Origin of the sequence: Rhodoblastus acidophilus (assembly GCF_025961575.1) — a bacterium.
GTDB lineage: Bacteria > Pseudomonadota > Alphaproteobacteria > Rhizobiales > Beijerinckiaceae > Rhodoblastus > Rhodoblastus acidophilus_C.
The window spans coordinates 111,957-166,017 of the sequence record NZ_JAOQNX010000007.1 but is presented as its reverse complement, the minus strand read 5'-3'; the positions used below and the strand labels follow the sequence as shown (position 1 = coordinate 166,017).

Genomic DNA, 54,061 nt, shown 5'->3' with positions numbered 1-54,061 from the left:
CCTCTTCAAGCGTGGGGAGATCGTGAAGCTCTGCCGCGCTGCACTGGCTGAGGAAGGTCCGCTGGATAACCGAGAGCTTGCCTTGCGCGTTGTCCGCGCCAAAGGGCTGGACGAAGGCGACAAGGTTCTGAGGAAGTCGGTTTCGTTCAGGATCGTGCAGGCGCTTTCCATGGCGGCGCGGCGGGGTACGGTCGGCGATGGCGGAAAGCGCAAAGGTGTCAGGCTATGGACAACTGAAACGTAACAGCGCACCTTCCCAAACGTTGATTTTGGGGATTGCGCATGAAGGGCTTAGCTTTGGCGCTCGCCGCCATCTTTTTTGTCTCGCTTGCCTCAAATGCGGAGGCATATCGCTGCAATCGGCGCCACTACCGCAATTATTACGGGGTCATTGTCCACTCGCCCTCATGCGGGCGCCACGGCGGCCACAAAATGGCGATCTGCCGAGACGGGAGCCGCAGCTATTCGCATCACCGGCGCGGGACCTGCTCGCGGCACCATGGCGTCAAGCGCTGGCTATAAGACACCTGTGGTTGCGCAGGACGCCATTCGCGCAAAACAAAACCCGCCCCAGTGGTGTAGCGACACTGGGGCGGGCCAACGCTGGCTGAGTCGCCGCGTCTGCGGTCGAGGAGAACCGCGCCTCAAAGTTAATGGTGCGAAGGCAGGCTGCAACCAACTTAGCGGTTGAGCGTTCCCAGTGATTCCCCCTCCTGTTTAGGAAATCATAGACCGGCGGCGCTGATTGCCTCTCGGGCCGGATGCTTGCGGGATTATGTCCTCAAGCTCATCCCCGTCATAAGCCGGGGACAGCCCGATAAGCTCTTGGATCGCTAGCGCGACATATTTGCTGCCTTCGGCCATAGCGGCCTCGGGGTCGCCGGCCTGGTCAAATTCAGCAAGGACGTAATAGAGGTTGACCAGCGCGCGGGCTATCGCGGCGTTTCTTGCGTCTGTCATGTGGCCCTCTCGGATAATGGGCCGATCCGCTCTGGGGCGTCGAATGAAGCAGTCCGGCCAGGCTGCGACCGCTATGACCAAACTCTGATCGCGATGAAATTGGTAGGCCAGTGATTCCGCCGCATCAACCAACCATGCGGTTGCAAGTCGTTGATTCTTGGCTTGGTGAGCTTGCTACCTAATGCCGAAAAAGCCTGCTCAATCGGAGCTTGGAGCGGGCAAGTCGGCGATAGTCGTATCGCAATGTTTATGAGGAGCAACGTGTGGCGCGTTGCCGGGGCAAGACTGGACTGGAGTCCGTTTCGTGGCGTTGCCCGCGCCAAAAAGGCCCACAGCAGCCCACAAAGCGGCGGCACCTGTGGATTCCCCGGATGTGCGAGGCGTGAGGCTTGGCGTATAACGCTGACGACGCTTGGCAACTTCGCGCTACACCGCGATAAAGCGTTGTCCTAGCCCGGCCAATGCGCGCCGGGCTTTTTTTGGCTTCTGTCAGTTTGATATCTGGCGCGCCCTTTTTCGGGTCGGTTCCTTCCCAAGCGCGCTCACGATCTGCCCGACGTCGTCGTCGTGGCAATAGATTACTTCGAAGCGAGGCATATCGGCGGCAGCCAGCTTTGCTAATGGTCCGCGCCAGACGATGGCGCCTGCGGCAACGCAGGTCACAAAGCCGCGCTCATCGTGTGCGCTGGCTTCTATCGTCCAGCCGTCCGACTGATGAGGTTCCATCGCTCGCTCCTCTTCGTCGGCGTAGAGGGTAGGTTCTGGTTCTTATTGTGCAATGCGATATGTCATTGCGCGCACCGATGGAAGTGAAGTGGCCCACAGAGCCACGCACGGTGAACACCGGTCGCGGGGTTTTTTCGGGTGAGCGTCGATTTCCGGAAATCGCTTACCGAATGCTTACCGCAACGCAAAAACCCGGCACAACGGCCGGGCTTTTTTGCATCTAAGTGTTTGAATTTTAATGGCGCGCCCGAAAGGATTCGAACCTCTGACCCCCAGATTCGTAGTCTGGTGCTCTATCCAGCTGAGCTACGGGCGCCTTTCGCAGCAGCGCTTGGCCGCCGCGACTGAGGGGGTGTCTAACGGCTCCGAGCCGGCTTGGCAAGTCTGATTTCACGATTTTTTCGTAGCCGCGTTTCCCACAGCCGACGCGTTGACTTTTCGCGAACCTTGCCTCTATAAGGCCGCTCGCGATTTCGGCTTCGCGCCGACGTCGATGGGCGTTTGCGTCCTGATCAAGTCAATCCGATCCAGGACCAGACGGGAACCGGCGAAAGCGCGAAATTTTTGGACACATGGCGCGGGCTTAAATCCCGGCGCTCAAGAGAAACCGGAGCAGACCCGTGAAGCGGACTTATCAACCCTCCAAAATCGTGCGCAAGCGCCGTCATGGTTTTCGCGCCCGCATGGCCACCGTCGGCGGCCGCAAGGTGCTGAATGCCCGTCGCGCCCGCGGCCGCAAGCGTCTCTCCGCCTGATCGCGCGGCGCCGTTGCGCGCCATGCCCCGTCCCGGTGACGGCGATTCTTGCTCTCGCCGCCCTTCGGCGCCCGCCGAAGGCGCGGCGTCGGCATGTCCGGAGCGCTTGAAAAAGCGCGCGGATTTTCTCGCCGCCGCCAAGGGACGACGCCAGCATCAGCGCTGTTTCGTGATGCAGGCGCGCAAGCGGCGCGAAGCGCAAGGTTCGGCGCCGCGCTTCGGATTCACTGTCACGAAAAAGACAGGCAATTCCGTCATACGCAATCGCATTCGTCGTCGCTTGCGCGAGATCGTGCGTCTCCATGCCGCTGGGGACGCGAGGCCGGGCATGGACTATGTTCTGGTCGGCCGCATCGAGGCGCTGACCGCCGGCTTTGACGACCTGCGCCGCGAATTCCTGGGCGCCCTGCACAAACTCCATTCCGCCGAACGCAAGCCAGACCGCTGAACATGCAGAACGATCAAAAAAATCTCATCCTCGCCATGGCGCTGTCGCTGATGGTGATCGTCGGCTGGAACTATTTCTTCGCCAAGCCGAAGGTCGACCAGGCGCGACAGACCACCAGCCAGCTCCAGCAATTGGGCGGCAAGCCGGCCGATCCCAACGCGCCCCAGCCCGAAACAGCGGCGGTCGCGCCGGTCGTCCCGACCGTGAGCCGCGCCGACGCGCTCGCGGCGAGCCCGCGCATCGTCATCGACACCAAGAATCTGTCGGGCTCGTTGGCTTTGAAGGGCTCGCGGCTCGACGACCTGTCGCTGAAGGCCTATCGCGAGACCATCGATCCGAATAGCCCCAACATTGTGCTGTTGTCGCCCTCCGGCGCGCAGGACGGCTATTTCGTCGACCTCAATTACGTCGCGCCGCAAGGCGTCGCGCTCGACCTGCCCAAGGCGGACACCGTCTGGAAGGCCGACGGCCAGCGTCTGACCGAAACCACGCCCGTGACCCTGACCTACGACAATGGCAAGGGTCTTGTGATCAAGCGCAAGATTTCGGTCGACGAGTTCTACATGTTCACCGTCGCCGACACGGTCGAGAACAAGGGCAAGGACGCCGTCAACTTCTTCTCCAACGCCACCATCACCCGGCAGGGCGAGCCCGCGACATCGGGCTACGCGGTGCTGCATGAAGGCTTTATCGGCGTGATCGGCGCCGACCAGGCCTCGACCGAAGTGACCTATGCGCAGATCGCCAAGGAGACCAACAAGGCCAAGGTTTTGCCGGTCGACTCCTATGCTGTGGGCGGATGGCTCGGCTTCACCGACAAATATTGGGCGACGGCGATCGTTCCCGACCCGGCGCGCGGCTACAAGGGCTGGTTCCGGATGTTCCCGGGCTTCAAGCCGCAGTACCAGACCGACGCGTTCGGCGAGCAGCGCACCCTTGCGCCCGGCGAGAGCGCCACGCTGTCGACCCGCGTCTTCGCCGGCGCCAAGGAGAGCCGGGTCCTCTCCTATTACCAGAACGAGCAGGGCGTCAGTAAATTCGACATGCTGATCGACTGGGGCTGGTTCCATTTCATCACCCGCCCGATGTTCTGGCTGCTCGAAACCCTGTTCGCGCTGGTTGGCAATTTCGGCGTCGCCATTCTGCTGATCACGCTGATCGTCAAGATCCTGTTCTTCCCGCTGGCGAACAAGTCCTACGCCTCCATGGCCAAGATGAAGATCATCCAGCCGAAGATGAAGGAGATTCAGGAGAAATACGCCGACGACAAGCAGCGGCAGCAGCAGGAGATGATGAATCTCTACCGGACCGAAAAGGTCAATCCGGTCGCGGGCTGCCTGCCGGTGCTGTTGCAGATTCCGGTGTTCTTCTCGCTGTACAAGGTGCTGTTCGTCGCCATCGAAATGCGGCACGCGCCGTTCTTCGGCTGGATCCATGACCTTTCGGCCCCCGATCCGACCAATGTGTTCAACCTGTTCGGGCTGATCAACTACGATCCCACCACGCTCCCGGTGTTTGGCCACCTGCTGCATCTCGGCATCTGGCCGCTGATCATGGGCGTGTCCATGTGGGTGCAGATGAAGATGAACCCGGAGCCCACCGACCCCGTGCAAAAGACGATGTTCGCGTGGATGCCGGTGATCTTCACCTTCATGCTCGGCTCGTTCCCGGCGGGTCTGGTGATCTACTGGACGTGGAACAACCTCTTGTCCGTGGCGCAGCAGGGACTGATCATGAAGCGCTCCGGCGCCAAGATCGAGCTGTTCGACAATATTGTGGGCAAGAAGAAGTAAGGCTTTCCTCTCTCCCCGCTATGGCGGGGAGGGCGTCCACATGGGAGCGACGCGCTGAGCGTCGCGCTGTCCTGACGACGTCGAGGCCAACGCCCCAGCCCCTCACCCCTTCCCTCTCCCCGCACGCGGGGAGAGGGGGCGCCAGCAATGGGCGCCTTGCAACGGCGATCCATGACCGAAACCGATTCCCCTGATTTCGCCGACATCGGCCGCTGGCTGTTCGCTCAAAACTGCGAATTCGTCTGGGCCGCCGACAAGATCGACGGGCTGCCGCCGATGGGGCCGCTCGAGATCGCTTTCGCCGGCCGCTCCAATGTCGGCAAATCCTCGCTGCTTAACGCGCTGACGACGCGCAAAACCCTGGCCCGCACCTCGCACACGCCGGGGCGCACCCAGCAGCTCAATTTCTTCGATCTTGGCCCTGACGCCGGCGCGCCCTTGCTGCGGCTGGTGGACATGCCGGGCTATGGCTATGCGGCGGTCTCAAAAGAAAAGATCGCCAACTGGACCCGTCTGATGAAAGAGTTTTTGCGCGGGCGCGCCACGCTGTCGCGCGTGTTCGTGCTGATCGACGGGCGCCACGGCATCAAGGACGTGGATCGCGAGATGCTGACCTCGCTCGACCAGGCGGCTTTGTCCTATCAGGTCGTGCTCACCAAGCGCGATGAAGTGAAAAAATCCCTCGTGGAAAAGACGCTCGAAGACGCCCGCGCCGCGCTGCGCAAACATCCCGCCGCGCATCCCGACGTGCTGTTCCTGTCCTCGCATTCGGGCGAGGGGGTGAGCGATTTGCGGGCCGCCATCGTGGAGCTGGTTTCGCAGCGCGACAGCGCGACTTTTGCCCGCCTGCGCGCTTGAGAGCGGCGGCGGACTCACGCTAAAAGAGCGCGCAACCAACAAAGGCGGCGTCATGACCGATCTCCCGACCTCGCAGCCCCTCGACACCGCCGAAGCGGTGAATCAGGCCAAAATCCTGATGCAGGCCCTGCCGCACATGCTGCGCTACGACGAAGCGGTGGTGGTGGTGAAATATGGCGGCCACGCCATGGGCGACGAAGAGACCGCCCGCAATTTCGCCCGCGACATGGTTTTGCTCGAGCAGTCCGGCGTCAATCCGGTGGTCGTCCATGGCGGCGGGCCGCAGATCGGCGCCATGCTGAAAAAACTTGGCATCAAGTCGGAATTCGCCGACGGTTTGCGCATCACCGACAAGGCGACGGTGGAGGTCGTCGAAATGGTGCTGGCCGGCGCCATCAACAAGCAGATCGTCGGCTACATCAACAATGAGGGCGGCCACGCCATCGGCCTGTGCGGCAAGGACGGCAAACTGGTCACTGCGAAAAAGGTCGAGCGGCCGGCGCAGGACGGCAAGCCGGCCGTGGATTACGGCTTTGTCGGCGAGCCCGAAAAAGTCGATTCGACCGTGCTCGAGCAGGTTTTGGGCCGCGAACTCATCCCCGTGCTGGCGCCGATCGCGCTGGGGAACGAGGGCGAAACCTATAATGTCAACGCCGACACGTTTGCCGGCGCCATCGCCGGCGCCATCGAGGCCAAGCGTCTGCTGCTGCTGACCGACGTGCCCGGCGTGCTCGACAAGGACAAGAATCTGATCAAGCGGCTGAAGATCGGTGAAATCCCGGCGCTGATCGCCGACGGCACCATTACCGGCGGCATGATCCCCAAGGTCGAGACCTGCATTTACGCGATCGAACAGGGTGTTGAGGGCGTGGTGATTCTCGACGGCAAGATTCCGCACGCCGTCCTGATCGAGCTTTTCACCGATCACGGCGCCGGCACGCTGATCACCCGGTGAGGCGAACGCTCGCACAATCGTCATGCGGCGCCCATATGGGACTCGCATGACTCTTTCTGTTCCGATCAAGCGCGCGTTAAGCCATTTCGCCCAGGTCGATACCTGGGTTTTTGATCTGGACAACACGCTCTATCCGCCGCACAGCGACCTCTGGCCGAAAATCGACGCGCGCATCACCGCCTATATGGCGGCCATGCTCGGTCTCGACGGCATTTCGGCCCGGGCTTTGCAAAAACACTATTATCGGGTGTTTGGCACCACGCTTGCCGGGCTGATCCACGAATATCAGGTCGACCCCACCGAGTTCCTGCATTTCGTCCATGACATCGACCGGACGTCGCTCGATCCCAATCCGGCGCTGGCGGCGGCCATTGAGGCGCTGCCGGGGCGCAAACTGATTCTCACCAACGGGTCGCACGCTCATGCTTTGGCGACGGCGAAGCAGTTGGGGATTGCCGAGCTGTTCGAGGATTGTTTTGCGATCGAGCACGGCGACTTTTTGCCCAAGCCGCATTTGCAGACCTATCAGAAATTTTTCGAGCGGCACGCGGTCAATCCGGCGCGCGCCGCCATGTTCGAGGACATTGTCCACAATCTCGAGGCGCCGCACGCCAGCGGTATGCTCACCGTGCTGGTCAAGCCGAAGGACGGGGCAGGGGATTTTCGCGAGGCCTGGGAGAAGCACGACGTCGTGCCGCCCCATGTGGATTTTGTGACCGACGACCTCACGGGTTTTTTGGCGGGCCTGCCGCTCTGAGTTTTACGGCTCGTAGTGGGTGTATTTGAAGTCGATCCACCTGTCGCGATCGGGCGTGGTCCAGCCGGATGTGCCGTCATAGAATGGGAAGCGCATCAAAAAGTTGCGGCCGCGGTCGAAGATCAGCAAAAAATCGCGCGAGCGCGACAGTTCGATGAAACGGTTGTGGTCGCCGTTGCGGTTTTCCGGCATTTCGATCCACTGGTCGCCGCGGCGTTCGATCCAGCCGTCTTCCCACGAAAAACGTTCGGCGAAACAGGGGCTCGAAAGCAGCGCGGTCGCGAGGGCGGCGAGAGCGATTTTCTTCATAAAAACCTCGGGTTGGGTGGAGGCATGAGAAGAGGGCGCGGTCTTGGGCTTGTCAATAGGCGGCGAAAAGGGCTTCAACCTTGACATCCCCGCCCCAAACCCCGAAACCAAAGCCATAAACCTGACGGGGAACCCCATGCCGCACGCGCTCGAGACCATTATCGAAGCCGCTTTCGAAGATCGCCTCAAAATCAATGCCGAAACCGGCGGCGACATTCGCCATGCCGTGGAATCGGCGCTGCATCTGCTCGACGCCGGCAAGCTGCGCGTGGCCGAAAAAATCCCCGGCGCTGTAGGCAAGGACAGCTGGAAGGTCAACCAATGGCTGAAAAAGGCGGTGCTGCTGTCCTTCCGCCTGCACGACATGAAGGTGATCCCCGGCGGTCCCGAAGGCGCCACCTGGTATGACAAGGTTCCGTCGAAATTCGAGGGCTGGGGCGCCAAGGACCACCAGCAGGCCGGCTTCCGCTCGGTGCCCGGCGCCATCGTGCGTCGCTCCGCCTATATCGCCCCCGGCGTCGTGTTGATGCCGTCCTTCGTCAATCTCGGCGCCTTTGTCGACACCGGGACCATGGTGGACACCTGGGCGACCGTCGGCTCCTGCGCGCAGATCGGCAAGAATGTGCATTTGTCCGGCGGCGTCGGCATTGGCGGCGTGCTGGAGCCGCTGCAGGCGGGTCCGACCATTATCGAAGACAATTGCTTCATTGGCGCGCGTTCCGAAGTTGTCGAGGGCGTTATCGTCGGCGAGGGTTCGGTGCTGGCCATGGGCGTCTATATCGGCGCCTCGACCAAAATCGTGAACCGGACCACCGGCGAGGTTCATGTCGGCTATGTGCCGCCTTATTCCGTGGTCGTCTCCGGCAACCTGCCCGGAAAAATCATGCCTTATGGCGAGCCCGGCCCCTCCACCTATTGCGCCGTGATCGTGAAGACGGTGGATGCGCAGACGCGCTCCAAAACCGCCATCAACGAGCTTTTGCGCGACTGAGGCCCCTCATCCGTCTCGCGCCCTGGCGGGCGCGAGCCACCTTCTCCCGCAAGGGGAGAAGGAGGGCCGTCACTGGAACGACGAGATGACGACTTTGAGCCCCGGCGTCGCGCTGGCGCGCGATCTGATCACCAAAGCCTCGGTGACCCCCGCCGACGCCGGCGCGCTCGACGTGTTGCAGCGCCGGCTTGAAGCGGCGGGTTTTGTCTGTCGCCGCCTGCCGTTCTCGGAACCCGGCACGCCGGATATCGACAATCTTTACGCGCGCATCGGGACCGGGGCGCCATATCTGCTGTTCGCCGGCCATACCGATGTCGTGCCGCCGGGCGATCTCCAAAAATGGCGGGCCGATCCGTTTGCCGGCGAGATTTTGGACGGCGAGCTTTTTGGCCGTGGCGCCGCCGATATGAAGGGCGGCATCGCCGCTTTCGCCGCCGCTGCTCTGGCCTATGTCGCTGAGACCCCTTTGCGCGGCTCCATCGGCTTTCTGATCACCGGCGACGAGGAAGGGCCGGCGATCAACGGCACCGTCAAAATGCTGGGCTGGATGGCGGAGCAGGGGGAAAAATTTGATCACTGCATCGTCGGCGAACCCACCAATCCCAATGAACTCGGCGATATGATCAAGGTGGGCCGACGCGGCTCGCTCAACGGTCGCCTGCGGGTGATCGGCAAGCAGGGCCATGTCGCCTATCCCTTGCGTGCGGACAATCCTGTCGGCCATGTGCTGGCGCTGTGCGCGGCGCTGAAGGAGACGCCGCTCGACGCGGGTACGGCTTGGTTCGATGCTTCGAACCTTGAGGTCACCTCCATCGACATTGGCAATGCGGCGACCAACGTCATTCCCGGCGAGGCGCTGGTGCGCTTCAACGTGCGGTTTAATGACGCATGGTCGCCCGAGACGCTGAAGTCCGAGATTGTGCGGCGGCTGGAAAGCGCGCGGCCGGCGGAAAAATTTTCACTGGAGTTCGACCCCTGTAATGCGGTGTCGTTCATCACCGAGCCGGACGCGTTTACCGAGTTGGTCGCCTCGGCCATCGAGGCGGAGACGGGGCGGCGTCCCGAATATTCGACCTCCGGCGGCACGTCGGATGCGCGCTTTATCGCGCAGCATGGAAAAGTGCTGGAGTTCGGGCTGGTCGGCAAAACCATGCACCAGATCGACGAGCGCGTTCCCGTCGCCGATATCGACGCGCTCACCCGGATTTATGGGCGGATTTTGCGGGATTATTTCGGCTGACGCCTCGCCCAAGTGGTGAGGAGGCCACCAAAGGCGGCCGTCTCGAACCATGCTTCAGCTGTTGAGGCGCCCGGTGCAGCGGCGCCCTCGCCCTTCGAGACGGCGCTGCGCACCTCCTCAGGGGAGTGAAGCGGCCGCTCTTAATGCGCGCGGCTGATGCAGAAATCGACCACGTCGATCAGCGCGCGCTTCCACGGCGAATCCGGGAAAATGCCCATGGCGTCGCGCGCCATCGCGCCATAGTGGCGGGCGCGTTCGATCGTGTCTTCCAGGGCGCGGTGCTTGGTCATCAGCCCCTGCGCCTTTTCCAGGTCGCCTTCGCCGATTTCGCCGTTTTCAAGGGTTCTCTGCCAGAAGGCGCGCTCGGCCTCGTTGCCGCGGCGGAAGGTCAGGACGACCGGCAGGGTGATCTTTCCCTCGCGGAAATCGTCGCCGACGTTCTTGCCGAGTTTGGCGGCGGTGCCGCCGTAATCCAGCGCGTCGTCGATCAGCTGGAAAGCGATGCCGAGATTCATGCCATAGGCGCGGCAGGCCGCGATTTCCGCCTTGGGGCGCAGCGCGACGGTCGGGCCGACTTCCGCGGCCGCCGCGAACAATTCCGCCGTCTTGCCGCGGATGACCGCGAGATAGGCGTCCTCGGTGGTCGCCGTGTCCTTGGCGGCGGCGAGCTGCATCACCTCGCCTTCGGCGATCACGGTGGCGGCGACCGAGAGAACGTCGAGACAGGGCAGCGAGCCGACTTCCACCATCATGCGGAAGGCCTGGCCCAGCAAAAAGTCGCCGACGAGCACGCTGGCCTCGTTGCCCCACAATTTGCGGGCGGCGGCCTTGCCGCGGCGCAGGTCGCTTTCGTCCACGACATCGTCATGGAGCAGGGTGGCCGTGTGCATGAATTCGACGGCGGCGGCGAGCTTGATATGGCCTTCGCCCTGGTAGCCGCACATGCCGGCGGTCGCCAGGGTCAGCATCGGGCGCAGGCGCTTGCCGCCGGAGGAAATCAGGTGAGTGGCGACCTCGGGAATCATCGTCACGTCGGAGCCTGTCCGGGCCAGGATGGTCTGATTGACCCGGTTCATGTCGGCGGCGACAAGGCCGACGAGAGCTTCCATGCCAGGATCGGCGGACTTTTCATCGAAGGAAACGACAACACCCAAGACTTAAACCCCCAGCGGCCAAAAGCTTTACGCTTCGCCGTCAAGCTTTCTTCGCCGCCGACCATAGGTCGTTAATGGGGCGGGAGCAAGCAGGGAGGGGATTCGACTTACCTACGTCCGTCCCGCTAGGATCGCCGCCCATGCCGGAAAATTCTTCTCCAGACCTGCTGCTTGGCGGGCGCATAAAACTGTTTCAGCGGACGGGGCACCGCGTCGGGACCGATGCGGTCCTGCTTGCGGCCGCTGCGCCGGCGCTGCCGTCCGGGCTGATCGTGGATGTGGGCGCGGGGGCGGGCTTTGTCGGTTTGGCGCTGGCGCTGGCCAATCCGGAGGCGCGCGTCGTGCTGTTGGAGAAGAATTCCGTCGCCGCCGAGGACGCCCGCCGCAATATTGAAGCGAATTTTTTTGCCGAGCGGGCGGAGGTGCTGCAAGCTGATCTGTTTGACGCGTCGGCGCGCAAAGCGGCGGGGCTGGTCGAGGCCGCCGACCTCGTCGTCACCAATCCGCCTTTTCTGGAGGCGCGCGCGTCGCGCGCGTCGCCGGACGCCGACCGGGCGATGGCGCATGTGTTGGGCGAGGGGGGGCTCGCCCTGTGGCTAAAAGCCGCGCTCGCCCTGTTGCGCCCCGGCGGCGTTTTTGTGCTCATCCATCGCGCCGATGCTTTGGGCGAGATTTTAGCCGGGCTTGGCGGGCGACTCGGCGGTCTTGAAATCGTTCCGATTTTTCCGCGCGCCGGAAGCGCCGCCATTCGGGTCGTGGTGCGCGGGCGAAAAGGGTCGAAGGCGCCGCTGGCTTTGCTGCCGGGGCTCGTCCTGCATGGCGAGGACGGCGCGTTCACGCCCGTAGCGGAGGCGATCCACCGCCACGGGCGAAAATTGTTCGATCAATAGCAGTAGCGCACCGTGCGCCAGCGCAGGCCGTAAGCGGTCTGCACCTGGACGCGGCGCAGCGCGCAGCCGCCGTAATCATCGTCGTAATAGGCGCCGCCGTACCAGGGGCCGCCGATACCGACGCCGACGAAGGGGACGCCCCAGCCCCAGCCGCCGCCGCCCCAGCCGGCGTGGCCGCCATGCCAGCCGCCTCCGTGGAAACCGCCGCCGCCAAAGCCGCCCCCGTGGAACCCGCCGCCGCCGTGCATGCCGCCTCCGTGTCCGCCAAAGGCGAGCGCGGGGTGCGCCGCCAGCGCCAGCGCGCCCGCAAGCGTCGCAGTCCTGAGAACGCCGCTCACTGTGGTCATGTCTGACCTCCTGTTTTGATTGACAAATTCTTAACAGGTCGGCCGTGAATGCCGCCTGAACGGCGCCGGCCAAAAAACGGCTTTCCCTTTGCAAGCCGGGCCTCTAGTTTGCGCCCGCCGCCGCACAAATAGGGAAACGATGACTCAAAACCCGTCCGCCCTCGACCCGAAGAAGAGTTTTCAGGGCCTCATCCTCACGCTGCAAACTTTTTGGGCGCGGCAGGGCGCCGTTGTGCTCCAGCCCTATGACATGGAGGTCGGCGCCGGCACGTTTCATCCCGCGACCACGTTGCGGTCCCTCGGCAAAAAGCCGTGGAAAGCGGCTTACGTGCAGCCCTCGCGCCGCCCCAAGGACGGGCGCTATGGCGAAAACCCCAACCGGCTGCAGCACTATTATCAATTCCAGGTGATCCTGAAGCCGAGCCCGGACAATTTGCAGGACCTCTACCTGCAATCGCTGGCGGCGATTGGCGTCGATTCCGTGCTGCACGACATCCGCTTCGTCGAGGACGATTGGGAGAGCCCGACGCTCGGCGCCTGGGGCCTGGGCTGGGAATGCTGGTGCGACGGCATGGAAGTCTCGCAATTCACCTACTTCCAGCAGGTCGCGGGCGTGGAATGCTCTCCCGTGTCGGGCGAACTCACCTATGGCTTGGAGCGCCTCGCCATGTACGTGCAGGGCGTCGAGAACGTTTATGACCTGAATTTCAACGGCTTGGACGGCGACGCGCGCATCTCCTATGGCGACGTCTTCTTGCAGGCCGAGCAGGAATATTCGCGGCACAATTTCGAGGCCGCCGACGTGAAAAAACTGTTCGGCGACTTCGAGCGCGCCGAGGCCGAGTGCAAGGCTCTGCTGGCGTTTGGCGAGCGTGACGACAAACATCTGATGGTGCTGCCGGCCTATGACCAGTGCGTCAAGGCGAGCCACGCCTTCAACCTGCTTGATGCGCGCGGCGTGATCTCCGTGACCGAGCGTCAAAGCTATATTCTGCGCGTGCGCGAACTGGCCAAGGCGTGCGGCGCCGCCTGGCTGAAGACGGACGGCGCGGGTTTGGTCGGTTAAGGAAAAACGATGTCCGATCTTCTGTTTGAGCTCTTTTCCGAGGAAATCCCCGCGCGCATGCAGGCGCAGGCGGCGGCGGATTTGAAAAAACTCGTCACCGACGCTTTGGTCGAGCGCGGGCTGCTGTACGAAGCCGCCACCAGTTTCGCGACGCCGCGTCGTCTCACCCTGCATATTGTCGGCCTGCCGCCGAGCCAGCCCGACCAGCGCGAGGAGAAGAAGGGGCCGCGCGTCGGCGCGCCCGAGGCGGCGGTCGCTGGCTTTTTGAAGAGCGCGGGGCTGGCGTCGCTGGACGAGGCCCGCATCGACACCGATAAAAAAGGCGGCCAGTTCTATGTCGCCGTGATCGAGAAGAAGGGCGCGCCGACGCTTGACGTGTTGGCCGAGATTTTGCCCGCGACGATCAAGAATTTCCCCTGGCCGAAGAGCATGCGCTGGGGCGCGGCCTCGGCGGAGGCCAATCCGCTGCGCTGGGTGCGTCCGCTGCACGCCATCGTCGCCACCTTTGGGCCGGAGACCGAAGAGCCAGAAATCGTTCCGTTCGAGGTCGGCGGCATCAAGGCCGGCAATGTCACTTTTGGTCACCGTTTTTTGGCGCCGGGGGCGCTAAAGGTGCGGCGGTTCGACGATTACGTGTCGAAACTGTACGACGCCAAGGTGGTCCTCGATCCGGCGCGGCGGCGCGACGTCATCTTGCACGACTGCAAGGACCTGGCTTTTGCCCAGGGGCTGGAGCTGGTCGAGGACGAGGGTTTGTTGCACGAAGTCGCCGGGCTCGTGGAATGGCCCGTCGTGCTGATGGGCGAGTTCGACGCCGGGTTTTTGGACATTCCCGGCGAGGTGATCCGCGCCACCATCCGCGCCAACCAGAAATGTTTTGTGCTGCGCGATCCAGCGACCGGCGGCTTGGCGAACAAGTTTTTGTTGGTGTCGAACGTTTTGGCAAGCGACGGCGGCAAGGCGATCGCGGCGGGCAATGGCCGCGTGGTGCGGGCGCGTCTGTCGGATGCTTTGTATTTCTGGCAGACCGACCAGGGTCCGCTGCCGGACTTTTCCGCGTCGGGCAAGCCGCCGTTGGATCAGCGCTTGGAAAAGCTGCGGGCGCTGAACATCGTGTTCCACGCCAAGCTGGGCACGCAGGGCCAGCGCGTCGACCGCATCATCGCGCTGGCGCGGGAGCTGGCGCCCAAGGTGGGGGCTGATCCGGAAAAGGCGGCGCGCGCGTCGGAACTGGCCAAGGCCGATCTGGTCACCGAGGTTGTCGGCGAGTTCCCGGAGACGCAGGGGCTGATGGGCCGGCGCTATGCCGAATTGCAGGGCGAGGATGCCGAGGTCGCGGCGGCGATCGAGGAACATTACAAGCCGCAGGGGCCGACCGATCGCATCCCCAATGCGCCGGTGAGCGTGGCCGTGGCGCTGGCGGATAAGCTGGACACGCTGGTTGGATTTTGGGCGATCGATGAGAAGCCGACCGGGAGCAAGGACCCGTTTGCGCTGCGTCGCGCGGCTTTGGGGGTGATCCGGATCATCTTGGAGAACGGGCTGCGTCTGCGGCTTGCTGACCTAATCGATGGTGCCCTTGCTTGGCATTTAACGGAACCCGACCCAGAAATTGATGCTCTATCCGCCCGTGAATATCTGATGACGGTTAAGCACCTTGATATCGCAGTCGGCCTCGCGAAGCGGAGGAGGACGGAACGCGGAGAGATTGTTGCTCCTACTGGTGAGGGATATCTTCGAGCAGCTGGTGTTGAAGGGGAGTTGAAAGCGTTCTTCGCGGATCGTCTGAAGATCGACCTTCGAGATCGCGGCGCCCGCCACGACCTGCTGGATGCCGTGTTCGCGCTCGGCGGGGATGATCTCGTGCTGATCGTGCGGCGGATCGAGGCGCTCGACGCCTTTTTGAAGACCGAGGATGGGGCGAGCCTGCTCGCCGGTTACAAGCGCGCCGCCAATATTTTGAAAGCCGAGGAGAAGAAGGACGGGGGTGGCGCCTTCGAGGCCGCGCCCTCCGGCGATCTGCTCGTCGAGGCGGAAGAAAGGGCTTTGTTCGCGGCGATGGAAACCGCCACGGCGGAGGCCGATGCGGCGCTCAAGGCGGAAAATTTTGAGGCCGCCATGCAGGCCCTGTCAACGCTGCGCGCGCCAACTGACGCGTTCTTCGACAAGGTGACGGTCAACGCCGACAAGCCGGAGCTGCGCAAGAACCGACTGAGCTTGCTGTCGAAACTGCGCCGCGCGATTCATCTGGTGGCGGATTTTTCAAGGATCGGCGGGTAACCCCGCCGCTCACGCGCGTTCAAGCATCGGTTCGATTTTCGCCAGTTCGCTTGCGATGGCGTCTTCGGCGGATTCGAGGGCGTAGCGGCTCTGGATTTCCATCCAGAACGCCGGCGTTGTTCTGAAAAACCGGGCGAGGCGCAACGCCGTGTCGGGCGAAAGGTCGACTTGCTCCTTCGCCAGGCGCTCGATGCGGGTGCGGGGAACGCCGATCGCCAGCGCCACCTTGCCGGCCGACAGGCCCAAGGGCGTCAAAAATTCCTCCCGCAAGATTTCGCCGGGGTGGATGGGCGGCAGTTTCGACATGGCGTCCTCCTCAGTGGTAATCGACAAATTCGACATCCTCCGCTCCGGAGTCTGTCCAGCGGAAGCACAGTCGGAACTGGTCGTTCACGCGAATGGAGTGCTGTCCGGCCCTGTCGCCTTTTAACGCCTCAAGGCGGTTGGCGGGCGGCGCCCGCAAGTCCTGGAGCTGGGACGCCGCGGCGAGCATGACGAGCTTGCGCCGCGTGATGTTCACGAGGTCCGACGGAAAACTCCGGGGGCGCTTGCGATCAAGGATGTGCTGCAACTCCGGGGACTTGAAGCTCTTGATCCCCATCGTCCCGCCTTCCGCATTATGGAGCGGAATGTATCATGGTGTGATACGCCAAGCAAGGGCCTGTATCACGCCAAGATACATTAGTGTTTGGTCAGCCCCAGCGAAAATTCCGGCGCGGGGTCGTGGAAATTGCGGCCCTTGTAGACTTTTAGCTCGAAGGCCGTTTTTCCGTTCGCTGTGATCGCGATCGGCGGCAGCGGCTCGATCGAGTCAAAATGTTTGCCGTAGAGTTCGCGCGCCTTCTCCGGGGTGAGCGCGCGGCCGACGAGGATGGCGTCGCGGCCGACAAATTTTTGCGGGTCGCGGGTCGCGCCGAAGCCGCGCGGGTCCTCGGACAGGCACAGAACCGGAAAGCCGCCCCCCAGCGTCGCGTCGATCTTGCCGGCCTCGAACCAGCGCTGCGCGCCGATGAATGCCCCCTCCCGGTCCAAGCCGCGGGCGAAAAAGGCGTTGGAAAAATCGGTCCAGTCGAGCGCTTCCTGAAACGGATATTTCGGGCCCGCCAGCAGTGGCGGTCGCGCGAGGTTCAGCAGCGCGAGCGTCAGGATCAGGACCGCGATCAGGCCGCCCGTTCCCAATGCGAGCCTTTTGATCCAGGGGGCGCCCTTTGCGAAAAGATCGGCGATTTCGCGGCCGAGCATCGGCAGAATGAGAAGATAGCCCGGCGCGGCCCAGTGCGGCAGCAGGCGGTTCGACGACCACAGCGCCGGCAGGGTGAACAGCAGGATCGGTCCCGCCGCGAGGCAGGCGAGCAGAAAATCCCGCTCCCGCTTCGGGCCACGCGCCAGCGCGCGGACAAACATCCAGGCGCAGGGCAGGAAAATCCAGGGCAGCAGGAACAGGGCTTGCGCGCCCAGCAGGATGAAGGGCGCGCCGAAATTGAGATGCGGCGCGCCGGTGCGGCCGCCCTGGAACAGGAACGACACCCAATTGTGTTGCGCGTTCCAGATCAGGACCGGGGAGAACAGGGCGAGCGCCAAAAAACCGGCGAGCCAGGGCCATGGGGTTTTGAGCCAGAACCGATGGCGCGGGCTGACAAGCAGGAACAGGAAGGCGCCGGCGGGCAGAAATACGCCGTGATATTTCGACAGCATGGCGAGGCCGGAGCAGACGCCCGCCATGATCCACCACCGCGGCGCCTTGCGGTCCTCGTCGAAAAAGGCGTGGGAGAGGGCGAGCGCGCCGCCGAGCAGGGCAGGCAGCAGGGGCGCGTCGGGGACGATCCAGCTCGCGTCGGTCACGCCGAGCACCGGGGAGCAGCAGAGGGCGAAACTCGCCCAGAATCCGGCTTCCGCGCCATACAGCCGGCGCGTCAGCAAAAACATCAGCGCTGTGGTGAGGGCGGAGAGCAGGATGAAGGGCAGGCGCAGCGCCAGATCGCTCTGGCCGAGAAATTTTTGCGCCAGGGTCGACAGCCACCAGGCGAGCGGCGGATGGTCGAAGCCGCTGAGCGCGAAATCACGGGCGGTGGCGACCGTATAGGCCTCGTCCATGCCGAGGCCGAGCGAACCGGCGAAGACGAGACGCAGCATGGTGGCGCACAGGATCAGTGCGACGACGCGCCGCTCCGGCGTGCCCAACAGCGCCGCATGGCCCGCAGGCGGCAGAGCGGCGGCGGCGGAAGGCGGGTGATCCATGTGTTCGAAAACTCCGGCTGGCTGGACTGTCCAGCGCAATGCAGCTAGCAGAGTTCGAACCTGAAAAGATAGCCCACAGGAAGCTTTGAGCCGTGGCCGCCGAACTCTCCCTCGTCATTCCCACCTTCAACGAAAGCGCCAACCTGCGCGAGCTCTTGCGCCGCGTCGATGCGGCGCTCGCCGGCGTCGCCTGGGAAATGATCGTGGTCGACGACAATTCGCCCGATGGCACCTGGCGGCTCGCCAAGGACGTTGCGCTGGAGGATGCGCGCGTGCGCTGCCTGCGCCGCGTCAATCGGCGCGGCCTCGCCGGCGCCTGTATCGAGGGCATGCTCGCCTCCTCGGCGCCGGTCGTGGCGGTGATGGACGCCGATTTGCAGCACGACGAGCGCATTCTGCCGCAAATGCTGGAAAAAATCCGCGGCGGCGCCGATCTCGTGGTGGGCAGCCGCCATGTGGAGGGCGGGTCCGCCGACGAAGGATTTTCGGCCCGGCGCGCCTTCATCAGCCGATTCGCGACCAGCATGGCGAAAAAGGCGCTCAAGGCCGAGTTCAACGACCTGATGAGCGGGTTTTTCATGATTCGCCGCGACATCGTCGACGCCTGCGCGCCCGCCCTGACCCCGGCGGGCTTTAAAATTCTGGCCGATCTCGTCGCCTCCGCGCCCAAACCGCTTGTGGTTGCGGAGGTCGGCTACACGTTTCGCGAGCGCCATGCCGGCGAGTCCAAGCTCGACGCCAAGGTGGCCCTGGATTTCGTCGGACTGCTTCTGAACAAGGCCTCGGGCGGGCGCATTCCCGTGCGCTTCATCTTCTTCGCCCTGGTCGGCGCCAGCGGCGTCGGCGTGCATATGGCGACGCTTTACGCCGCCCTGGCGCTTGGCGTGAGTTTTGAGATGGCCCAGAGCCTGGCGGTGCTGGTCGCCATGACCACCAATTTCTTCATCAACAACGCGATCACCTATCGCGACGCCAAGATCAAGGGATTGGGGCCGCTGGCTTTGGGATTGCTGTATTTCTACGCGGTCTGCGCCATCGGCGCGGTGGCCAATGTCGGCATCGCTGAATTTTTGTTTCACCGCTACGGTCTGGTCACCTTTGCGGCTCTGGCCGGCGTGGTCATGGGCTCGGTGTGGAATTTCGCGCTGAGTTCACTGTTCGTCTGGCGCAAGGATTGAGTTTTGCGCGTCGGGCGATCGGACCGCCCGACGCGATGGGCCTCACTCGGCTTCGTGGCGCTTGCGGATGCGGCGCACCGTCCACCAGACGAAGGCGGCGATGAAGGGGATCGCCGCGCCCGTCCAGATGGTCGGGTCGACATGCGCGCCGGCTTCGTGCGCGCCTTCCAGCATCTTCATGATGACGCTGGCGATGTAATAGGTGATCGCCGCGACGGACAAACCTTCGACCGTCTGCTGCAGGCGCAGTTGCAATTGCACGCGCTCTCCCATCTTGCGCAGCAAGTCGCCGTTCTGCTGCTCGACTTCGGTGTCGACCCGGGTGCGAAGCAGGTCGGCGGCGCGCGACAGTTTGCGCGACAGTTCGGCCTGGCGGCTTTCCATGTTGAAGCAGGTGCGGATCGCCGGTTGCAGGCGCCGGGTGAGAAAACCGTTGAAGCTCGGATAGTCGGGCAGGGCGGTTTCGTCGATGGCTTCGAGGCGCTCCAGCACCAGATCGTTATAGGCGTGGGTGGCGCCGAACCGGAATTGGCTGATTGCGGCTTCGGCTTCGAGCTGGGTGGCGAGGCCGGTGAGATCGTCGAGCAATTGCGAGTTCTGCTGAACCCCCTGAGCGTGGTTCATCGCCGCGAGCAGGCGCGGCAGTTCGCGCTCGATTTCGCGGGTCGGCGGACCCAGGCGTTGGGCTTCCGGCAGGCCGAGCAGGGCCAGCGTCCGGTAGGTTTCGATTTCCAGCAGGCGCTGCGCCAGCCGGCCCGCCGCCATGGGCGGCATCGAGCGGTTGACGAGCGCGATGCGGACGAAGCCAAACGTATCCGGAGCGAAATCGGAGGCGATCAGGGCGCGGCCGTGATTGGCCTCGCTCACCGCGGGTTGCAGCGGGTCGAAGATCTCGGTGATTTTCGAAGGGTCGCCCTCGCCGGCGATCAGGTGCAGGTCAGCGGCGACCAGCAGCGGGCCGGGCTGCGGCAGCAGTTTCACCTTCTGCATCAGCGCGGCGGGCGTGGGGTTGAACAGCGTCTGCGCTTCGGCGTTGGAAAATTCCCAGGTGTGGGTGACGAATTCGCCGTGACGCTCCCAGGTCAGGCTGACGCCGGCCATTTCGACGCGATATTGGCGCGCCTGCGCATCGGGGCCCGGCTGTCCGCGCGACAGGGCGGCCTCGACCACGGCCTGGCGGTCGGCCTCGGCCTGCGCGGAATCCAGCAGGAAACCGAAATGCAGAACGCGCGCAGGCGTTTCGAGCGGTCGTGTCGGCCTTGCGTGCAGTTCGCCTAAAATCTGGGCGCGCAGCGCATGTTGTTCGAAAGCTGATGCGCCCAGGTTTGCTTCCAACATGTTGTCCTCGATGCTATAAATCTTTTACATATTTTGTCGCCGCGCCAAAAGCCGCAGCGATTCCTTATGCCACGAATAAGCCGAAAGGATAAGTCAGCCATGTGTCACAGGCGGTTCTTCAATCAGATTTCGGCGGGTGGCGTCTTTCTCGCCTTTTCTCTCGCGGCTTTGCCGGCTCTGGCGCTCGACCCCGCCCCCGCTGCGGCGCCCGCGCACACCTCCACCGTCACCGTTTTCGCCGCGGCCAGCTTGAAGAACGCGTTGGGCGAAGCCGCCGCCGCCTGGAAGGCCAAGACCGGCGAAGAGATCTCCGTCTCCTACGCCGCCTCCTTCCCGTTGGCGCGCCAGATTGAGGCCGGCGCCCCCGCCGATATTTTCATCGGCGCGGACGAAGAGAGCATGGATTATCTCGCCGGCAAGTCTCTGGTGAAGCCTGAGTCGCGGAAGGATTTTCTGTCTAATGATCTGGTTCTGGTGGCTCCGACCGGCGGCCCCGACAAGGTGGAGCTGACGGTCGCAGGCGTGACCGGCGCGCTGAAAGACGGCCGCATGGCCGTGGGCGATCCCGCCAGCGTCCCCGCCGGCAAATATGCGAAGGCGGCTCTGACCAAGCTCAACATCTGGGACGCCGTGCAAAACCGTCTGGCGCTCGCCGACAGCGTCCGTTCGGCGCTGCTCTATGTGTCGCGCGGAGAGACCCCGCTGGGGATCGTCTATCTCACCGACGCCAAGGCGGCGGCCAAGGAGACGAAAATCGTCGCCACTTTCCCCGAAAACACCCATGCGCCGATCCGCTATCCCATCGCGCTGACAGCGACCGCCAAGGAGCCCGCCGGCAAGTTTCTGGCTTGGCTGAGCGGCCCCGAGGGCGCGCCCTTCTTCACCAAGCAGGGCTTTGGGGTGCTCCCCGCCAAATGATCCGTCAAACGCGCCCGGCCCGTACGGCCGGGCGCGTCTTGCTACGCTGGAGTTTTTGGGCATAGGATCGCGATAGGGGTCGGTTCACCGGGAATCAGGTTCCGTGCGGGACGAGAGCGAACAAGGGCGCGCCGCCAACGAGCAGCCTGGCGAGGCTCCGCCGCCATCCCCGGAAAAGCGGGGGCGCTTCAGGCTGGGCCTGCAAGACGCGGAAGTCCATACGGCCAACAAGACGGCGATTGCGGCGGTGGTGGTCGCCGCGGTGTCCTGCATCGTCGGCATCGCCCAATGGATTGAGATCAAGGAACAGGCGATGTCGGCGCGCCTCCAGGCGACCGCGGACCGCGCCTATCTCTTCATCGACGTCAAGGAGGGGTGGCCGCATACCACGCCGCCGATCGACTGGGGGGAGGGGGCGGAGAAAGCCAATTTCGAGATTGAGTTCTCGATCACCAATTTCGGCAAAAGTCCCTCGGTCATCAAAGGCATATCCGGACATTTGTTTTTTTGCGATTCCGAGCCGGACCCTGGGGCGAAAAAGGACAGGTCGGCCCATGAAACCGGCGTTCGCCCCGCGGCTCTGTTGAAGACAGTCGACGGAAATCTGGTTCCGGTCGGTCAGATCAACGACCGCGAGTCCGACCAGGCCGGCAATATGACCGCCGTCATTCGCGCTGGAGAAACGCTGCACTTCAGCAAGGAATTTCTGTTCGCGCCGTTCTCAGGGAACGTCAAGGCGGAGTTTCTGGGGCGGAAATTCTGGCTCTACACCACCGTGCGCTACGAAAATATTTACGGCGAACATATGGAGACCTCGCGGTTCACCGAATATCCCGGCGGCGCGCGCGGCCCGGAAAAATACAATTATTGGGACAGGCCTTATAAGGGCGGAGATTAGGTTTTCCGGCCGCGGCTTCGGCGGGAGGATCATTCTGCGTGATTCTCTGTATCTCTTGTGGGCGCGCTGCTTTACGCTGCAGCGCAACCAGGAGAAGACGACATGCCGGAATTGACCACGCAGGCGCGGCAATTCGTCGACTCGCTCGCCAACGCCCATGGCTTGAGCGCCGGCGCGGTGGAAACCCTCTTGCTCGCGGTGGCCGCGGGCAATGGTTTTCAGGCGCAATTCAATCATCCCGAACTCGGCGGCATGGGGCAATGGTCCCAAGGCGGCATGCTGATGATCGGCGACATGTTCAATCAGGGCCTGAAATACAAGGTGGGCGCCCTGTGCGATGAACTCTCGACCCTGGTGCGCAATCAGACCGTTTTCGCGCCGGCGCAGGCGCAAATGCAGCAGCAGGGCTTCGGGCAGAGCCAGCAGCAGGGCATGGGCGCCAGTCTGTTCGTGCAGCGGTCGGGCTTGTGGCCCCCGGAGCTGGGGTCGCCCGCGTCGTCCGGCGCGCAAAACGACATGAGCTATGCCTACTTCCCGGCGACCCGCCGCCTGGCGATACGCGTCGGCGGCGACCTCCGCATTTACGACACCGGCGACCACCAGATTGGCGGCGTGTCGCAGCAGCAGAGCGGCGACCAGTCGCTGACCTTCACCAGTCAATACGGTCTGGTGCGCGTGGCCGACTTGCCGCTGGTTGGTCCGGTCGCGCAAAAACCCGTCGAGCCTGCGCCCCAGCCGGACCCGGCGGCCTTCGCGCCTGCGCCTGCGCCTCCGACCGCGCCGCCTCATGCTGTTTCGTCGCCTGCCGCGCATCTTGCCGCTGACGATATTTTTGCCCTGATCGAAAAACTCGCCGCGCTCAAGGAGAAGAATATTCTCACCGACGAGGAGTTCACGGCCAAGAAGACGGAATTGCTCAGCAGGCTTTGACGCGCGCCGCTACCGGCGCGACCTGAAAAAATCCCGCAAAATCGTGGCGGCTTCGCTGGCGCGAATGCCGCCATAAACCTCCGGTCTGTGATGGCAGGTTTTTTGGCTGAAAAAACGCGGGCCGTTCTCCACCGCGCCGCCCTTCTCGTCCTCGGCGGCGTAATAGAGCCGCCGCAGTCGCGCGTGGGAAATGGCGCCGGCGCACATGGCGCAGGGCTCCAGCGTCACATAGAGATCGCAGCCGGTCAGGCGCTCGTCCGACAATTTTTTTGCGGCTTCGCGGATGACCAGCAGTTCCGCATGGGCGGTGGGATCGCGATCCTCCAGCGTGCGGTTGCCGTTCGCGGCGATGATCTCGCCGTTCCGGACCAGGCACGCGCCGATCGGCGCCTCGCCGCGCATGGCGGCGGCGCGCGCCTCGAAAAAGGCGCGATCCCAGGCGGCGTTCAATCGGACGAGCGACACGGCGAGACCATTGCAAGAGTTGGGCGCGCGTGATTTTTGGGGCAAAAAGCGCGGCGCGCAAGAGCCTTAGCCGAGAGGACGCCCATGCCCATGCCGATGGACTATCAGCACGCCTCGGAGGATTTCGAGCGTTTTTTGGGCGAGGTGATCGCGCGCAGCGGTCTGACCACGCGAAATCAGGCCTTCACCACCGTCGAGGGCGTGCTGATGACATTTCGCCGCAGGTTGGCGCCGCGCGAGGCGCTGCGTTTCGCCGATGCGCTGCCGCCCGTTTTGCGCGCGCTCTTCCTCGCGAACTGGGATATTGACGCGCCGCCCGCGCCCTTTGGCGACCGCGAAACCTGGACGCGCGAGGCGCGATCCCTGCTCGAACATCACAATTTTACGCCGGAGACCGCCGTCTCCGATATCGCGGCGGCGCTGCGCGCGATCATCGGCGACCGGCGGCTCGACGCGGCCCTGGCGGACTTGCCCGGCGCGGCCCAGGATTTTTGGTCGGCTGCGCCGTGAACCAAGGCTGAAAAAACTTCGAAAATTTTTTGCGCCTCTGCTATCAGAGCGGAATGACACGCGACAAAGACCAGAAGTTCGGCAAGAAACCGCCCAAAAGCCGCCCCTCCCGCGGAAAAGTGCTGGAGGCGGTCGAGAAGGACGGCGAGCGCATCGCCAAGGTGATGGCGCGCGCCGGCCTGTGCTCGCGCCGCGACGCCGAAGACTGGATCGCCGCCGGCCGCGTCTCGGTCAATGGCAAGGTTTTGGAATCCGCCGCGCTCAACGTCACGGAAGAGGACAAGGTTTTGGTGGACGGCAAGCCGCTCGCCACCCGCGAGCGCACGCGGCTGTTCCTGTTCCATAAGCCGCGCGGCCTCGTCACCACCGACCGCGACCCCGAGGGGCGCGCGACCGTGTTCGACTATATCGCCGAAAACAATCCGGACCTGCCGCGCCTGATGTCGGTGGGGCGGCTGGACATCAACACCGAAGGGCTGTTGCTGCTCACCAATGACGGCGGGCTCGCCCGCGTGCTTGAGCTGCCCTCCACCGGCTGGCTGCGCCGCTATCGCGCCCGCGCCAATGGCGCGACCGATCAGGCCCGGCTGGACACGCTGAAGAATGGCGTCACCATAGACGGGATCGATTATGCCGGGGTTGAGGCGCGCCTCGATCGCGTGCAAGGGGCGAATGTCTGGATCACGCTGGGCTTGCGCGAGGGCAAGAACCGCGAGGTCAAGCGCCTGCTCGAATATCTGGGGCTGGCGGTCAACCGGCTGATCCGCATCTCCTATGGCCCGTTCCAGCTCGGCGAATTGCCGGAGGGGACGGTGGAAGAGGTCAAGACGCGCGTGCTCGCCGACCAGTTGGGCGAAAAGCTGGCGCAGGAGGCCGGCGTCGATTTCGACGGGCCGGTGATCGACCGCACGGTCGAGCCGGAGCCGGACGTCGCCCCCAAGGCGCGTCCGCCGCGGGCGCCTGAAAAAGTGCGGCCGCATCGGGCGGCGCCGGAGGAGCGGCGTCCCGGGACGGAAAAACCGGGCCCGCGCAAGCACGTTTCGGCTTTGCGCGACGATCGGGTGAAGGCGGCCAAGGGGCCGCGTCGCCGCATCGAGACTGGCGCCACCGCCGACCGCAATGGCCGCACCGTCGCCGTGGAGCGCGTGAGCGTGGCGCGCCGGGTCGAGGAGGCGCCGGTGGACACGCGCAATGCGCGGCGGTTCAAGGCGGAGCGGGAGGCGGCGGAGGCGCCGCGCGGAGAGACTTCGCGCAAAGGTTTCGATCGGCCGCGCAGCGAAGGCGGCGACCGGCCACGCCGGGACGGTGGCGGCAAGGTTTTTGGCGGCGCCCGTGGCGAGTCCGGCGGCGACAAGCCGTTCCGGCGGCCCCGCGCCGAAGCAGACGAGCAAAAATTCGACCGGCCGCGCCGCGAGGGGGCCGTGAATTGGGAAGCTCGGGAGGGACGAACCCCTCATCCGTCGCGCTCGCGCGCGACACCTTCTCCCGCAAGGGGAGAAGGAGGCGCCCGCGACAGGTTTGGGGGCGAGGGCGCCGAGCGCAAGTCTTTTGGCAAGCCGAGGGGCGAGACGGGCGGCGACAAGCCGTTCCGCAGGCCGCGAGCTGAGGCCGGAGGAGAAGGAAGTTTCGAACGGCCACGCCGCGAGGGCGGCGACAAGAGATTTGGCGGGCCCCGCGGCGAAACCGGAGCGGCCAAAACGTTTCGGCGCGGGCCGAAGCCGGTCGGCGGCAAGCCCGGCGGTGGTCCTAAAAAGCCGCCTCGCAAAAGCTGATGCGAATCGTTGGCGGCCGCTTCAAAGGCCGCGCGATAAATGGTCCGCGCGGCGAGGGCATTCGTCCGACCTCGGACCGGCTGCGCGAAAGCCTTTTTAACGTGCTCGCCCATTCCTATGGCGATCCCGTTCCGGGCGCGCGGGTCATCGACCTGTTCGCCGGGACCGGCGCGCTTGGGCTGGAGGCGGTGTCGCGCGGCGCCGCCTTCGCGCTGCTGGTCGACGATGGCGCCCAGGCGCGGGCGCTGATCCGCGAAAATGTGGAAAGCCTCGGGCTTGGCGGCGTCACCCGCATTTTTCGCCGCGACGCCCGCCGACTCGGCGACGCCCCGCCCGGTCCCGTCTATGATCTGGCTTTTCTCGATCCCCCCTATGACCGCGGCCTCGCCGAGCCGGCGCTGATTTCGCTGGCGCGGGGCGGCTGGCTCAAGCCCGACGCGCTGGTGGTGGTGGAGGAGGCGGCCGCCGCCATGTTCGAGCCCGCGTCCGGTTACGAGGTGCTGGAGCGCCGCGATTACGGCGAGACCGAGCTGATCCTGTTGCGCTTCGGTGACTCCGGCCTTTCCCGCGACTGAGCGCGGTGAGACTCGTCTGGACAGCCCGAAAACTTTCTGTTATCGCAGCCTCAACGGTCCGGCGCTCCGCAAGCGCTAAATCTTGTCAATGCGGCTCGACAGCCGAATGCGCGAAAAGCGCTTCGGCGACTGGCTCTTTTAAATGGGATGACGGCGTGCAGGTTCTGGTTCGCGACAACAATGTCGATCAGGCGCTCAAGGCGCTGAAGAAAAAGATGCAGCGCGAAGGTATCTTTCGCGAGATGAAGCTGCGCGGCCACTACGAAAAGCCGTCCGAGAAGCGCGCCCGCGAGCAGGCTGAGGCCGTTCGCCGCGCCCGCAAGCTGGCCCGCAAGAAGCTCCAGCGCGAGGGTCTGCTGCCGGTCAAGGCCAAGCCGGCCGCCCGCTGATCACGTTTTTCTTGCCCCGCGTTCGCGCCCCCGCTCAACCCGCGGCGGGCGCTTTCGCATTTTTGCCGCCTTTCCGCCTTAATCTGCGCCTATGCGGGGCGGCTTCCCCAACTGTGCGGAATTTCAAAATGGTCCGATTTCGTTCTCCCCTGGTCGCGCTGGCGGCCTTGGCTGCTCCGCTGGCCGGATGCGATTCGATGAGCGGAATTTCGACCCGGGGCCCCGGCTATGCGGAAGTCTCCGCCGCCGATCCCAAGGCGGTCGCGGCCAATATCGATTCGCTCGACGCGGTCGTCATCGCGCATCCCAGCGATCCCGAAGCCTACAACACCCGCGGCGTCGCCCTGGCGAAGATCGGCAAATACGACCGCGCCATCGGCGATTTCAGCCAGGCGATCAAGCTCGATCCGCGCAACGCCTCCGCCTACACCAATCGCGCCCTGGCCGAGCGGCAGATCGGCGCGAATGACGCCGCGCTCACCGATTTCACCCACGCCATCGAGGCCAATCCGAACCACGGTCCGGCCTATCTCGGCCGCGCCAACCTGCTGCGCGCCCAGAACCGGCTGCCCGAGGCGATGAGCGATCTCGACCAGGCCATCCGGCTCAATCCGGAAAACGCCCAGTCGTTTCATGCGCGCGGCCTGATCCACCAGAAGAACGGCGACAACGACCGCGCCGTCAAGGATTTCGACAACGCCATCGACCGCGATCCCTTTGCGGCGGCGCCCTACCAGGCGCGCGGGCAAAGCTGGCTGTCCCTGGGCAAGCCGGACAAGGCCATCGAGGACTTCAACGCCGCGCTCAATGTCGACAACAAAAATGCCGAGGCTTGGGCGCTGCTCGGCTATGCCTATGAGAAGAAGGGCGACCGCAAGCTGGCGGCGGACAATTACCGCCGCGCCTTGTCGCTCAACCCCGACCAGCCCATCGCCAAGCAGGGGGCAGGCCGCGTCGGGGCGTGACCCCGAGCGGCTCTACTTGATCTCGCCGAGCTGCTTCAGGCGCAGCATTTTCGCTTCCGGATTGGCGTAGGCTTCCTGCCGGTCGACATTCCAATAGGTGAGCCGGTCCAGCGGAATCTGCGCGCCGGTCGCGGCGCAGATGACATAGGCGCCGGGCTTCTTCACGCGGAATTCGCCGTCGAGATAGTCCACTTGAGCGGCGCCGGGCGGCGGCGGGCGGCGATCGAGCCAGTTCATCGAAAAACTCCTTTGAGCGTGCACCCGATGTAATGCCGCGGCGGCCGCGCTTCAATCAAATTCCGGTTAGAGTCCGAGCCCCTCGCGCGGCTCGGTCGTCTCGGCCTCCGCGCCCCGCCGCGGCCGGCGCAGCAAGGTGACGGCGCAGGTCGCCTGCGTCGCCACGCGATGGGCGACCGGCCCGAGCGCGGACTCGTCGAAGGCGGGCGCGCTGGCGAACAGCAGAATGTGGTCGACATGGGTTTCGCGGGCGAAGTCGAGCAGGCTTTTCGCGGGATCGTCGGCTTCCAGCACATGCGCAGTAGTTTGCGCCTCCGGCAGGTTCAGGCTCTCGGCCCAGCGGCGCAGCTCGATCAGGCGGCGCACATGCCCGCCCGTTTCGCCCATCCTTTGCCTCGGGATCACCGTGACGCAGGCGAGCCGCGCGTCCGGCGTCGCCGTCATCACTTTCCGCGCATGGGCGCGCAAAACATCGGTCGCCGCGACGCCGCCGGAGAAATCCACCGCCGCCATCACAATGGGGGTGTTCGCCCGGCGCGCCGCGAGGTCTTGCGGATAGCGCGTCGGCGCCAGTTTCAGCGCCCACCAGCGCCGCCGCGCCGTCAGCCACGAATCGGCGTTCAGCTTCTCGGCGCGCGCGGTGAGGGCGATCTGCTCGGGCGCGGCGAGGTCGAGCAGCAATTGCGCCGCCGAGGCGTAGCGATTTTCGGCCTCGGGCTCCAGGCAATGCAGGATCGCCTCCTGCAGCCAGGGCGGGCAGTCCGGCCGCAGCGCGCGCGGCGGTTCGGGATCGCGCCACAGCCGGCGCGCCAGTTGCGCGTGACTATGCGGATAGCCGAACGGGCGCTCGCCGGTCAGCAGGTAATAGAGCGTGACGCCCAGGGCGAAAATGTCGCTGCGGGGATCGCTGCGGTCGCGCAACACCTGCTCCGGCGCCAGATAGGGCGCGGTGCCGAACGGCACGCAAAACTCCTCCGCCAGCAGGTCCGGCAGATGCGCGTGCCGCGACAGGCCGAAATCGATCAGGGCGTAGACGCCGTCGGCGCGGCGGATGATGTTCGACGGCTTGACGTCGAGATGCAGCACGTTTTGCCCATGCAGGCTGGCGAGCGCCTGGGCGACGCCGCGCCCGATGGCCGCGACCTCGTCGACCGGCAGCGGCAGCGCGTCGACCTTGCGCAGCAGGCTCTCGCCGGCGATCAGCTCCATGGCGATATAGGGTTTGCGCGCAAAATCGCCGGAGGCGATGAATCGTGGCGCATGCGGCCCGTGGAGCAGCGGCAGGATCATCTGCTCCATTTCGAGGCTGACCACGGCGCTGGCCTCGTCGCCGCGGATTTTGGGGGCTTTCAGCGCCGCCGGCGGCGACATGTCCTCGCGCGTCACCTTCCAGATTTCCGACATGCCGCCATCGTGCAGGCGCTCGACGAAATGAAAGCCGTCGAGAACGTCGCCGGGCTGGAACAGGGGCGCGTCGGTCATGGTCCAGCTTAACCCGGCGCTTGCGACAACTTAAATGCGCAATTGCCGTCGGGCCGCTGTTTTATGGAAAATCTTTGTCCCGCGCCGGCGTCGCGCAGGGGAATGCCGGTTTTGCCAAAAGGATATGCGCAAAAAAGCAGGTTTTGGCGGTTCTCCGCTTCAAACAAGGCGGCGAACGCTCTAGAACGGCTCATCCCATTTGCGCGGAGAATATTCATGACGACGCCGACAAAAATTTTGGTCGCCCAGGGCGGCGGCCCCACCGCGGTCATCAACCAATCGCTGGCCGGCGTGGTGCTCGAAGCCCGCAAGTTCCCGCAGGTGGCGCGGGTCTATGGCGCCCATCACGGCGTGCGCGGCATCGTCAACGAGGATCTCCTCGACCTCACCCAGGAGACCAGCCACAATCTCGAAATGGTCGCGCGCACGCCGTCCTCCGCGCTCGGCTCGACCCGCGACAAGCCCGACGCCAAATATTGCCACGAGATTTTCGAAGTTCTGCGCGCCCATGAGATCGGCGCCTTCTTCTACATCGGCGGCAACGATTCATCCGATACGGTGCGCATTGTCGCGGAAGAGGCGGAGAAGGCGAACTATCCGCTGCGCTGCATGCACATCCCCAAGACGATCGACAACGACCTCGTCATCAACGACCACACGCCGGGCTTCCCCTCCGCCGCGCGTTTCGTCGCCCAGGCTTTCGCCGGCGCGAACTTGGACAATGCCGCGCTGCCCGGCGTCTATATCGCCGTGGTGATGGGCCGCCACGCCGGTTTTTTGACCGCCGCTTCCGCGCTCGGCAAAAAATTCCCCGACGACGGGCCGCACCTGATCTATGTGCCGGAGCGCACGTTTGACGTCGACCAGTTCCTCAAGGATGTGAAGGCCACCTACGACCGGCTCGGCCGCTGCGTGGTCGCCGTGTCCGAAGGCATTCACGACGCGTCCGGCGCGCCGATCATCACCAAACTGGCCTCCCAGGTCGAGCATGACGCTCACGGCAATGTCCAGCTCTCCGGCACCGGCGCCCTCGCCGACCTGTTGTGCGAGGAGGTGAAGAACAAGCTCGGCATCAAGCGCGTGCGCGGCGACACTTTTGGCTATCTGCAACGCTCGTTCATCGGCTGCGTCTCCGACGTCGACCAGCGCGAGGCGCGCGAAGTCGGCGAGAAGGCGGTGCAATATGCGTTCTGGGGCGAGAGCAACGGCTCCGTCACCATCAAGCGCACCGGTTTTTACTCGGTGGACTACGAACTGGCGCCGCTGCAGGCGGTCGCCGGCAAAACCCGCGTGATGGAAGACGAGTTTTTGAACGCCGCCGGCAATGACGTGACCGACGCGTTCAGGCTCTACCTGCGCCCGCTGCTCGGCTCGGGCATGCCCGACGCTTTTAGGCTGCGGCCCAACGCCGTGCCGAAGGTGTTGAAGGTTTAACAAAAAAGGCCCCGGAAGCGACGAGCTTCCGGGGTTTTCTTTTATGCGACGCGGCGCGCGAAACCGGTTTTTTTATGAAAGTGAAAATCGCAAAACCCGTCGCATCCGCCAATGTGGCGAAACGATGTTCTTGTTATGTTCCACGTGAAACGTGGGGTGGCCTCTCACAAGTTGTTGTTAATATTAAACAAATATGGCCGCGCACGAACCCTGGGACCAGCGTTCACGCTCAGTGTCGCCGATACAACTCGGAGGATGCAGGCGCGATTTCAGCGTGTTTTTGATCAAAAATCGCGTGTTTTTTGCACAAACGCGTCCGTTTTGCGCGATTTTGAGCGGACCTGTTTCAACCTAAGGTAGAAATTTCCGAAAAAAGCGCTCCCAGGAGCCATCGAGACGGCGCCAAAACAAGACCATCGCAACGCTTCAAGGGGCTTCGTCGGGAAGCGGAAACTCACGGAAGTCGCCGGCAAAGGAAAGTCAGGCTGGAGGCCAAACATATCCAAAAGTGACTTCTGCACAGGGCGGGCGGCCGGCAAAACTGAGATACAATCTGAAGGAGGTTATTGAGTGCGCGCCGCCAATGGCGCGCTCTCAGCGTCAACGGATCGTCCGAACGTCCGTCTTTCAATGTGATGGTCAACGCTATGGGTCCAATCGCTTAGCCGGCAAGCCCCACGGCCCGGGCCGGCTATCACTGCATTTTTTCTCTGTAAGGATTATAGTAAATGTCATACCTGCCACAATACGTACTGACCTCCAGTTGGCGTTTCATCCAATCTAAGACTTCGTTTAACATAATATAACCCCTAGCAAACAAATATCCTGCGTGCTGCTCTGCATTTATTATCTTTTGATAATCCCTCAGCACGTCTAAACAAAATACTTTTGGATTTTCTTTTACAGCTTTGTCTTCGGATTCAATGTAGTCATCAATTTTTGTTTTATAAAACATGTACTGATCGTTCCAGTATTCTATTTCCGAAGGTTGCCAAGCCATGCTATATCTTTTTTTGGCGTGTTCATAAGATGACAGTAGGGAATCTAAATCATTTATTGATTCTGCTATGCATAAATTGCCCCAAACGAGCGAGATGACTATAAAAGAGAGTCGCGTTGCAGTGTTTTTGCGCTTACGCTTCATATCGCTCTCCCATAAAAATAGCTTTTATTTGCAAGTAACGCCAACCCCTTGCCCGCTGCAATAGCACTCAGCTCCTAACGAACGAGCATCTGGACTGGGACACCTTCTCACGCCATGGCTGTCACAACAAAAGGGAACGCTTATAAATCCCATTGACACATCATTCAGTCGCGTCATGGCTTGCAGAACTTTCCTGCCTGGCGTCGTAAGAGCGACTGAGGGCAAGTTAAATGTTTCGGTCGCGCCGGGAGCAACCGTGGCTCTGAGATCCCTAGTTATTTCTGGTTGCGTTGGGTTAAGAACATTATAAATATATATCCGCGTATTTCCGTTTTGTTCTTCATCAGTGTTATTTTTGAGCTTTATTGTGCCGAGGATTTTCGCACCTAAATCAAAGGTGCTGTTGGCTAGCTGTACTCCGGCAAGCAAGGCATTAATCAACTCAAGAACTGGCGCTAATGCAATCGCAAAGGAGATGCTGCTGGGTGTTGAAGCAAAAACGGTAGTTGCGGCTACGCCATTGATTATAAAACTTCTTCTATTCATTTAACGCTGCTCCTTTTTGCCGCAGGCCTTCAAGAGCTAAAAAACAGTATGCTGTCTTTATAAGATATTAGACATTTTACATTAGGGTATTGATTCGGATCAAATTTGCCTGCCGGCAAGCTACTGCTGACAATCAGCCTGCATCCCGAGCGTGAGAAGTTGTGATCGTCAGAACAACAGCAACGTCTGTTCAGGGCTGACACGAGGCATCCAACGGCAACGACGCCAGGACATCAATTCAAGCTTTCCACGGCAGCAGCTTTTTCGACAGCTTCGGCCACACCGGCGGCTTGTCGTGCAGCGTCTGTCCCGACAGAATTTTTTCGTACAGCCCCAGATACCCCTGCGCCATTTTCGCCGAGCTGTAGGTCTCGCGCGCGTAATCGTGAAGTTTTGCGCGGTCGAAGCGCAAGTCCCGCACGGCGCGGGCGAGTTCCCCACAAGACTCGCTCAAAAACCCGAACTCGCTCCCCACCAACTCCGGCAGCGCCCCATAGGGGGTGGAGAACACCGGGCAGCCGAAATACAGGCTCTCGATCACGGCGAGGCCGAACGGCTCGTGCCAGCGCATCGGAAAAATCAGCCCGCGCGAGGCGTTCAGCGCCGCGAATTTTTGCGCGCCCCCGACCATGCCGTGAAAATGCGCGCGTCGGGTAAAGGTGAGGCGAAAACCGCGGCGAAAATTAAAACGGTCGCCCCCCAAAATGTCGATATCGACGCCGGCCTTTTTCGCCACCGCAATGGCGCCCTTGACGTTCTTGGCGCGCCATTCCGCTTTGCCCAAAAAATGAAAATTTTCGCGGGGTTTCAAAAGATCGACGGGGCCGTAGGCGTCCCAGTTCAGTCCGTTGAGGACATAGACGTCGGACTGGTGGCGCCGCGCATGGTCGGCGGAAATGAAATTGCAGTTGAGCGGCCGGGTCGGGTTCTTGTTGTAATTGCCGTGCTCGGTCATCAGATAGGGGCGGCCGAAATCGCGGTCCAGGTCGAATTTCGGCTGGAACTGGAAGTGATAAAGATCGTAGCCGGCGGGGATTTGCGGCAACAAATCCTGTTCCGTGTCAAACGTCAAAACCTCGCCGAAATCGCAGGTCGAGCCGGGCGGCGTCAAAAAGGCGATCTCATGCCCGAGTTTCTTCAACTCCAGCGCGAGGTCCCAGATGACGCGTTCGGTGCCGCCATAGGCGAACACCGGAACCGTCGCCCAATTGACGAAAAGAATGCGCATGCGCCCGGGCCTTGTTGTTGAGCTATCGCGCATTCGGTGAACTCCCGTTCACCGAATGCGCTCTAGTTCTTATTTTGACGCATTTTCTTCACGCGAACCGGCATCCACTTCGCTCGAAAATGCTCTAAGCGCTTCGCTTAGAGCAGTTCGCCGCTCGGCGCCAGCGCGGCGGCGCCGGCGACGCTCGACCCCTTGTCTCCCGGCGCCCAAGCGGTCTGCGCCCGCCAGCGCCAATAGAGCGGGGTCAGCGGATGGCGACATCCGGGATGCCAGGGCTTGGACATATCCGTGTAATGGATCAGCCCGGGATTTTCCGCGGCCGCTCTGGCGTCTTCGGCCGAATAAAGCCGCTCGAGTTCGTTGAAGCGATAGAGCCGCGCATTGGCGTTCCAGCGCAGCGGCAAAGCCAGCGTCTTGTCGCAAAAGGCGATATTGAGAATGTCCTGGTCCTGCAGCGCGATCCGCTCTCGGTACGACAGGAAGGCGTCGCGATAAAGCTGATCGGCGTTGCAGCTCCGCAGCTTCGCGATGTTGAACACGCAAACGCCGGCGTTGAAATAAATATGGGACGCCGGCAGGCCCAGGCGCTTCGACTGCTCGACGCCGCCTTCGTCGACGCAGGCCCCACACAAATGATCGCCCAGATCGACCCAGATCTGACCAATGTTGTCGGCCAGGATCACGTCGGCGTCGATATAGATTGTCTTGGCGACCTCGTTGGGCAGCAGTCGGTGCAGCGCCAGACGATAATAGGTCGCGCGCGAAATATGCGGGCGATTGTCCGGAAAGATTTCGAACTCTTCCGCGCGCACCTGGATGAAGTCGATCCGGGCCTCCGGGGTTCGGAACAGCGCGGACAGCCGCGCGCGGCTGGAGTCGGAAAAATTCTGATCATGCAGAATATGCACGGTCAGCTCCTGCCGGGGATGGATGTTGCCGAGCAGGGAGGCGATCGCCGCGCCGCAATGCGGCGCGTAAGCGTCGTCGATGGCGAAGGTGACGTGCACGCGTTCCGGAACGAGCCGCGAAACGGCCTCGGCGTTCCGGGCGTCGATCCCGGCGATGATTTTGGCGGCATCGCGCGCGGGGACTTCGAAGTCGCGGCCGAACACCTGTTCCCAATAGGTTCGGCCGGTCATCGAAGGCAAGGAGTCCCGATAGGCCTCGCGCAACTGCGCAAAGGCTTGGCTCAGCTGCCGCATGGCGCGCTGAAACGCTTTTCGCTCGCGCAGGAAACGCTTGCGGTTCATGCGCAACACGAAGCCGGCGCCCTCGTGTTCGTAATGCACGCCGGCGAATTTGTAGATTTCCACGAGGTCGGCGCCATCGCCCAGGGGCTGGAACATGAGTTTCTTGCGGACGAACGCCTTCGGCATCAGATGCCCGTTAAAGGTCGCCCTGCGGATCAGATCCTTCAAACCCCCGATCTTCTTGTTGCGGGGATAGGACAGGTTCGCCGGCCTGACGAGGGGCGCCAGCTTTTCAACTTGGGAGAAGGCGCGGATCTCGCCGTTCACCGCCTCGATCGACGCGGCGGCCTGAAAGAATTGCGGTCCCGCCATCACGTGCTCGAGCGCCAGCGTGATCAGATGCGCGGAATCATACTGGAAAGACTGCAGCACAGTGTCGAACCAGCGGCGCAACGCCTCGAGGCGCGGCTGATAGGGCTTTTCCTGCGTCGCCAGCAGAAGCGCCAGCGTGGTCAGCGTTTGATGGTACCGCGACGCCGGCGGCTCCTTGACCCTCGGGGTTTCAATCCAGCACGCGACGCCATTCATGGTGACGATATGGAATGCGTTCTGAAGGCCGAACAGAATGTCGCCGCCCGCGATCAGCGGATAGGGATAATGCCTGACGGCGCCCAGCGGGAAGGCGAGGAAACGCCAGCCGGAATAATTCACTTCGGGCGCCGGAGCCTCCAAAGTGACAAGGGCGCCGGATTCGCGCGCATCCAGCCCCGCTTTGACGGCGCGCCTTTCGCCATCGAAACAGGCGCCGACCTCGCGCGTCACCCAGGGCTGGTCTTCATGAAAGACGGCGCCGGAGAGGGCGATGTTCGGATGGGTCGCATAGCTCAGCAGCGCATAGGTGCGCCAGAGCGATTCCATTTCACAGGCCGCATCGTCGCTGAGGAACAGACAATGGCTGAAACGCCAGCGATCCTCCAGATGGATCAGCCCGCGCGCAAAGGCGGCGGAAGGGCCGAGATCGCCGGCGCGCAACAGGGTCGCGCCCGCCGCTTCCTCGGCGGTGAGCGCGTTGGACCCGTCGACGACGATCAATTCGATGCAGTGTCGACACGACCGGTCGGACAACAGCACGTCCTCCCGCAGGCGGCGCAGCGTCTCGAGCAAGCGCGCCTTGTGCTCGAAATGGGTGAGGACCACGCCGAGCTTCACCTGATGGAGCGGCGGCGTTTCCGTCGCGAAATAGCCGCCGTCCCAAAACGAATCCGCCTCAGCCTCGATCTCGAAGTAGAGCAGGCCGCTCTCCAGTTCCGGCCAAGCTGTAACCGGGATTTTGACTTCCGCGCCGGAGTGGAAATCGACAGGAATTTCCGCGAGCCAGCGATGCCCGCCGGAACTCTGATGCAGGCCAAAACGCACCGTGAAGGCGCCGCATCCCCGAAGCACGAGGGCAAGTTTGTCGATTTTCGTTTCCCGACGCCAACGGTCTACGCTCAAGCCATTGAAGAATGTATCAAAACTGATCCGGTCGCCCCAGTGGAAACGCAAGGAGCCACCATGACGGCGTTCATGGCCGGGGAAGTTGATGTTGCGTGCGTAAAGTCCAAAGTCTTTTGCTGGACCGGAGCCCGGCCAAATGATCGTTTGCAGGCGGAACAGAGTCATCATCAAGACCTCGACACTGCGTCGCTTATACACGAGTCCCAGCTGAGTCTCCCGAAAGATTGCGCCGCCGTCTTGCGCCTCGGCCACATGTCCTCCGGGCTGCGATCGCCGCGCTTGGAATGACAATGGTTTGCCGCTCTGGAAACCTCTGCGCGCGTGGTATAGGCAACGAGGTCGGCGACGCCACTTGTGTCGCCAGGATAGACTTGCTGCGCCGTTCCGGCGCTGCGCCGTGTGCTTTCTTGGGGCGAATCGAATGAGATACTGCATTGTCGGCGCCGGGTTTTCGGGAGCGGTGATCGCGCGGGCGCTGGCGGAAGCCGGCCAAAAGGTCCTGGTCATCGACGAACGCGGAACGGCCGGCGGCAATTGCCACTCGGAGCGCGACGCCGACACCGGCGTCATGGTCCATGTCTATGGCCCCCACATTTTCCACACCGGCAATGAACGCGTCTGGGATTATGTGCAAAAATTCGGCGACTGGGTTCCCTATAACCATCGCGTTCAGGCGGTGGCGGGCGGGCGCGTGTTTTCGCTGCCGGTCAACCTGCTGACCATCAACCAGTTTTTTAACCGGGTAATGAGCCCGGACGAGGCGCGCGCCTTCATCGCCGCCCAGGCGCAAAAGATCGCCGAGCCGCAAAATTTCGAGGAACAGGCGCTGAGCATGATCGGCCCGGACCTCTATCGCGCCTTCTTCCGCGGCTATACGCGCAAGCAATGGGGCGTCGAGCCGACCGAACTGCCGGCCTCGATTTTAAAGCGCCTGCCGGTGCGCTTCACTTACGAGGACAGCTATTTTGCGCACCCGCACCAGGCCATGCCGCGCGATGGCTATACGGAAGTGGTCAAGGCGATCCTCGATGTCCCAGGCGTCGAGGTGCGGCTTTCAACCCGGTTCGAGGACCTCGATGAATCCTTTGCCCATGTGATCTTCAGCGGGCCGATCGACCGCTATTTCAATTACGAGTTCGGCCGGTTGGGCTACCGCACGCTGGATTTCGAGCGCTTCACCCACAAGGGCGATTTCCAGGGCACGGCGGTGTTGAACTATTGCGACGAGGACGTGCCGTTCACGCGAATCACCGAGCACAAGCATTTCGCCCCGTGGGAGCGGGACAAGTTTGAGGGCTCGGTGCTTTACCGCGAGTTCAGCCGGCTGTGCGGGCCGGAGGACATTCCCTATTACCCGATCCGCCAAACCAACGAAGAGGCCATGCTGCGCAAATATGTCGAGCGCGCCAAGGCGACGCCGGGCGTGAGTTTTGTCGGGCGGCTGGGGTCTTATCGCTATCTCGACATGGACGTGACCATCGCCGAGGCGCTCGACGCCTCCGACCGGATGATCGCGGCGATTCGCGAGGGGCAGAGCCTGCCGGCGTTTTTCGTCGAGCCGCTGGGCGCCTAACCGCGGGAGGGCGCCGCAAGGCGTCCGTCTCGAAGGACGAGAGAGGAAAATTTTTCTCCCGCCCGGGATCAAGTCGCGCTCTGGTCGTTTTCTTCCACGGTCGCTTTTGACCGTGGGAGACCATCCATGAAAAAGACATTTGCTGCTTTGGCTGTGCTGGGCCTGCTCGCCGCCTGTTCGCCGACCTCTGGCGATCCCGCCAAGACGGCGAAAACCTCAAAGGGCGACGCGCTCGTCGACACCAAGGGCATGACGCTCTATACCTACGACAAGGATTCCGATGGCAAATCGGCCTGCACGGGCCCCTGCGCCACAAACTGGCCGCCGCTTGCGGCCTCCGGCGACGCCAAGGCCAAGGACTCCTATACGGTGATCAGCCGCGACGATGGCGGCAAGCAATGGGCCTACAAGGGCAAGCCGCTCTACACTTTCGCCAAGGACAAATCCGCGGGCGATGTCACCGGCGACGGCGCCGCCGATGGCGCCTGGCATGTGGCGCAGCCCTGACGGGGAGGGCGCGGCCGCGCGGGCCGCGTCGCCTTAGTAGATCACCACGGACCGAATCGATTCGCCCTTGTGCATCAGGTCAAAAGCGTCGTTGATCTTGTCCAGCGGCATGGTGTGGGTGATCAAATCGTCGATGTTGATCTTGCCCTCCATGTACCAGTCGACGATTTTCGGCACGTCGGTGCGCCCGCGCGCGCCGCCAAAAGCCGAGCCGCGCCAGTTGCGGCCGGTGACGAGCTGGAACGGCCGCGTCGAAATCTCCGTGCCCGAGGGCGCGACGCCGATGATGATCGACGTGCCCCAGCCGCGATGGCAACATTCCAGCGACTGCCGCATGGTGTGGACATTGCCGATGCATTCGAACGAAAAATCCGCGCCGCCGCCGGTGACGTCGACAATCGCCTCCACCACCTTGTCGCGGCCGACATCGTCGGGGTTGATGAAATGGGTCATGCCGAATTTCTTCGCCATGGCCACCTTGCTCGGGTTGAGATCGACGCCGACGATCTTGTCGGCGCCCACCATGCGCGCGCCCTGAATCACGTTGAGGCCGATGCCGCCCAGACCGAACACGACCACATTCGCGCCCGGCCAGACTTTGCCGGTGTAAACCACCGCGCCAATGCCGGTGGTGACGCCGCAGCCGATGTAGCAAATCTTGTCGAACGGGGCGTCCTCGCGGACTTTCGCCACCGCAATTTCCGGGAGGACCGTGAAATTGGAAAAGGTCGAGCAGCCCATATAGTGGAACACCGGTTTGTTGCCGCTGTCGCAGGAGAAGCGGCTGGTGCCGTCGGGCATCACCCCTTGCCCCTGAGTCGAGCGGATGGCGGTGCACAGGTTGGTGCGCTGCGACAGGCAGCTTTTGCAGGCGCGGCATTCCGGCGTGTAGAGCGGAATCACGTGGTCGCCGGGTTTGACCGAGGTGACGCCGGCGCCGACCTCGCGGACGATCCCTGCGCCCTCATGGCCCAGGATCGCCGGGAATTTTCCTTCGGAATCGAGGCCGGACAGCGTGTAGGCGTCGGTGTGGCAGACGCCCGTCGCCATGATTTCGACCAGCACCTCGCCCGCCCGGGGGCCTTCGAGATCGATCGTTTCGATCGTCAGGGGAGCTTCGGCTTTCCAGGCGACCGCCGCGCGCGTTTTCATGGGAATGACCCTTGCTGGAGAAATGAATGTCTCCATTAAAGGGGCGGGCGCAGGGCCGCGCAACGTCGCGCGGCCTCCTTAAGAGCAATTTCAGAAGCCCCCGCAATGCGGCGTTCCGCGCCTAAGAACAAATTCAGAAAGCCGGCGGTCCGAGGCGTGCGGAAACGTTTGCGCGCGTGCGAATCGCGGCTTACTTTTCAGTCAGAGCGGCCTGCTCGCTGCGGCGGCAGATCGTCTTGACGTAAAGAGTCTCGCCGACGCCTTCGCGCAGGGCGCCGCGGGCGACCGATTCCTGCCAGCCCTGCACGCAGGCGAACTGGCTGGCGACGTGGGTGGAGATCACATCCACGGCGTGCGTTTCGTCGCAGGCCTGCGGCGGCGTCGACAATTGGCAGACAAGAATCACAGCGGTGAATGCGGACATGTTCTCTTCCTTTCGGCGAGACGCGGGCGCGCTCCTGATTTGCGCAACAAAGCCACTTCCGGTTTCGCCATCCCGCCGTTTCAAGGGCGGGGCGTGAAACGAGCATTCCTCCACATCCTGCAGTTTCCGTTTGGTCGAGCCTCGACACACGAAAACGTGAACGCACGGAAAAGATTGCATAATTCCCGTACGGCCGGAATAGGACTTCCGGCGGTGAGACACAGGGTCGCAGTTCTTGTTGTCCTGGGGCTTGCCGTCGTTTCCGCCGGGGACCGCGAGGTCCTGGCGGCGGATCAGGCGGCGCCCTCCGCTGCTGTTGAAGTCGCGCCGGGGGATTTTGTCCTTCCCGGCGTCATTTCACTGTCAAACGAGCAAAATGCGGGCCAGATCAGCAATTCCGGCTTTGTCGTCGGCCGCGACGGCGTCGCGGTGATCGATACCGGCGGCAGTCTGGTCGCGGGCAAGCGTCTGCTGGCCGCCTTGCGCGCCAAAACCGATCTGCCGATTCTCTACGTCATCTTCACCCACGGACACCCCGATCACACCCTGGGCGCCGCCGCCTTTGCCGAGCTGAAGCCGGTCTTTGCCGGCCATCGCGCGCTGCCCGAGGTTTTGGCGAGCCATGGCGAAGATTATTTGCGCGCCGCCCGCGCGCTGGTCGGCGAAGCCAATTTTGCGGGGACGCGGGTGATTGCGCCGACCCTGCTGGTCGACGGCGTGACCGAACTGGACCTCGGCGGCCGCAAGCTGAAACTGGAGACTTGGCCCACAGGTCACACCAACGCGGACTTGACGGTCACGGACGAGGCAAGCGGCGTCTTATTCTTGGGCGATCTGCTCTTTTCTGGTCATATTCCGGCCTTGGACGGCAAACTGACCGGCTGGCTCGACAATCTGAAAAAGCTGCGTGAGCGCGCCGTGCGGGTGGTGGTTCCCGGCCATGGTCCGGCCTCGATGGCCTGGCCCCAGGCGGCGGACGCCCAGGAGGCCTATTTGCGCCGCCTGCGCGACGATGTCGGCGCGGCGATCCGGAAAGGCGAGACCATGCGGGAGACCGCCGCGACCGCCGCCGCGTCGGAACGGCCGAACTGGCGGCTTTTCGACGATTTCAATCCCCGCAACGCCACCGCCGCCTATCATGAGCTGGAGTGGGAATAGCGCGGGCGAACCGTGAGGGGAGCGGTTCTAAGTCAAATCTAAAGATAGACGCGCTCGAGCAGTGTTGCCGGCGCCCCGCGCAGAGACTAGCTTTTTATTGTCGTGAAAAAATGACCGCGCCCAAGCATAGCCTAGGCTTTCTTCGTGGCCTGCTGGCGGCGGCGCAGAACAACCAGAAGAAACGGCCATGACCGGCGGCGAGCCGCTGTCCGGAACGCCGGCGCATTGGAGGAAACCATGAATAGGCTCGTCACATCTGTCTTGTCTGTCAGCGCGATCGCCCTTTCGACCGCGGCCTTCGCCAACGAATCCGTGTTGAAGAATTCCGCCGATCCCAAGCAATGGGTGATCCAGGCGGGCTCTTACGACAACAACCGCTATTCCAAGCTCGACCAGATCAACCAGAGCAATGTCGGCAAGCTCGCGCCGGCCTGGAGTTTTTCCACCGGCGTGCTGCGCGGCCATGAAGGCTCGCCGCTGGTCGTCGGCGACGTGATGTATGTGCACACGCCGTTCCCGAACATCGTCTATGCCCTCGACCTCAACAACGACGGCAAGATTCTTTGGAAATACGAGCCCAAGCAGGACCCGAACGTCGTTCCGGTGATGTGCTGCGACACCGTCAACCGCGGTCTCGCCTATGCCGACGGCAAGATTTTCCTGCATCAGGCCGACACCACCGTGGTCGCGCTGAACGCGCAGACCGGCAAGGTCGAATGGTCGGTCGCCAATGGCGATCCCAAAAAGGGCGAAACCAACACCGCCACGGTTCTGCCGGTGAAGGACAAGCTGCTGGTCGGCATTTCCGGCGGCGAGTTCGGCGTGCAGTGCCACGTCACCGCCTATGACATCAAGTCCGGCAAGAAAATCTGGCGCGCCTATTCCGTTGGACCCGATGACCAGATCCTGTTCGATCCGGAAAAGACCACTTCGCTCGGCAAGCCGGTCGGCAAGGATTCGTCGCTGAAGACCTGGCAGGGCGACCAGTGGAAGACCGGCGGCGGTTGCACCTGGGGCTGGTATTCCTACGATCCCGAGCTGAACCTGGTCTATTACGGCTCTGGCAACCCCTCGACCTGGAATCCGAAGCAGCGGCCCGGCGACAACAAATGGTCGATGACCCTGTTCGCCCGCGACCCCGACACCGGTGTCGCCAAATGGGCCTATCAGATGACCCCGCATGACGAGTGGGACTATGACGGCGTCAATGAAGTGCCGCTCGTCGACCAGAAGATCGACGGCAAGGATCGCAAGCTGGTCGTGCATTTCGACCGCAACGGCTTCGGCTACACGCTGGACCGCGTCAGCGGCGAGCTGCTGGTCGCCGAGAAATACGATCCCACGGTGAACTGGGCCACCAAGGTCGACATGGATCGCAACAGCCCGACCTATGGTCGTCCGCTGGTCAACGCCAAATTCTCGACCGAGCAGAATGGCGAGGACACCAATTCGCAGGGCATCTGCCCGGCGGCGCTCGGCTCCAAGGACCAGCAGCCCTCCGCCTACTCGCCCAAGACCGGCCTGTTCTACGTGCCGACAAACCATGTCTGCATGGATTATGAGCCGTTCCGCGTCAGCTATACGCCGGGCCAGCCCTATGTCGGCGCCACGCTCGCCATGTATCCGGCGCCGGGGGGCACCCATATGGGCAATTTCATCGCCTGGGACGCCACCAAGGGCAAGATCGTCTGGACCGACCAGGAGCAGTTTTCGGTCTGGTCCGGGGCGCTCGCCACCGCCGGCGACGTCGTGTTCTACGGCACGCTCGAAGGCTATCTGAAGGCCGTGGACGCCAAGACGGGCAAGCTGCTCTACAAGTACAAGACCCCGTCGGGCATCATCGGCAATGTGATGACCTACCAGCATAAGGGCAAGCAATATGTGGCCGTGCTCTCGGGCGTCGGCGGCTGGGCGGGCATCGGCCTCGCGGCGGGCCTCGCCGATCCGCACGCCGGTCTCGGCGCGGTCGGCGGCTATGCCGCGCTCAGCAATTATACCGCGCTTGGCGGCACGCTGACGGTCTTCGCCCTCCCCGATTGATCGTCGCAAAGCCCCATCGCCGGGCGAGCGTCGAGCCCGCCCGGCTTTTTGTTTCCGACATGGCGCAACGTCTGTCCGATCCCGGTGTTATCGCGGGAGAGTTTGTTCGCGCGCGCCCAGCTGATTGGAATGTTGTCGTGACTGATTTCGTCCAGAAAACCTCGGGGCGCCTCGTCCTCGCCGCGCTCGCGGCGCTCGCCCTGGCGACGCCGGCCTATGCTGAAGCGGACAAACCCGCGTCCGACAAACCCGCGTCCGACAAGGCGGTGTCGAGCCAGGACGGCAAATATTTCGACGCCAATGGCGAGCCCACCTACAAGATCGGTCCCGACGGCAAGGTCGACTGGTACACCTATTCCGGTTTTCAGCGCTACAGCGCGGAATGCCTGCGCTGCCACGGCCCCGACGGCATGGGCTCCTCCTATGCGCCGGCCCTGGCGAATTCGCTGAAAACCCTGTCCTACGCCGATTTCCTCTCCACCGTCGCCAATGGCCGCAAGAACCTGGAAAACGGACAGGAAAAGGTCATGCCGACGCTCGGCCTCGACAAGAATGTGATGTGCTTCATCGACGACATCTACATCTATCTCAAGGCGCGCTCCGATGACGCCGTCGGCCGCGGCCGCCCGCCCGCCAAGGAGCCCAAGCCCAAAACCTGGGAGGACGGGGTGAACGCCTGCATGGGTCCGCCGAGCTGATTTTTCATGATGCGCGCGCTGTTCTTGGGGATCGCCCTCCTTGTTTCCGTCGGCGCTGCGGCGCAGACCCGTCCGGACCTGGTCTCGCGGGAAAAACTGCGCGTCTGCGCCGATCCCGCCAACCTGCCTTATTCCGACAAGGCGAAACAGGGGTTTGAGAACCGGATCGCCGAGATCGTCGCCGACGAATTGAAATTGCCGCTGCGCTATTACTGGATGCCGCAAGGCCCCGGGTTCGTGCGCAACTCGCTGGGCGAGGGCATGTGCGACCTGATCATTGGCTATGCCGCCAATTCCGATGTGGTCGACCATTCCAATCCCTATTACGCCTCGACCTATGTGCTGGTGTCGCGGCCCGGCTCCGGGCTCGAGGAGGTCAAAACCCTCGACGACCCGCGCCTGAAGACGGTCAAGCTCGGGGTGATCGCGGCGACGCCGCCCACCGACCATTTGTTGCGCCTCGGCCTGCTGGACAAGGCCAAGAGCTATGCCCTGCTGGTGGACCGCCGCTTTTCCTCGCCCGCCGAGGAGGCGGTCCATGATGTCGAGGCCGGCGTCATCGACGCGCTGGTGGTTTGGGGGCCGATCGGCGGCTATTTCGCCAAAAAGGCGCAGCCGGCGCTGGTCGTCTCGCCGCTGCATGCGGAGCAGCGGCCGCCGCTTGCTTACCGGATCGCCTTTGGCATCCGCCGCAACGAACTGGACTGGAAACATCGGCTCAATGATGTGATCCGCGCGCGAAAGGCGGATTTCGAGGCGGTGTTGCGCGACTATGGCGTCCCGCTCGTTCCGATCGAGGCCGCGCCCATTGGCGCCGCCGTGTCGCGCGGGGAGGGGGCGGAATGAGGGTGGCCGCGCTCCTCCTGTTCGCCCTGACTTTTTCGGCTTTCGCCGCGCCGGCCGAGCCGCCGTCCTACCGGCTCGACGATTATCAGGCGCCCGTGCCCGCCACGCTGAACGGCCAGCCCGCGCTCGATGTGGCGCGGGCCAAGGCGCTGTGGGAAGGCGGCGCTCTGTTCCTCGACGTCCTGCCCCATGCGCCGCGGCCAAAAGGGCTGGCGCCGGAAATCCTGTTCGTCGACAAGCCGCATGTCAGCATCAAGGGCGCGATCTGGCTGCCGGAGGTCGGGCGCGGCGAATTGTCCGCCCAGACCGATACCTATTTCCGCCAGTCGCTGTCGGCGCTCACGGCGGGCGATGTCTCGCGAAAGATCGTCGTGTTCTGCAAGCGCGATTGCTGGATGTCGTGGAACGCGGCCCGCCGCGCCCAGGCTTACGGCTACCGGAACATCCTGTGGTTTTCGGAGGGCGTCGAGGGCTGGCGCGACGCCGGTCTGCCCATGGAAACCATCAAACCCTATGGAAGTTAGCCGGCCAGGAGGCCGCCATGCCGAACCGTCGCCTGCTGCTGCAATGCGCCCTGCTTCTGCCCGTCGCCGCCCATGCGCAGACCGCGCCGAACGAGGACACCTGGATTGGCCTCAAGCCGATGTTTTTTGGCGAAAAGCCCATCGACGAGGCGCCCGGTTATGTGACGCTGGATGCGCCGGCTCGCGCCGAGGACGCCGCGATGGTCCCGGTGCAACTCAAGTTTTCCGCGCGCGAAAAGGGCGACAGGGTGGTCGCCGCGACCGTGATCGTCGACGAAAATCCTTCGCCGCTCGCCACCACGCTGAGGCGTGGCGAGGATGCGGGGGTCTTCGATTTCGCCCTGCGTCTGCGGGTCAATTCCTATTCCTATGTGCGGGTGATCGCCGAAAGCGAAAGCGGCGCCCTGCATATGGTCAAGGTTTTTGTGAAGGCGGCGGGCGGCTGTTCGGCGCCGGCGTCGAAAAACCCCGAGGAGGCCAAGGCCAATATTGGCAAAATGCGTTTTCGCACTTTTGCCGGGCAGGGCATGGCCGAGGCGCAGGCGATGATCCGTCATCCCAATTATTCCGGCATGCAGATGGATCAGCTCACCCGCATGTATACGCCGGCTTGGTATGTGACGCAGGTGCGGGTGCTCCAGGGAGAAAAACTGTTGTTCTCGATGGAGAACGGCATTTCGCTGTCCGAGGACCCCACCTTCCGCTTCAGCTATGTCGCCAACGGCCAGCCGGTGCGAATCGAAGCAAAGGATTCGACCGGCGCCGCCTACGCCCAGACTTTCGACGCGGACGGCGCCGCTTACTGAGTTCGCGGTTCCGCGAAGCCCGGAAAAGTTTTTCTGCGGCGACGCTTATTGCACAGCCGAACTTCTGGCGCGCTTACGCCTTTGTCCTCTTTTTCTCGGAGGACAAACCATGCGCAGGTCATTACTGGCGGCTACCGCGATCATCGGCCTTGCTTTCGCGCCTTCTGTTTCGGCCCAGCAAGGCGGCGCCGGCGGCGGAATGGGCGGGGCCGGCGCCTCGCCTGGAGCGGGCGGGTCTGGCGGCGAAATGCGCGGCGGGGGCGGCGGCAGCGAGACGAAAGGCGGCGGCGCCGGCGGCGAGATGAAGGGCGGCGGCGCGCATTCGCAATCCGGCGAAAAGGGCGGCGAGATGCGCCAGCGCGCCGGAGAGAAATCCGGCGACGAAATGCGCGGCGACAAGGCCAAGGGCGCGGAGACCGAGCACGGCGAGAAGGGCAAAGCCGCCGAGCATGAGCGCGGCGACAAGGCGAAAGGCGCCGAGAACGAGCGCGGCGAGAAGGGCAAAGCCGCCGAGCATGAGCGTGGCGACAAGGCCAAGGGCGCCGAATACGAGCACGGCGAGAAAGGCTCGAAAGGCGCCGACTACGACCGTGGCGAGAAGGGAAAGGGCGCGGACTACGACCGTGGCGATCGGACCAAGGGCGCGGAGCGTGAAGGCGGCGAGCGCGGCGGCGCCTCGGCGCATCTGTCGACCGAGCAGCAGACCCGCGTCCGCAGCAGCTTCCGCGGCGCCAGCATCAGGGAGGCGCGCGACATCAACATCACCAATGTGCGGGTCGGCACGAGCATTCCGCGCACGGTGACCGAATATTGGGAGCCCGTGCCCACCTCCATCGTCGAAGTCGTCCCGGCCTGGCGCTCTTACAAGGTCGTGCGCATCCGTGGCGACATCGTCATCATCGATCCCGACACGTTCGAAATCGTCTATGTGATGTGATCAGGCGGGGGCGCGGCTAGAGCCGCGCCCTGTGCCAGGCGATGTGGTCGGCCATGAAGGTCGAGATGAAATAATAGGAATGGTCATAGCCCTCGCGCATGTTGAGCGTGAGCGGAATCCCGGCTTTTTGACACGCCTCCTCCAGCAGCCAGGGTTTGAGGCCTTTTTGCAGGAAGGAGTCTCCGGCGCCCTGGTCCACCAGAAAGGCGTTGAATTTTTTGCCGTCTTCGATCAGCAGGGTGGCGTCATAGGCGCGCCAATTCGCCTCGTCCGGCCCCAAAAATTTGGTGAGCGCGGGGATCGACCAGTCGCTGGTCGACGGCTGCACGATCGGCGCGAAGGCCGAGCAGCTCTTGAAACGGTCGGGATGTTTGAGCGCCAGCGTCAGCGCGCCATGGCCGCCCATGGAATGGCCGAAAACGCCCTGACGCGCCATGTCGGCCGGAAAATTTTCGGCGATCAGCCGCGGCAGTTCCTCAGTGACATAGGAATACATCCGATAATTGCGATCATAGGGCGCTTGCGTCGCGTCGAGATAAAAGCCGGCCCCGGAGCCGAACTGCCAATTGTCCTTTTCGTCGGGCACATCGTCGCCGCGCGGCGAGGTGTCGGGACAGACGATGATCACCCCATGCTGCGCCGCCGCCGCGCGAAACTCACCCTTTTCCGTGACATTGGCGTGGGTGCAGGTGAGGCCCGACAGATACCATAAAACCGGGACTTTTGCCGTCGCCGCCTGCGGGGGGACGAAGACGCTGAACGTCATGGGGGTCTTGGTTTCGCGGGACTCGTGGCGATAGACGCCCTGCACGCCGCCATGGGACTTGTTGGTGGAAATAGTTTCCATGAATGCTCCAGAGTTGCAGAAGGTTGGCGCGGTCCCTTCCGCCGTCATGGCCGGGCTTGTCCCGGCCATCCACGCCAGCATGGAGCGCGCCACCCTGGAAAAGAACGCCCGAAGCGCCGCGGCCGTTGTGGATCCGCGTGCGGCCTCGTGGCGTGGTTGCCCGGACATCCGCGGATGACGATCCGCGCGCACGGGCATGACGGGGAGACTTTTGAAAAGAAAGCGTCGGCGCAAGCGCCGACGCCCAAAAAGGTCTCAAAAATGCATCACGCCGCCAGCTTGCCCGCGGCCTTGGCGACATGGGTGGCGATGGCGTCCATCAGCGGCGGCGACAGGCAGTCGTAGGGCTCCAGGCCGATCGACTTCAGCTGCGCCCGCACATCGCCCATCTTGGACGGCGGGAAGCCGGATTCGATGATCGACGAGACGAAGGCGGCGAATTGCGGCTCCTGCCAGCCCTGCTCGCGCGACAGTTCGGTGTGGACGAAGTCGAGGCCGTAGAACGGATGGTTCTTGTTCTCGATCCGGCCATACATATGCACGCCGCAGTCGCGGCAGGCGTGGCGCTGGATGGTCGCGGAGGGATCGACGACATGGAGCTTTTCGTTGCCCGAGATCACACGGAGATTGTCGCGCGACACCACCGCGACCACGGAAAACACCGCGCCGTCGGGCTTCCAGCATTTGGTGCAGCCGCAGGCGTGGTTGTGGGCGACATTGCCGGTGATCTGCACGTTCACCGGATTGCTGGCGCATTTGCAGCTCAGCGTTCCGCCAGCGAAACTGGCGCTTCCTCTCCTCAGTCCGTTGTCGATGGACGGATGAAGCTTGAGCATGGGCCCCTCCCTGCGGGTCATTGTGGATGTCGCATTCCCAGCCGCGGGGGCCGCATCGTCCCCGGAGCCACCGAAGAGTTTCATGAGCTGTTTCAGCATCGCCGAAGCCTCCACTTTCGCGTGCGGTTGTCCCGCAAGCATTCGTCAATCAAAAGGCGTCAATTCCACGAACGCTACCGCGAAAACATTCCATACTGCGGCTAGACTATCGCACGATGAGTATGGCACGACGCTTCCTGCGCCGCATGGGCGCGCGTCTTAGTAATCTCTTATGATTTTCACATTGACGGCTTAGAAATAATGCGTTCAATTCTTTGGCATGACGCAAGCAATGCCCGGCTTATCCGCCCTCCGGCGTCTCGGCCGCGCTTTGGCCCTCGCCAGTCTTACGTTGGGTTATGCCGCGGCCGCCGCCGAGCCGCCGTTAACGGTCGAAATCGTTTTTGTTTCCCACGCCCGACCGCCGTCCCCGCCCTATGTGCTTGACCCTCCGCCGCCCGGCGAAGGGTTTGATGGAGCCAAACTGGCGTTGCAGGAAAACGCCACAACGGGCGCGTTCCTCAACCAGGTTTTTGACTTGCAAAACGTCGAGCTGGGCGAGGACGACAAGCCGGCGGAGGCCGTCAAACCGCTGCTGGCGCAGGGGAAAAAATTGTTCGTCAGCGCGCTGCCGGCGCAGGAGACGCTGGCGCTCGCCGATGCGCTGAAGGCGCAGGGCGCACTGTTGTTCAACGCGGGGGCGCAAGACGATTTTTTGCGCGGCGCCGAGTGCCGTCCAAACCTGTTCCATACCGCGCCGAGCCGGGCCATGCTCACCGACGCGCTGTTCCAATATCTCGCCGTGCGCCGCTGGAGCAAAATCCTGCTTGTGCCCGGGCCCAACGCCGACGACCTCGCTGACGCCGACGCCGTGCGCGCCGCGGCGAAAAAATTCGGCGCAAAAATTGTCGCGGAAAAACCCTGGACCTTCGGGCCGCTCGCCCGCGCCCGCTCAGACGCGATCACCCAAGCCGAAGCGCTGACTTTTGCGCGCGGCGTCGAGGCCGACATGATCGTCGTCGCCGACGAGGCCGAGGATTTCGGCGACTATATTTTGTATCGCACCTCCGAGCCGCGTCTGGTCGCGGGCACGCAAGGGCTGACCCCCGTGTCCTGGCATCCCACCCACACCGCCTACGGCGCCGAGCAATTGCAAAACCGCTTTTTGCGGATGACCAAGCGGCGGATGCGGCCCATCGACTACCAGGCCTGGATCGCCGTGCGCGCCATCGGCGAGGCGGTCACCGAGCTGCGCGACGCCGACCCGCAAAAGATCGCCGCGACCTTGCAAGGCCCGAACTTCACCCTCGCCATTTTCAAGGGCGCGGCGGCGAGTTTCCGGCCCTGGGACCGGCAATTGCGCCAGGCCATTTTGTTGGCGCAGCCGAAATCGCTGATCGGTCTCGCCCCGCAACCGGGCTTTCTGCACCAACGGAACACGCTGGACACCCTGGGCGTCGATGAGACCGAAAGCGCCTGCAAATCGGGAAAACCATGATCGCCTTGCGCCTTGCCCTTGTCGCCTGTCTGTTCGCGAGCCCCGCCGGCGCGACGCGCATCTATGTCACCAATGAAAAATCCAACGATATTTCCGTGATCGACAGCGACACGCTCGCCGTGACCCAGACCGTCAAGGCGGGGCGCCGGCCGCGCGGGGTGCGGGTGAGCCCGGACGGCAAATGGCTCTATGTCTGCGCCAGCGACGAGGACGGCATTCAGGTTTTCGACACCGCGTCGATGAAGCTGTTGCGCACGCTGGAATCCGGGCCGGACCCGGAACAATTCGCCATGAACGCCGCCGGCGACCTGCTCTATATCGCCAACGAGGACAATGCCCAGGTCACAGTGCTCGATGTCAAAAAGAACCAGGTGATCGCCAATGTGCCTGTGGGCGTCGAGCCCGAGGGCATGGCGCTCAGCCCCGACGGCGCCGTGCTGGTCAACACCTCCGAGACCACCAATATGGCGCATTTCATCGACGCCAAGACCTTTGCCCGCATCGACAATGTGCTGGTCGACAAGCGCCCGCGCTACGCTCTGTTCACGCCGGACGGCTCGAAATTGTGGGTGAGTTCCGAGGTCGGCGGAACCGTGTCGGTGATCGACGCCAAGACGCATCAAATCGTCAAGAAATTGCGCTTCGACGTGCCCGGCCTGACCCGCGAGGAGGTGCAGCCGGTGGGCATGCGCGTCACCGGCGACGGCAAGACCGTGTTTGTCGCGCTCGGCCCCGCCAATCGCGTCGCCGTGGTCGATGCCGAGACCTTTGAAATCCGCAAATATATTCTGGTGGGACAGCGCGTCTGGCACATGGCGCTGACCCCAGACGAAAAATACCTGTTCACCGCCAATGGCAATTCCAACGATGTCACCGTCATCGATGTCGCCGCGTTGAAGGCGATCAAATCCATTCCGGTGGGACAGGCGCCTTTGGGCGTCGCCGCCGCGCCGAACTAGGCCAGACCGCCATGCCGAAAGATAAATTAGCCCTCATGCTGAGGAGGCCCTGCAAGGGCCGTCTCGAAGCACGAGGGCGGTCCAGGCTCCTGGCCGCCGCCCTGCTCCTCTTCGCCACGCCGGCGCTGGCCGGCGGCCCGCCCGTCGACGACGACTGGCCGTGTCAGCAGCGCAAGACCGGGGCGATCAGCCGCGCGGCGATCTGGGCGGGGCCTGAGGTTTCGGGGCGCTGGGACGACGATGCGCAAGTCGCGGCGCTGGCGCGCAAACTGGCGTCGCGGCGCACGCCCTTGGACGAGGCGGGGCCGTTGATCGACGCTTTCGCCAAAGAGGCCGGCGCCGACAAGGACAAGCGCCTCACCTTGCTGTTCGACGGGACGCTCGATCTCATCAATGGCGAGCGCAACAAGGTGATGGCCGCCATCACCCGCTATGCCCGGGGGCAAAAAGCGCTGGCGGCCAAGGTGCGCGACGATGCCGATAAGGTGGCGGACGCCCAGGAAGGCCAGGGCTATGGCCAGGACATCACCGCGCCCGACGCTTTGGAGAAGGCGCATCCCGAACTCAAATGGGACAAGCGCATTTTCGACGATCGCGCCCAGGCTCTGACCTATGTCTGCGAAAGTCCGGTGCTGCTGGAAAAACGCGCCTTCGCGCTGGCGCGCGCCATTCAGGAAAAATTGTAAGGGCGGCGCCCCTTACGGCAAGTCTTTGTTTTTAAGAATTTTTTGATCTGAAAAGCCAAGCTTCTAAGAATAAAATAATAAGATTTTTTGGCTTTAGCGGAACAGATGGGATTTTATTTCGTTGTGGGACGCAGCGGGAGAAATTAGTCTCATGCTGGCCGCAATCCGGGCGACAGATCTGGATGCGGGAGGAAGCGCACTGCAGGGCATGACACATGAATGTTCTGATCATCGAAAACGATTTGACCGCCGGCGGCGTGCTCGCCGAAGGCTTGAAGGCCGAAGGTTTTGACGTGACCTTCGTCCAGGAGGCGGAAGACCCCGTGGAGACCGTCAAGGCGCTGAATCCCTGCGCCGTGGTGTTCGACACGCCCTCCGCCGACGGCAGCGATCTCGAAACCTGTCGGGCGATGCGCCGCAATGGCCGCACCGAGCCGATCCTGTTCCTCAGCGACCGCCACGACCCCGCCGACCGCGCCCATGGGCTGATGGCCGGCGCTGACGACTATATCGCCAAGCCCTTCCAGTTCGACGAATTCGTCGCGCGGCTGCGGGCGCATCTCATGCACCGCTCGATCTCCGGCGATGCGCGCGAGCGCAGGAAAGTCGGGCAATTGGTGCTGGACATGCACACCCGCCAGGCGCATTTCGGCAAGGTGCATATCCGGCTGACCCAGCGCGAGGCCGAACTGCTCGGCATCCTCATGGACAACGCCAACCAGCCGGTGTGCCGGGGCTCGATCTACGATCAGCTCTGGGGCGACCAGGGCTGCACCTCGCTCAATGTGGTGGACGTGTATCTCGGCTATCTCCGCACCAAATTCACGGAGATCACCCGCGTCGGCGGTCCGTTCATCAGCACGGTGCGCGGACGCGGCTTTATGCTCGACATCAACGGCTACAAATGCGCCGCGCGCTGAATCCAGCCTGATCCTCAACCTCGGCGCGCCCCCAAAAAAGGGGGGCGCGTGCAAAAGGTTTTCCTTTCATGCGACATTTCACCGTCTTTGGCGCGGCGGCTTTCGCTTGCGCGCTGTTCGCCGGCTCGGCCTGCGCGGCGCAGGAGCCGATGGCCGCCGACATTCTGTTCGAGCGTCCGCAACTGGAAAAGCTCAAGGGAGGCGACAGGCTCGATTACAGCTACAGTTTCAAGTCGGCGGACCCCGCTGTGTTCGGGCCCGCTTTCGACGACCGCATCGGCCTGCGCGTCGAGCCCGGCGACGGGCCGGACAAGAAAAAGGTGGAGGTGGAGATGTTTTCGGCGGAGCGGCGGCGCGCCGCCGGCCCGTTCGAGGATATGAGCGGCAATCCGCTGCTCAGCCTGATGCTGGAGGAGAATCTCCAGCGCCTCGCCGCGATCTTCCAGGCCAATCCGCGCTATATGAAGACGGCGATCCGCCTCGCTTTGCGCAACGCCAAGGCGACGCCCGAAGCTTTTGACGGCGCGCCCGGCTGGCGCGTCGAGGTCGCGCCGTTCAAGGACGACCCGCACAAGGCGCGCATGCATGGGCTCGACGCCTTGACCTATCGCTTCCGCGTCTCCGAGGCGGCGCCCGGCGAAATCACCGAAATCGACATTTCCGCCCGCGACGCCAAGGGCGATGTGCTGTTCGAGGAGACCACGCGCTATGCGGGGAAACATTAGGCTGCTGAAAAACCCGTGGGCCGCCCCCACCCTGGCGGGCGCGCCCGAGACGCCCGCCAAGGCGGGCGCCTCAGGGTGAGGGCTACGCGATTGTTAGATATCAATCCCCCCCTCGCGGTGAGGAGGCTGCGCAGCAGCCTGCTGAGCTTGTCGAAGCATCGAACCATGGCCATCGGAACGGGCCTTTTTCAGCCTAGGCTTCTGGCCGCCGCGCTTTTCGCGCTCGGGGCGGGCGCGGCGGCCGCGCAGACGCCGGCGAACGATTTTCCCACCGAAGCGCGCGCCGATTATGTGTTCGCCTGCATGGCCGCCAACGGCCAGACGCCCGACGCCTTGAAGAAATGCGCCTGCTCGATCGACGTGGTCGCCTCGATCCTGCCCTACGACAAATATGTCGAGGCCGAGACCGTGCTGTCGCTGCGC

Annotated in this window: 59 protein-coding genes and 1 tRNA gene (2 of these 60 only partly in view); 38 read left to right on the top strand and 22 right to left on the bottom strand. The window is 63.3% G+C overall.

The window, feature by feature from the left end; all coding sequences use genetic code 11:
• Positions 1 to 244, top strand: partial view of a hypothetical protein gene (locus M2320_RS07070; RefSeq protein WP_264596658.1) — the 3' portion only. The gene continues 185 nt to the left of window position 1, outside the view; 244 of the gene's 429 nt are visible here — the last part of the coding sequence; its start codon lies beyond the left edge, outside the window; the stop codon is at positions 242 to 244.
• Positions 245 to 282: 38 nt separating this feature from the next.
• Positions 283 to 522, top strand: a complete 240-nt coding sequence (locus M2320_RS23345) for a DUF3761 domain-containing protein (protein WP_425540659.1) — start codon at positions 283 to 285, stop codon at positions 520 to 522.
• A 195-nt stretch (positions 523 to 717) separates the two neighbouring features.
• Here M2320_RS23345 and M2320_RS07065 read toward each other — a convergent pair whose 3' ends face one another.
• From M2320_RS07065 to M2320_RS07055, 3 genes are all read right to left on the bottom strand, one after another.
• A complete protein-coding gene (locus M2320_RS07065) occupies positions 718 to 960 on the bottom strand; it encodes a hypothetical protein (protein WP_264596657.1) in 243 nt (80 codons plus the stop codon).
• Between the two features lie 489 nt (positions 961 to 1,449).
• Positions 1,450 to 1,686, bottom strand: coding sequence for a hypothetical protein (locus M2320_RS07060; protein ID WP_264596656.1), 237 nt, complete (start codon positions 1,684 to 1,686; stop codon positions 1,450 to 1,452).
• 239 nt (positions 1,687 to 1,925) lie between these two features.
• Positions 1,926 to 2,002: transfer RNA gene (locus tag M2320_RS07055), tRNA-Arg, on the bottom strand.
• 304 nt (positions 2,003 to 2,306) lie between these two features.
• On the opposite strand from M2320_RS07055, the gene rpmH reads away from it, so the two are divergent.
• From rpmH to M2320_RS07025, 6 genes are all read left to right on the top strand, one after another.
• Complete coding sequence (rpmH, locus tag M2320_RS07050) at positions 2,307 to 2,441, top strand: 50S ribosomal protein L34 (protein WP_184430288.1); 135 nt, start codon at positions 2,307 to 2,309, stop codon at positions 2,439 to 2,441.
• A gap of 106 nt (positions 2,442 to 2,547) precedes the next feature.
• Positions 2,548 to 2,889 (top strand): ribonuclease P protein component, encoded by a 342-nt coding sequence (gene rnpA, locus M2320_RS07045; protein ID WP_264596655.1) that lies wholly within the window; start codon positions 2,548 to 2,550, stop codon positions 2,887 to 2,889.
• A gap of 2 nt (positions 2,890 to 2,891) precedes the next feature.
• Positions 2,892 to 4,682, top strand: a complete 1,791-nt coding sequence (gene yidC, locus M2320_RS07040) for a membrane protein insertase YidC (RefSeq protein ID WP_264596654.1) — start codon at positions 2,892 to 2,894, stop codon at positions 4,680 to 4,682.
• A 171-nt stretch (positions 4,683 to 4,853) separates the two neighbouring features.
• Entirely contained in the window at positions 4,854 to 5,540 is a 687-nt protein-coding gene (gene yihA / locus M2320_RS07035; RefSeq protein ID WP_184430285.1) for a ribosome biogenesis GTP-binding protein YihA/YsxC, read from the top strand.
• 52 nt (positions 5,541 to 5,592) lie between these two features.
• Positions 5,593 to 6,495, top strand: a complete 903-nt coding sequence (gene argB / locus M2320_RS07030) for an acetylglutamate kinase (protein WP_184430284.1) — start codon at positions 5,593 to 5,595, stop codon at positions 6,493 to 6,495.
• A gap of 46 nt (positions 6,496 to 6,541) precedes the next feature.
• Positions 6,542 to 7,252 carry a pyrimidine 5'-nucleotidase gene (locus M2320_RS07025; protein WP_264596653.1) on the top strand — a complete coding sequence of 237 codons (711 nt, stop codon included), beginning with the start codon at positions 6,542 to 6,544 and terminating at the stop codon, positions 7,250 to 7,252.
• Positions 7,253 to 7,255: 3 nt separating this feature from the next.
• Here M2320_RS07025 and M2320_RS07020 read toward each other — a convergent pair whose 3' ends face one another.
• A complete protein-coding gene (locus tag M2320_RS07020) occupies positions 7,256 to 7,561 on the bottom strand; it encodes a hypothetical protein (RefSeq protein WP_264596652.1) in 306 nt (101 codons plus the stop codon).
• A 136-nt stretch (positions 7,562 to 7,697) separates the two neighbouring features.
• Between M2320_RS07020 and dapD the strand changes: the two genes are divergently transcribed.
• Together dapD and dapE are read left to right on the top strand one after the other, a co-directional pair.
• Positions 7,698 to 8,552: a 2,3,4,5-tetrahydropyridine-2,6-dicarboxylate N-succinyltransferase gene (dapD, locus tag M2320_RS07015; protein WP_184430281.1), complete on the top strand. Its 855-nt coding sequence runs from the start codon at positions 7,698 to 7,700 to the stop codon at positions 8,550 to 8,552.
• A gap of 85 nt (positions 8,553 to 8,637) precedes the next feature.
• The gene (gene dapE, locus M2320_RS07010) at positions 8,638 to 9,792 is read left to right on the top strand and encodes a succinyl-diaminopimelate desuccinylase (protein WP_264596651.1); all 1,155 of its coding nucleotides are present in this window, start codon (positions 8,638 to 8,640) and stop codon (positions 9,790 to 9,792) included.
• 140 nt (positions 9,793 to 9,932) lie between these two features.
• On the opposite strand, the gene M2320_RS07005 is transcribed toward dapE, so the two are convergent.
• Positions 9,933 to 10,901, bottom strand: coding sequence for a polyprenyl synthetase family protein (locus M2320_RS07005; protein WP_425540658.1), 969 nt, complete (start codon positions 10,899 to 10,901; stop codon positions 9,933 to 9,935).
• A 185-nt stretch (positions 10,902 to 11,086) separates the two neighbouring features.
• Here M2320_RS07005 and M2320_RS07000 point away from each other — a divergent pair, with 185 nt between their 5' ends.
• Positions 11,087 to 11,836: a tRNA1(Val) (adenine(37)-N6)-methyltransferase gene (locus tag M2320_RS07000; protein ID WP_264596650.1), complete on the top strand. Its 750-nt coding sequence runs from the start codon at positions 11,087 to 11,089 to the stop codon at positions 11,834 to 11,836.
• Here the strand turns inward: M2320_RS07000 and M2320_RS06995 are convergent.
• Positions 11,830 to 12,183, bottom strand: coding sequence for a hypothetical protein (locus M2320_RS06995; protein ID WP_264596649.1), 354 nt, complete (start codon positions 12,181 to 12,183; stop codon positions 11,830 to 11,832). The genes M2320_RS07000 and M2320_RS06995 overlap by 7 nt on opposite strands.
• A gap of 139 nt (positions 12,184 to 12,322) precedes the next feature.
• On the opposite strand from M2320_RS06995, the gene M2320_RS06990 reads away from it, so the two are divergent.
• Both M2320_RS06990 and glyS read left to right on the top strand, forming a co-directional pair.
• The gene (locus M2320_RS06990) at positions 12,323 to 13,249 is read left to right on the top strand and encodes a glycine--tRNA ligase subunit alpha (protein WP_264596648.1); all 927 of its coding nucleotides are present in this window, start codon (positions 12,323 to 12,325) and stop codon (positions 13,247 to 13,249) included.
• Positions 13,250 to 13,258: 9 nt separating this feature from the next.
• The gene (gene glyS, locus M2320_RS06985) at positions 13,259 to 15,529 is read left to right on the top strand and encodes a glycine--tRNA ligase subunit beta (protein ID WP_264596647.1); all 2,271 of its coding nucleotides are present in this window, start codon (positions 13,259 to 13,261) and stop codon (positions 15,527 to 15,529) included.
• 9 nt (positions 15,530 to 15,538) lie between these two features.
• Here glyS and M2320_RS06980 read toward each other — a convergent pair whose 3' ends face one another.
• From M2320_RS06980 to M2320_RS06970, 3 genes are all read right to left on the bottom strand, one after another.
• A complete protein-coding gene (locus M2320_RS06980) occupies positions 15,539 to 15,835 on the bottom strand; it encodes a HigA family addiction module antitoxin (protein WP_264596675.1) in 297 nt (98 codons plus the stop codon).
• 10 nt (positions 15,836 to 15,845) lie between these two features.
• Positions 15,846 to 16,130: a type II toxin-antitoxin system RelE/ParE family toxin gene (locus tag M2320_RS06975; protein ID WP_264596646.1), complete on the bottom strand. Its 285-nt coding sequence runs from the start codon at positions 16,128 to 16,130 to the stop codon at positions 15,846 to 15,848.
• Positions 16,131 to 16,210: 80 nt separating this feature from the next.
• On the bottom strand, positions 16,211 to 17,767 hold the full coding sequence (locus tag M2320_RS06970) for an ArnT family glycosyltransferase (protein WP_264596645.1): 1,557 nt from the start codon (positions 17,765 to 17,767) through the stop codon (positions 16,211 to 16,213).
• Between the two features lie 92 nt (positions 17,768 to 17,859).
• On the opposite strand from M2320_RS06970, the gene M2320_RS06965 reads away from it, so the two are divergent.
• Entirely contained in the window at positions 17,860 to 18,945 is a 1,086-nt protein-coding gene (locus M2320_RS06965; RefSeq protein WP_264596644.1) for a glycosyltransferase, read from the top strand.
• Between the two features lie 42 nt (positions 18,946 to 18,987).
• On the opposite strand, the gene M2320_RS06960 is transcribed toward M2320_RS06965, so the two are convergent.
• Positions 18,988 to 20,283 (bottom strand): DUF3422 family protein, encoded by a 1,296-nt coding sequence (locus tag M2320_RS06960; RefSeq protein WP_184430271.1) that lies wholly within the window; start codon positions 20,281 to 20,283, stop codon positions 18,988 to 18,990.
• A 99-nt stretch (positions 20,284 to 20,382) separates the two neighbouring features.
• Between M2320_RS06960 and modA the strand changes: the two genes are divergently transcribed.
• The 3 genes from modA (at position 20,383) to M2320_RS06945 (ending at position 23,029) form a co-directional block, all read left to right on the top strand.
• Positions 20,383 to 21,201, top strand: a complete 819-nt coding sequence (gene modA / locus M2320_RS06955) for a molybdate ABC transporter substrate-binding protein (protein WP_264596643.1) — start codon at positions 20,383 to 20,385, stop codon at positions 21,199 to 21,201.
• A 103-nt stretch (positions 21,202 to 21,304) separates the two neighbouring features.
• Positions 21,305 to 22,099 carry a hypothetical protein gene (locus M2320_RS06950; RefSeq protein ID WP_264596642.1) on the top strand — a complete coding sequence of 265 codons (795 nt, stop codon included), beginning with the start codon at positions 21,305 to 21,307 and terminating at the stop codon, positions 22,097 to 22,099.
• A 102-nt stretch (positions 22,100 to 22,201) separates the two neighbouring features.
• Positions 22,202 to 23,029, top strand: a complete 828-nt coding sequence (locus tag M2320_RS06945) for an SHOCT domain-containing protein (RefSeq protein WP_264596641.1) — start codon at positions 22,202 to 22,204, stop codon at positions 23,027 to 23,029.
• A gap of 9 nt (positions 23,030 to 23,038) precedes the next feature.
• On the opposite strand, the gene M2320_RS06940 is transcribed toward M2320_RS06945, so the two are convergent.
• Positions 23,039 to 23,494, bottom strand: coding sequence for a nucleoside deaminase (locus M2320_RS06940; protein WP_264596640.1), 456 nt, complete (start codon positions 23,492 to 23,494; stop codon positions 23,039 to 23,041).
• An 84-nt stretch (positions 23,495 to 23,578) separates the two neighbouring features.
• On the opposite strand from M2320_RS06940, the gene M2320_RS06935 reads away from it, so the two are divergent.
• The 5 genes from M2320_RS06935 to M2320_RS06915 all read left to right on the top strand — a co-directional run bounded on the left by M2320_RS06935 (position 23,579) and on the right by M2320_RS06915 (position 27,705).
• Positions 23,579 to 24,004, top strand: a complete 426-nt coding sequence (locus M2320_RS06935) for a DUF2267 domain-containing protein (RefSeq protein WP_264596639.1) — start codon at positions 23,579 to 23,581, stop codon at positions 24,002 to 24,004.
• A 53-nt stretch (positions 24,005 to 24,057) separates the two neighbouring features.
• The gene (locus M2320_RS06930; RefSeq protein ID WP_264596638.1) at positions 24,058 to 25,776 is read left to right on the top strand and encodes a pseudouridine synthase; all 1,719 of its coding nucleotides are present in this window, start codon (positions 24,058 to 24,060) and stop codon (positions 25,774 to 25,776) included.
• The gene (gene rsmD / locus M2320_RS06925) at positions 25,776 to 26,351 is read left to right on the top strand and encodes a 16S rRNA (guanine(966)-N(2))-methyltransferase RsmD (protein ID WP_264596637.1); all 576 of its coding nucleotides are present in this window, start codon (positions 25,776 to 25,778) and stop codon (positions 26,349 to 26,351) included. Before M2320_RS06930 ends, rsmD begins: the two co-directional genes overlap by 1 nt.
• Before the next feature lie 155 nt (positions 26,352 to 26,506).
• On the top strand, positions 26,507 to 26,740 hold the full coding sequence (rpsU, locus tag M2320_RS06920) for a 30S ribosomal protein S21 (RefSeq protein WP_088519637.1): 234 nt from the start codon (positions 26,507 to 26,509) through the stop codon (positions 26,738 to 26,740).
• 128 nt (positions 26,741 to 26,868) lie between these two features.
• On the top strand, positions 26,869 to 27,705 hold the full coding sequence (locus tag M2320_RS06915) for a tetratricopeptide repeat protein (protein ID WP_184430264.1): 837 nt from the start codon (positions 26,869 to 26,871) through the stop codon (positions 27,703 to 27,705).
• A 12-nt stretch (positions 27,706 to 27,717) separates the two neighbouring features.
• Here M2320_RS06915 and M2320_RS06910 read toward each other — a convergent pair whose 3' ends face one another.
• The 3 genes from M2320_RS06910 to M2320_RS06900 all read right to left on the bottom strand — a co-directional run bounded on the left by M2320_RS06910 (position 27,718) and on the right by M2320_RS06900 (position 29,642).
• Positions 27,718 to 27,942, bottom strand: coding sequence for a DUF2093 domain-containing protein (locus M2320_RS06910; RefSeq protein WP_264596636.1), 225 nt, complete (start codon positions 27,940 to 27,942; stop codon positions 27,718 to 27,720).
• A gap of 66 nt (positions 27,943 to 28,008) precedes the next feature.
• Positions 28,009 to 29,424, bottom strand: coding sequence for a serine/threonine protein kinase (locus M2320_RS06905; protein WP_264596635.1), 1,416 nt, complete (start codon positions 29,422 to 29,424; stop codon positions 28,009 to 28,011).
• An 8-nt stretch (positions 29,425 to 29,432) separates the two neighbouring features.
• Complete coding sequence (locus tag M2320_RS06900; RefSeq protein ID WP_264596634.1) at positions 29,433 to 29,642, bottom strand: hypothetical protein; 210 nt, start codon at positions 29,640 to 29,642, stop codon at positions 29,433 to 29,435.
• Between M2320_RS06900 and M2320_RS06895 the strand changes: the two genes are divergently transcribed.
• Positions 29,641 to 30,858, top strand: coding sequence for a 6-phosphofructokinase (locus tag M2320_RS06895; protein WP_184430260.1), 1,218 nt, complete (start codon positions 29,641 to 29,643; stop codon positions 30,856 to 30,858). The genes M2320_RS06900 and M2320_RS06895 overlap by 2 nt on opposite strands.
• Before the next feature lie 694 nt (positions 30,859 to 31,552).
• On the opposite strand, the gene M2320_RS06890 is transcribed toward M2320_RS06895, so the two are convergent.
• The 4 genes from M2320_RS06890 to M2320_RS06875 form a co-directional block, all read right to left on the bottom strand.
• On the bottom strand, positions 31,553 to 32,002 hold the full coding sequence (locus tag M2320_RS06890; RefSeq protein ID WP_264596633.1) for a hypothetical protein: 450 nt from the start codon (positions 32,000 to 32,002) through the stop codon (positions 31,553 to 31,555).
• Between the two features lie 24 nt (positions 32,003 to 32,026).
• Positions 32,027 to 32,548: a hypothetical protein gene (locus M2320_RS06885; protein WP_264596632.1), complete on the bottom strand. Its 522-nt coding sequence runs from the start codon at positions 32,546 to 32,548 to the stop codon at positions 32,027 to 32,029.
• A 238-nt stretch (positions 32,549 to 32,786) separates the two neighbouring features.
• A complete protein-coding gene (locus tag M2320_RS06880; protein ID WP_264596631.1) occupies positions 32,787 to 33,776 on the bottom strand; it encodes a glycosyltransferase in 990 nt (329 codons plus the stop codon).
• A 137-nt stretch (positions 33,777 to 33,913) separates the two neighbouring features.
• Positions 33,914 to 36,631, bottom strand: a complete 2,718-nt coding sequence (locus M2320_RS06875; RefSeq protein ID WP_264596630.1) for a glycosyltransferase family 8 protein — start codon at positions 36,629 to 36,631, stop codon at positions 33,914 to 33,916.
• 253 nt (positions 36,632 to 36,884) lie between these two features.
• On the opposite strand from M2320_RS06875, the gene glf reads away from it, so the two are divergent.
• Both glf and M2320_RS06865 read left to right on the top strand, forming a co-directional pair.
• Entirely contained in the window at positions 36,885 to 38,036 is a 1,152-nt protein-coding gene (glf, locus tag M2320_RS06870) for a UDP-galactopyranose mutase (protein ID WP_264596629.1), read from the top strand.
• A 126-nt stretch (positions 38,037 to 38,162) separates the two neighbouring features.
• Positions 38,163 to 38,543 carry a COG4315 family predicted lipoprotein gene (locus tag M2320_RS06865; RefSeq protein ID WP_264596628.1) on the top strand — a complete coding sequence of 127 codons (381 nt, stop codon included), beginning with the start codon at positions 38,163 to 38,165 and terminating at the stop codon, positions 38,541 to 38,543.
• 33 nt (positions 38,544 to 38,576) lie between these two features.
• Here the strand turns inward: M2320_RS06865 and M2320_RS06860 are convergent, their stop codons facing one another.
• A complete protein-coding gene (locus M2320_RS06860; RefSeq protein WP_184428844.1) occupies positions 38,577 to 39,695 on the bottom strand; it encodes an S-(hydroxymethyl)glutathione dehydrogenase/class III alcohol dehydrogenase in 1,119 nt (372 codons plus the stop codon).
• A 190-nt stretch (positions 39,696 to 39,885) separates the two neighbouring features.
• Positions 39,886 to 40,119, bottom strand: a complete 234-nt coding sequence (locus M2320_RS06855; protein ID WP_184428843.1) for a hypothetical protein — start codon at positions 40,117 to 40,119, stop codon at positions 39,886 to 39,888.
• A gap of 213 nt (positions 40,120 to 40,332) precedes the next feature.
• Here M2320_RS06855 and M2320_RS06850 point away from each other — a divergent pair, with 213 nt between their 5' ends.
• The 7 genes from M2320_RS06850 (at position 40,333) to M2320_RS06820 (ending at position 47,128) form a co-directional block, all read left to right on the top strand.
• Positions 40,333 to 41,277 (top strand): quinoprotein relay system zinc metallohydrolase 2, encoded by a 945-nt coding sequence (locus tag M2320_RS06850; protein WP_264596627.1) that lies wholly within the window; start codon positions 40,333 to 40,335, stop codon positions 41,275 to 41,277.
• 237 nt (positions 41,278 to 41,514) lie between these two features.
• Positions 41,515 to 43,317, top strand: coding sequence for a lanthanide-dependent methanol dehydrogenase XoxF5 (gene xoxF5 / locus M2320_RS06845; RefSeq protein ID WP_264596626.1), 1,803 nt, complete (start codon positions 41,515 to 41,517; stop codon positions 43,315 to 43,317).
• Between the two features lie 200 nt (positions 43,318 to 43,517).
• Positions 43,518 to 44,015, top strand: a complete 498-nt coding sequence (locus M2320_RS06840; RefSeq protein WP_425540662.1) for a c-type cytochrome, methanol metabolism-related — start codon at positions 43,518 to 43,520, stop codon at positions 44,013 to 44,015.
• 9 nt (positions 44,016 to 44,024) lie between these two features.
• On the top strand, positions 44,025 to 44,861 hold the full coding sequence (locus tag M2320_RS06835; protein WP_319801416.1) for a substrate-binding domain-containing protein: 837 nt from the start codon (positions 44,025 to 44,027) through the stop codon (positions 44,859 to 44,861).
• On the top strand, positions 44,858 to 45,385 hold the full coding sequence (locus M2320_RS06830) for a PQQ-dependent catabolism-associated CXXCW motif protein (RefSeq protein ID WP_264596623.1): 528 nt from the start codon (positions 44,858 to 44,860) through the stop codon (positions 45,383 to 45,385). Before M2320_RS06835 ends, M2320_RS06830 begins: the two co-directional genes overlap by 4 nt.
• Positions 45,386 to 45,402: 17 nt before the next feature.
• On the top strand, positions 45,403 to 46,191 hold the full coding sequence (locus tag M2320_RS06825; RefSeq protein ID WP_264596622.1) for a quinoprotein dehydrogenase-associated SoxYZ-like carrier: 789 nt from the start codon (positions 45,403 to 45,405) through the stop codon (positions 46,189 to 46,191).
• Between the two features lie 109 nt (positions 46,192 to 46,300).
• The gene (locus M2320_RS06820) at positions 46,301 to 47,128 is read left to right on the top strand and encodes a DUF1236 domain-containing protein (RefSeq protein ID WP_264596621.1); all 828 of its coding nucleotides are present in this window, start codon (positions 46,301 to 46,303) and stop codon (positions 47,126 to 47,128) included.
• A gap of 16 nt (positions 47,129 to 47,144) precedes the next feature.
• Here the strand turns inward: M2320_RS06820 and fghA are convergent, their stop codons facing one another.
• Complete coding sequence (fghA, locus tag M2320_RS06815; RefSeq protein WP_264596620.1) at positions 47,145 to 47,975, bottom strand: S-formylglutathione hydrolase; 831 nt, start codon at positions 47,973 to 47,975, stop codon at positions 47,145 to 47,147.
• Between the two features lie 266 nt (positions 47,976 to 48,241).
• A complete protein-coding gene (gene gfa / locus M2320_RS06810) occupies positions 48,242 to 48,811 on the bottom strand; it encodes an S-(hydroxymethyl)glutathione synthase (RefSeq protein ID WP_184428835.1) in 570 nt (189 codons plus the stop codon).
• Between the two features lie 331 nt (positions 48,812 to 49,142).
• Between gfa and M2320_RS06805 the strand changes: the two genes are divergently transcribed.
• From M2320_RS06805 to M2320_RS06780, 6 genes are all read left to right on the top strand, one after another.
• Positions 49,143 to 50,348 (top strand): ABC transporter substrate-binding protein, encoded by a 1,206-nt coding sequence (locus M2320_RS06805; protein ID WP_264596619.1) that lies wholly within the window; start codon positions 49,143 to 49,145, stop codon positions 50,346 to 50,348.
• Positions 50,345 to 51,307 carry a PQQ-dependent catabolism-associated beta-propeller protein gene (locus M2320_RS06800; protein ID WP_264596618.1) on the top strand — a complete coding sequence of 321 codons (963 nt, stop codon included), beginning with the start codon at positions 50,345 to 50,347 and terminating at the stop codon, positions 51,305 to 51,307. The genes M2320_RS06805 and M2320_RS06800 overlap by 4 nt, the downstream gene beginning before the upstream one ends.
• Positions 51,308 to 51,342: 35 nt before the next feature.
• Positions 51,343 to 51,993 (top strand): hypothetical protein, encoded by a 651-nt coding sequence (locus M2320_RS06795; protein WP_264596617.1) that lies wholly within the window; start codon positions 51,343 to 51,345, stop codon positions 51,991 to 51,993.
• A 215-nt stretch (positions 51,994 to 52,208) separates the two neighbouring features.
• On the top strand, positions 52,209 to 52,913 hold the full coding sequence (locus M2320_RS06790; protein WP_184428831.1) for a response regulator transcription factor: 705 nt from the start codon (positions 52,209 to 52,211) through the stop codon (positions 52,911 to 52,913).
• A 68-nt stretch (positions 52,914 to 52,981) separates the two neighbouring features.
• Complete coding sequence (locus M2320_RS06785) at positions 52,982 to 53,638, top strand: hypothetical protein (RefSeq protein ID WP_264596616.1); 657 nt, start codon at positions 52,982 to 52,984, stop codon at positions 53,636 to 53,638.
• 165 nt (positions 53,639 to 53,803) lie between these two features.
• On the top strand, positions 53,804 to 54,061 hold the 5' portion of the coding sequence (locus tag M2320_RS06780) for a hypothetical protein (protein WP_264596615.1). Its footprint extends 108 nt past the window's final position; 258 of the gene's 366 nt are visible here — the first part of the coding sequence; the start codon lies at positions 53,804 to 53,806; the stop codon falls past the right edge of the window.

What these genes read in the sequence shown, in the direction of transcription:
- M2320_RS07005 (WP_425540658.1), bottom strand. Translation starts at nt 10,901, where the DNA reads ATGGAAGCTCTCGTCGGCCTTGTCGCCGCCGACATGAACCGGGTCAAT.
- dapD (WP_184430281.1), top strand. Translation starts at nt 7,698, where the DNA reads ATGCCGCACGCGCTCGAGACCATTATCGAAGCCGCTTTCGAAGATCGC.
- M2320_RS06905 (WP_264596635.1), bottom strand. Translation starts at nt 29,424, where the DNA reads ATGACCGACGCGCCCCTGTTCCAGCCCGGCGACGTTCTCGACGGCTTT.
- M2320_RS06875 (WP_264596630.1), bottom strand. Translation starts at nt 36,631, where the DNA reads ATGATGACTCTGTTCCGCCTGCAAACGATCATTTGGCCGGGCTCCGGT.
- M2320_RS06900 (WP_264596634.1), bottom strand. Translation starts at nt 29,642, where the DNA reads ATGAATATTCTCCGCGCAAATGGGATGAGCCGTTCTAGAGCGTTCGCC.
- yihA (WP_184430285.1), top strand. Translation starts at nt 4,854, where the DNA reads ATGACCGAAACCGATTCCCCTGATTTCGCCGACATCGGCCGCTGGCTG.
- rsmD (WP_264596637.1), top strand. Translation starts at nt 25,776, where the DNA reads ATGCGAATCGTTGGCGGCCGCTTCAAAGGCCGCGCGATAAATGGTCCG.
- M2320_RS06795 (WP_264596617.1), top strand. Translation starts at nt 51,343, where the DNA reads ATGCTGAGGAGGCCCTGCAAGGGCCGTCTCGAAGCACGAGGGCGGTCC.
- M2320_RS06915 (WP_184430264.1), top strand. Translation starts at nt 26,869, where the DNA reads ATGGTCCGATTTCGTTCTCCCCTGGTCGCGCTGGCGGCCTTGGCTGCT.
- dapE (WP_264596651.1), top strand. Translation starts at nt 8,638, where the DNA reads ATGACGACTTTGAGCCCCGGCGTCGCGCTGGCGCGCGATCTGATCACC.
- M2320_RS23345 (WP_425540659.1), top strand. Translation starts at nt 283, where the DNA reads ATGAAGGGCTTAGCTTTGGCGCTCGCCGCCATCTTTTTTGTCTCGCTT.
- M2320_RS06865 (WP_264596628.1), top strand. Translation starts at nt 38,163, where the DNA reads ATGAAAAAGACATTTGCTGCTTTGGCTGTGCTGGGCCTGCTCGCCGCC.
- M2320_RS06935 (WP_264596639.1), top strand. Translation starts at nt 23,579, where the DNA reads ATGCCCATGCCGATGGACTATCAGCACGCCTCGGAGGATTTCGAGCGT.
- M2320_RS06800 (WP_264596618.1), top strand. Translation starts at nt 50,345, where the DNA reads ATGATCGCCTTGCGCCTTGCCCTTGTCGCCTGTCTGTTCGCGAGCCCC.
- M2320_RS06855 (WP_184428843.1), bottom strand. Translation starts at nt 40,119, where the DNA reads ATGTCCGCATTCACCGCTGTGATTCTTGTCTGCCAATTGTCGACGCCG.
- M2320_RS06835 (WP_319801416.1), top strand. Translation starts at nt 44,025, where the DNA reads ATGCGCGCGCTGTTCTTGGGGATCGCCCTCCTTGTTTCCGTCGGCGCT.
- glf (WP_264596629.1), top strand. Translation starts at nt 36,885, where the DNA reads ATGAGATACTGCATTGTCGGCGCCGGGTTTTCGGGAGCGGTGATCGCG.
- modA (WP_264596643.1), top strand. Translation starts at nt 20,383, where the DNA reads ATGTGTCACAGGCGGTTCTTCAATCAGATTTCGGCGGGTGGCGTCTTT.
- M2320_RS06825 (WP_264596622.1), top strand. Translation starts at nt 45,403, where the DNA reads ATGCCGAACCGTCGCCTGCTGCTGCAATGCGCCCTGCTTCTGCCCGTC.
- yidC (WP_264596654.1), top strand. Translation starts at nt 2,892, where the DNA reads ATGCAGAACGATCAAAAAAATCTCATCCTCGCCATGGCGCTGTCGCTG.
- gfa (WP_184428835.1), bottom strand. Translation starts at nt 48,811, where the DNA reads ATGCTCAAGCTTCATCCGTCCATCGACAACGGACTGAGGAGAGGAAGC.
- M2320_RS06930 (WP_264596638.1), top strand. Translation starts at nt 24,058, where the DNA reads ATGACACGCGACAAAGACCAGAAGTTCGGCAAGAAACCGCCCAAAAGC.
- M2320_RS06820 (WP_264596621.1), top strand. Translation starts at nt 46,301, where the DNA reads ATGCGCAGGTCATTACTGGCGGCTACCGCGATCATCGGCCTTGCTTTC.
- M2320_RS06980 (WP_264596675.1), bottom strand. Translation starts at nt 15,835, where the DNA reads ATGTCGAAACTGCCGCCCATCCACCCCGGCGAAATCTTGCGGGAGGAA.
- M2320_RS06830 (WP_264596623.1), top strand. Translation starts at nt 44,858, where the DNA reads ATGAGGGTGGCCGCGCTCCTCCTGTTCGCCCTGACTTTTTCGGCTTTC.
- M2320_RS06805 (WP_264596619.1), top strand. Translation starts at nt 49,143, where the DNA reads ATGCCCGGCTTATCCGCCCTCCGGCGTCTCGGCCGCGCTTTGGCCCTC.
- M2320_RS06785 (WP_264596616.1), top strand. Translation starts at nt 52,982, where the DNA reads ATGCGACATTTCACCGTCTTTGGCGCGGCGGCTTTCGCTTGCGCGCTG.
- M2320_RS06995 (WP_264596649.1), bottom strand. Translation starts at nt 12,183, where the DNA reads ATGACCACAGTGAGCGGCGTTCTCAGGACTGCGACGCTTGCGGGCGCG.
- M2320_RS07060 (WP_264596656.1), bottom strand. Translation starts at nt 1,686, where the DNA reads ATGGAACCTCATCAGTCGGACGGCTGGACGATAGAAGCCAGCGCACAC.
- M2320_RS06880 (WP_264596631.1), bottom strand. Translation starts at nt 33,776, where the DNA reads ATGCGCATTCTTTTCGTCAATTGGGCGACGGTTCCGGTGTTCGCCTAT.
- M2320_RS06790 (WP_184428831.1), top strand. Translation starts at nt 52,209, where the DNA reads ATGAATGTTCTGATCATCGAAAACGATTTGACCGCCGGCGGCGTGCTC.
- M2320_RS06975 (WP_264596646.1), bottom strand. Translation starts at nt 16,130, where the DNA reads ATGGGGATCAAGAGCTTCAAGTCCCCGGAGTTGCAGCACATCCTTGAT.
- M2320_RS06860 (WP_184428844.1), bottom strand. Translation starts at nt 39,695, where the DNA reads ATGAAAACGCGCGCGGCGGTCGCCTGGAAAGCCGAAGCTCCCCTGACG.
- argB (WP_184430284.1), top strand. Translation starts at nt 5,593, where the DNA reads ATGACCGATCTCCCGACCTCGCAGCCCCTCGACACCGCCGAAGCGGTG.
- M2320_RS06970 (WP_264596645.1), bottom strand. Translation starts at nt 17,767, where the DNA reads ATGGATCACCCGCCTTCCGCCGCCGCCGCTCTGCCGCCTGCGGGCCAT.
- M2320_RS06890 (WP_264596633.1), bottom strand. Translation starts at nt 32,002, where the DNA reads ATGAAGCGTAAGCGCAAAAACACTGCAACGCGACTCTCTTTTATAGTC.
- M2320_RS06990 (WP_264596648.1), top strand. Translation starts at nt 12,323, where the DNA reads ATGACTCAAAACCCGTCCGCCCTCGACCCGAAGAAGAGTTTTCAGGGC.
- xoxF5 (WP_264596626.1), top strand. Translation starts at nt 41,515, where the DNA reads ATGAATAGGCTCGTCACATCTGTCTTGTCTGTCAGCGCGATCGCCCTT.
- glyS (WP_264596647.1), top strand. Translation starts at nt 13,259, where the DNA reads ATGTCCGATCTTCTGTTTGAGCTCTTTTCCGAGGAAATCCCCGCGCGC.
- M2320_RS06945 (WP_264596641.1), top strand. Translation starts at nt 22,202, where the DNA reads ATGCCGGAATTGACCACGCAGGCGCGGCAATTCGTCGACTCGCTCGCC.
- M2320_RS07020 (WP_264596652.1), bottom strand. Translation starts at nt 7,561, where the DNA reads ATGAAGAAAATCGCTCTCGCCGCCCTCGCGACCGCGCTGCTTTCGAGC.
- M2320_RS06960 (WP_184430271.1), bottom strand. Translation starts at nt 20,283, where the DNA reads ATGTTGGAAGCAAACCTGGGCGCATCAGCTTTCGAACAACATGCGCTG.
- fghA (WP_264596620.1), bottom strand. Translation starts at nt 47,975, where the DNA reads ATGGAAACTATTTCCACCAACAAGTCCCATGGCGGCGTGCAGGGCGTC.
- M2320_RS06895 (WP_184430260.1), top strand. Translation starts at nt 29,641, where the DNA reads ATGACGACGCCGACAAAAATTTTGGTCGCCCAGGGCGGCGGCCCCACC.
- M2320_RS06910 (WP_264596636.1), bottom strand. Translation starts at nt 27,942, where the DNA reads ATGAACTGGCTCGATCGCCGCCCGCCGCCGCCCGGCGCCGCTCAAGTG.
- M2320_RS07000 (WP_264596650.1), top strand. Translation starts at nt 11,087, where the DNA reads ATGCCGGAAAATTCTTCTCCAGACCTGCTGCTTGGCGGGCGCATAAAA.
- M2320_RS07065 (WP_264596657.1), bottom strand. Translation starts at nt 960, where the DNA reads ATGACAGACGCAAGAAACGCCGCGATAGCCCGCGCGCTGGTCAACCTC.
- M2320_RS06885 (WP_264596632.1), bottom strand. Translation starts at nt 32,548, where the DNA reads ATGAATAGAAGAAGTTTTATAATCAATGGCGTAGCCGCAACTACCGTT.
- M2320_RS07025 (WP_264596653.1), top strand. Translation starts at nt 6,542, where the DNA reads ATGACTCTTTCTGTTCCGATCAAGCGCGCGTTAAGCCATTTCGCCCAG.